We start from the raw sequence: 56,864 nt of genomic DNA, 5'->3' as shown, positions 1-56,864 counted from the left end.
CCGTGGGTGCAGCAGAGCAAAGAACCGTGACGCAGAACCTTGATGACTTCCTCAATCGACCGATGAGCATGTAATGGCAGATACCGACTACAGCATTGACCTGCGCACCCGCAGTCCCTTCTGGGCGCGCATGGCGAGCTTCTTTGTCGGCGGTCGGTTGTCGACGCCGAACAAGGGATCTCAGACAGGACCTGTTTCCGCCACCGGTGAGGTCGGCGACTCAGTCGTAACAGACGAGCGCTCGCTTCAGATCTCGACGGTGTTCGCATGCGTGCGCCTTATCTCGAGCGTCACGGCGTGCATGCCCCTGGACGTTTTCGAAACCAAGGGGGATGACCGTGTGAAGGTCGGGCTAGACAACCCGCTCGCCCGGCTTCTGAAGTATCGGCCAAACGACTTCATGACAGCCTTTGACTTCCGTGTCGCCATGACGATGCAGCTTTGTTATTACGGCAACGCTTATGCCCTGACCGAACGTAACTCGGTCGGCGACGTGATCAGTCTGGTGCCTTTGATGTCGGTGAACATGGACGTTCGCCTTGAGGGTAAGCGCATCGTTTATCGGTACCGGCGCGACACCGAGTATGCCGACTTCAAGCAAAGCGAAATCTTCCATCTCAAAGGCTTTGGGTTTAACGGTCTTGTAGGGCTTTCCCCTATTGCCTTCGCGGCCAAGACCGCTGGCGTTGCCGTTGCTATGGAAGACCAGCAGCGCGACTTCTATGCCAACGGTGCGAAGTCACCACAACTGCTGATGACGGGCGAAGGGAAGCTGCTCACCACCGAGCAGCGCAACCAGGTGGAGGCCAACTTCAAGGAAATATCCGGCGGGCCGGTTAAGAAGCGGCTTTGGATTTTGGAGGGTGGTTTCACTACTCAAGCCATCGGTGTGAGCCCGCAAGACGCGGAAACGATGGCGGCCCGGAAGTTCCAGGTCAGTGAGCTGGCGCGCTTCTTTGGTGTGCCGCCGCACCTGGTGGGCGATGTCGAGAAGTCAACCAGTTGGGGCTCAGGTATCGAGCAGCAGAACCTTGGGTTTCTTCAGTACAGCCTGGATGCCTACTTGGAAATCTGGGAAGGCTGCATTTTGCGATGGCTCATCAAGCCGGCAGACCTGGGGCGCATTCATGCCGAACACAATCGAGATGGACTTCTGAGTGGCGACTCAACGGCAAGAGCGAACTACATGAAGACCAAGGTAGATACAGGCCTGCTGACAATCAACGAAGGTCGCCGCATTGATAACCGGCCGCCGCTCCCTGGTGGCGATGTCGCAACGCGGCAGTCGCAGAACGTGCCGCTTGATCAACTTGGCAAAACGAACCCCGCCCCTAGCGGGGTTTAGTTTTTCTGGAGCTACCCAATGTCAAATATCCAAAAGACCCTGGCCTTTACCGACACCGAAATCAAATTCTCCTCGGATGGCAAAGCTGGGGTTTTCGAGGGTTACGCCAGTGTCTTTGATGTCATCGACTCGGACGGCGACATCATCCTGCCGGGCGCTTACAAGAAGGCCCTGGCCGAACAAAGCCGAAAGGTCGGGATGTTCTTCAACCATCAAACGTGGGAAATGCCCGTCGGCAAGTGGCAGACACTGGAAGAGGACAGCAAAGGGCTGATCGTCATTGGTGAGCTTACGCCCGGTATGTCCGCTTCCAACGACCTGCGCGCCGCCATGGAACACAAGACGGTCGAAGGTATGTCTGTGGGCTTCACGGTCACGAAAGACGACTACAGCATCATCGACACCGGTCGGGCGTTCAAGAACGTGCAAGCGCTTCGCGAGATCAGCATCTGCACCTTCCCTGCCAATGAACAAGCAACCATCGATTCCATGAAAAGCATGGAGTCGATCACCACCATTCGCGACGTAGAGCACTGGCTGAGGGATTCGGCCGGTCTATCGAAGTCGCAAGCGCTGGGCTTTATCGCCCGGTTCAAGTCCGCAGTTCGGAGCGATTCCGAAGGTGGCGAAATCACCGCGCTCCTGGAGCGCATCAAGTCCTTCCCATCTGTAGGAAATTGAACCATGTCCGAATTGGCCCAAATTCAAAAGGCTATCGAAACCGCGCAAACCAACATGACCGCGCTGTTCGATGAGCAGAAGAAAGAGATCTCCGCTACCGGCGAGATCAGCAAGAAGCTGCAGGGTGACCTGCAAACTGTGCAGGACGAACTGAAGTCTGCCGGTACCCGCCTGTTCGATCTTGAATCGAAACTCGCTGGCGGCGCCCCGGACAACCCCGAAACCAAGAAGTCTTTTGCTGAACGCGCAGCCGAAGACCTGAAAAAAGGCTGGAATGGTTCCACTTCGGGCAAGGTCGACGTGAAGAGCTTCAGCAAGGCCCTGGGCGCCGGCGCAGCCTCTGCGGGCGCGCTGGTCCAGCCGCAGCAGAACGCCGGCATCCTGATGCCAGGGCTGCGCCGCCTGACCATCCGGGATCTGCTGGCGCAAGGTCGCACCACCTCCAATGCCATCGAGTACGTGCGCGAGAACGTGTTCACCAACAGCGCGGCACCGGTGGCTGAAGGCGAGCTCAAGCCTGAGTCGCAGCTGACCTTCACGAAGGAAACCGCCAACGTCAAAACCATCGCTCACTGGATTCAGGCCTCGCGCCAGATCATGGACGATGCCCCGATGCTGGAATCCTACGTGAACGGCCGCTTGCTCTTCGGCCTGGACCTTGTTGAAGAAGGTCAGTTGCTCAACGGCGACGGCACCGGCGACAACCTGATCGGCTTGAATAAGGTGGCCAGCGCCTACGACGTTGCACTCAACGCCACGGGTGACACCCGCGCTGACCAGATCGCTCATGCCATCTTCCAGACGAGCGAGTCGGAGTTCGAGGCTTCTGGCCTGATCCTCAACCCGCGCGACTGGCACGCGATCGCGCTGTTGAAAGACGCTGATGGTCGCTACATCTTCGGTGGCCCAGCCGCATTCGCTGCCAAAGTCATGTGGGGTCTGCCGGTGGTGGCTACCAAGGCTCAGGCCCAGGGCACTTTCACTGTTGGCGGCTTCGATTTGGCCTCGCAGATCTGGGACCGCATGGACGCGACCATCGAGATCAGCAACCAGGATCGCGACAACTTCGTGAAAAACATGCTGACCATCCTCTGTGAAGAGCGCCTGGCGGTTACTCACTACCGCCCGACCGCAATCATCAAGGGCACTTTCACTCCGGCGGCATAACCACAGGTGCGGGGCAGGCAACTGCCCCGGTATCAACATGAAGACTATTCGTGCATTGCGGCAGTTCTCCCATTATCACGCTGGGCACTTCGATCAATTCGAGGAGCGCCCGGTTACTGATGAGATCGCCGAAGCTTTGATCGGCATGGAATTGGCCGAAGAGATCGAGGCTGCGGCCGCGGCAAAGGAAAAGCCAACAACAGTCAAGAAAGGGAAGGCAACCTAAATGATCGACCTGGCTCGCGTGAAGCTCCACTTGAAGGTCGACGGCGACGATGAAGACTCGATCATCACCGGTTACTTCGAGGCCGCCAAGTCGCACGTTGCCATGCACTGTGACCGGGAGCTGGTCGAAGGAACGCCGGCCGGGCCAGAGCAGATGGGTTTCACCCCTGACGTTGAGCAGGCGGTGCTGCTGCTCGTCGGCCACTGGTACGCAAACCGTGAGGCGGTAGTGATCGGTACGATCTCCACCGCCATCCCCTTGGCCGTTGACCGGCTGCTCTGGTACAGGAAGCGCTTCTGATGAGAGCCGGCCCAATGAACAAGCGCTGCACCTTAATGCAGTCGCAGGCGGTTGAGCGACATGGCGGTGGCCGCCCAGTGACTTGGGTGGAGGCCGGGAAGGTCTGGGCTGAGATCACTCTGCCCACCGGCCGCACCGCGCCAATGGCTGACCGCCTTGAAGTCGACATCACCGCTGAAATCAAAATCCGGTACCGGGCCGATGTAGTTGCCGGCATGCGCCTGGTAAGTCCAATCGGAACCTACCTGATCGGCGCTGCGTTGCCCGACCGAGATCCCGCGATGCTCCGGCTGTTGTGCTCGAGCGTCACCAACCCCTAGAGGTTATCAAAATGAAAGTACGTGCCTTGGCCAGTATCTCTGGCCCCATGGGCCGAAAAGTCGCGGGCGATGAGTTTGTCGTCAGCGCAGTCGATGCCCAATCCCTGATTGACCGCAAGCTGGTAGAGCCGGTGCCTGTAGAGGTTGCGCCGGCGACGCCTACCGAAAAGCCTACGAAGTCCAAGGCAGCTGCCGAGGAGTAAGACATGGCAGCCCGCAGATCCCGGATGTCCGGCGACTTCAAGCTGAGGAAGACGCTTCGCAACATCCATACCCAGCTCGACAACGAATTGAAGCCGGCGATGCAGGAGGCGGCGGACAGGCTCTTGGCAACGATGAGGGAGTTTGTTCCTAAGGATAGCGGGGATGGCGCGGCTGCTCTGACAGCTTTCGTTTCGAAGAGCGGTCTTGATGCCGAGATCGGTCTGCGCGGGAAGAAAGCCAACAAGCGTTTCTATTACCTTCGCTTCATCGAATACGGCACCAAGGGCTACGCCGAGGGTAAGCGGGCGGGCGGTCGCAACAAGCGCGCAACCAACAAATCTGACGGCGCTCACTTTTTCGGTAAGCACCCGAAGATCCCGGCGCGCCCAGCTCATCCCTGGCTGCGCCCGGCTTATGACGTGAACAGGGAGTTCATCCTTGCGAGCATCAGCCACGCGGTGAGCAACACGCTGAAGCGCGCGGCCGAGGGTTTGGGCGATGGCTGATCCGTCCTTTGCGCTGCAGGTCGCGCTGCTCGGCAGGCTCAAGGAGGAGATCGTTTCCTGCAAAACCTACGATCACGTGCCGATGAATGCAGCGTTTCCGTTCATCTCTTTAGGCTATGAGACTTCGAGCAATGACGACCCGCTGGCCAGTCGCCGTGACATTCGGTTGATATACCTCAGTGTCTGGTCCGATTTCCCAGGCCAAGAGCAGATCAAGCTGCTGATGGCTGAGATCGACGCCGCGTTGCATGAGCGACCAATGCGGTTGGATACCGGGCGGGTTGTTTCGATCCGCGTCATCCGCAAACAAGCAACTCCGGAGCCTGACGGCATCACCTACCAGGGCTCCGTCACCGTTCGAATCATCACCCAACACTAAACCGCTGAACCAACGCCGCGCTGCGGCTACATCACCTGTCCCTAGGAGGACTCCCCATGTCTATCAATACCGGCGCTGGCACGCGAATTTATATCGGTCCGCGCCTTACTGCTGATCTGCCTAAGGATCACGCGGCTGCCATCACCCTGCTGGCCGCTCTGGTCTATGTCGAAGTTGGCGAGGTCGAGAGCATCGGCGACTACGGCGACACCATCAACGATGTGTCTTTCGCCGGCTTGGCCGAAGGGCGCGCACGCCACCTCAAAGGCCTGGCTGACGCCGGATCGGTCGAACTGGCCATCGGCTTCGATGCCGGTGACGCTGGCCAGCTCAAGTTGGTTGAGGCGTTCCTCGACCGATCCCGCTTCGACTATCCGATCAAGGTGGTCTACGTCGACGGCGAAACCGACTACATGGCCGCCAAGGTCATGAGCAACAAAAAGACCGGTATCAGTGTCGAGGGCGTGCTGAAGCGTACCGTAACCCTGGGCATCAACTCCGAAGTGTACGAAGTAGTCACGCCTTAATCGGCGAGCTTCATCCGGCGCCGCCTTTTGCGGCGTCGGACCCACCTAATTCGATAAAGAGAAACCCATGTCCAAGACCAACCACGGTACCGTCGTCATCACCACTGACGAAGTCACATTCACCCTGAAGCCAACCCTGCGCGCGTTCCGCGATATCAACCGCCACTTCGGCGGCGTGATCGCGGCAATGCAGGCCATCGCTCACGGGAATATCAGCACCGTTGCACTGATTGTTGCCGCCGGTACCGGCGTTGACTCCGGCAAGCGAAAAGACATGGAGGCGCTGGAAGAGGAGATCTTCGAAGCTGGCTTCAGTACCGTTTCGGCCCAGGTGCTGCCATTCCTCCAGGCACTGATGAACCCTGCCGGCAAGACAGACGAAGATATCGCGAAGCAAAAAGAGGAGGCGGCGGGAAACGAGTAAAAGCCGGCCCCGAGGTAGACCCTGTCGACTTCATCTTCAACATCGCCACCGGCTGGCTGGGCTGGCCGCCGAGCGTGGCATGGGACACCCCGATGGTCGAAACCCTGATGGCCTGGGAGTCCAAACGCCAGTTCCTGATTGACAGCAATGGCGGCGGTGACGACAAGGGCAAGCCGAATAAGAAGGCGGTGGCCAAGGAGGCCAGGATGGGGTTCCGCGTGGCGGCCATGGGCAGAAAGAAAGATTGAGCTGCATCTTGGTTTTGTGCGTCTCGCGCGGATGGTGGTAGATTGCCGCCTTCTCAAGGGGGGGTTGAAGATGGATACGAGACTCAGTGCTAGCGGCTTTTCTTTAGTGCTATTGACTTCACTAATACTGGTGGGATGCAAGGAGGATAAAAAAGAGAGTGTCCTCCAGGATCTTCCTTATTGGAAATGGAAAACGGTCACCAATAAGGATCCGATGACCGATGTCGAAAGCACTTCAGTATTCCTCACCTCCGGTCCTATCAGTGACGGAACCTACGCGCCTGCAGAGTTGCATTTTCGATGCACTCAAGGACTATTTGAGGTTTATGTAGGCTGGAGAAAATACATGGGCAGTGGCAAGCACTCGGTAACAACTAGGGTGGATGATGATCAGGCAGAACCTAACAAATGGGATGCATCATCTGATGGACGGACGTCCTTTTATCCGTTTGCGGACTCGCGGTTCTTGGATCGCCTTTCAAAAAGTACAACTTATTTAGTTCAGGTAGATAATCGTGGCGAAAAATTACGCGCCAAATTCAACACCTCAGCGATGTCCAGTGAGGTGGCTAAAGTTAGATCGGAGTGCAATATCTAGGATCTAAAACACGCTGCCAAAAATTTAATAAGCCCGCCCTAGCGGGTTTTTTTTCGCCTGGAGAAAAGTAAATGGCTGACGCCGACGTACAAGGTCTATTGATCCGCATCGAGGCGACCACAGCACAGCTGCGCCAAGAGATCGCCCGCGGCGAAGCGGCAGTGGCGCAGTCGGCCGGGAAGATGGATACCAGCCTTGGCCGTATCGATTCTGCGTTTGATCGCGCAGGGGCTAGCGCTCAGAGCGCAGGTGGTCTTATCAAAGGTGCGTTGGCGGCCGCCATTGGTGCTGCGTCAATCGGGACCATCATCAAGACTGCCGATTCCTACTCGCAGATGTCGGACCGTATCGGGCTGGCGACCAAGAGCTTCGGCGAGTACAACACGGTGCAGGAGCGTTTGCTTGCCACCGCAAACCGCACCTACCGTCCTCTTGAGGAGGCGCAAGAGCTCTACATTCGCACGTCTGACAGCCTTCGCTCTATGGGGCTCAGTGCGAACCAGTCCATGGATGTCATGGACAGCTTCAGCTATTTGCTGGTGACCAACTCGGCCTCGGCGGATAAGGCGAGCTCGGCAATTGATGCATATTCCAAGTCCCTGCAAACCGGGAAGATCGATGCCGACTCCTGGCAAGCAATTCTCGCGGCCATGCCTACTATTGTTGAAACGGTTTCGCAGGCAACAGGCAAGTCGGCCGAAGAGATTCGCAACCTGGGTGCCCAAGGGAAACTCAGCCTCGACACGCTGACCGAGGGCCTGCAGAAAAGCGCTGAAGCCAACGGCCTGCTCGCTGACAGCATGGGCGTTGCGGTCCGGGACGCTCTGGTAGCGCTGAATAATGCGTTCTCCGTTTACATTGGTCAGCTGAATGAGTCGACCAACTTCACCGGGGTACTGTCGTCTGGAATCGTGACCCTAGCTGATAACTTCGGCACCATCGCTGAAGTGGCCGGGGTTGTTGCAGCCGGTGCGCTAGCTGTGTATGCCCGCGGTCTAGCCGTGTCTACCGCTGGTTCGGTATTGGCCATGAAGGCTTCTATCGAAGATGCGGGGGCTCGTCGCACCCAATCCGTCGCAGTGCTGCGAGCCGCTGAGGCCGATCAGCGCAAGGCGCAGACTGCGGTCTTCTTGGCTGAGAAAGAGGCTGTTGCGGCGAAAGGCACAGCCGTCCAAACGCAAATGTCTTTGCAGCTTGCCGAGGCGCGCATGGCTGAGGCGCGCGCTACTGCTGCGGTTGCCGCTGCGCAGGCTGGTCTCGTCACCCGGACAAGCATGCTCCTCGGTTTCCTCGGTGGCCCAGCGGGTATCGCCATGCTCGCCGTCGGCGCAGCCACTGCATTCCTGACCCTTCGCGACAACACTGGCGACCTGGAAAAGAAGCTGGGCGATCTTGCTGATCCAATCGACAAGCTGATCAAACGATTCAATGAGCTTGATCGCGCCACACAGTCGGTCACCCTGCGCGAACTGAAAAAAACGATTGCCGACGCACAGGCGGATCTTTCGACGGCAGCGGGCTCGATTGCGTTCGAGTTTCAGACCAGCCTGACAACTGCCGGATTGGCTGGCGCGTCTGGCTTCATGGCGGGCATTGCGCCGCTGCCTGCCGAATTCCAGGCGGCGATTGATCTCGTTAAAAAGGCCTCGGCTGATCAGGCCAGCGGGATGGTTGTTGACTGGAAGGCGGTTGCTGATCAGGTGCGCCAGGTTCCAGGCGTTACCGCTGAAGTCGCAGACGCTCTGGAGAAAAGCGGTGGGGCAGCTGCAACTTCCAATACAGAGCTCTCCAAGCTCAAAGACACGGTTTCCCAGCTGACCGGCGAAACCGATGAGTTGACCCGGGCCGAGCGTGAGAATGCTGCGGCAAAGGCGGCAGCGGCGGGTGTTGGGCAGAAGTACCTGGAGCAGTTGCAGAAGCAACTCGGCGCTGCGCAGGACAAGACCGCGCTCCAGGCGGCAAACCGCTTCATAGCTGAAAACACTCTTCTCACTGAAGGCATGATCGTCGCCATTCGCTCGGCGGCCGCTGCCAAGGATGCTCAAAAAGCCGCTGACACTGCGGCTACCAAGGCTACCAAGGATGGCACGAGCGCCGCCAAAGAGGCTTCCACCGAGGCGAAGAACCAGGCCAAGGCCTTGGCCGATCTTCAGGCCCAGGCCGATATCGCCATTCAGTCGGCGACCGGCTTGGCTGCTGCGTATCTGGCCGGTACCGACAAGTCGCGTGAATTCAGCTTGCAACAAAAGGTCGACGAGGCACTGCTGAAGACCGGATCGGCTGCGCGCGACGAAGTCATCGCCAAGCTCACTGCCCAGCAGGATGCTCAGGACAAGCTGAACATCAGCAAGTCCGCCTACGACCTCGGCAAAGAAACGGCTGACATCATTGCCCAGGCCAAGGCCACGCTGATGGGTGCTGATGCGCTGGCCGCCTATAACCTTGAGAAGTCGATGACGATTGCTCTGGCTGGCAAAAACATCGAGGTTGGAAGCAAGGAATATGAGCAACTGCTGGCGGCGAACAAGGCTCAGCAGGACGCCTTGAAGATTGCGCAGCGGGCCGCGAACGCCGGCGGGATCATGGATCGGCTGTATCCAGAGGCAAAGCTGCTCAAGGATTACACCGAGGATCAAAAAGCGCTAAACGCCGCAATGGCGCTGTATCCGGAAAATGCTGCCAGCTACCAGGCTGCCCTGGTCAAGCTCGGCAACGAGTACGAGGTAAACCGCAGCAAGGCCACCTTGTGGGGCCAGATGACCGAGGGCGCAATTGATCGTATCGACGAAGCCTTCGCCACGGCCTGGGGCAATATCGGCAGCGGCGCGGAAAGCCTGTGGGACAACCTGAAGAAAGGTTTCAAGCAGACGCTGGGCGAGATCGCTCACATGCTCACCACCAAGCCGCTGCTGGCCTCGATCAGCAACTGGCTGACTGGTACCGACAATGGTCAGGGCTTGTCGTCGATATGGGGCAAGCTTCTCGGTAGCGCAACGGGTCAGGGCGGATCCGCGGGCGATGCTAACGGCTGGGGAGGCATGGTCAGCCTCGGCAAAAACCTGTATTCGGCGTGGAGCAATCTCACTGGAGTGGGTTCGTCGATTGCCTCGGGCTATGCGTCTGGCGGTGTCGGCGGTGCTATTTCGGGTGGCGTTGGCTATTACGGAAATTTGCTCAGTAGCTTGGGTACCACTCTTTCGGGCGGCCTCAGCAGTATCGTTGGCGCTATCACAGGCTCAACCGCTACCCAGGTGGCGGCCAACGCTGCAACTTCTGCTGCACTACAAGGCGCCGTTGCGCAGGGCGCCGCCCAGGTCGGCACGAGTATAGGTATCGGGGGCGCCGCGCAGGTAGGCGCTAGCGCGGCGGCGAGCGCTGGTACGGCAGCTGCTGCAGGCGCAGGCGCAGGTTTCTACGCCTCCCTTGCTGCCATGGCATCCAACCCCGTGGGCTGGGTGATTGCTGCGGTCACATCCGCCTACCAGAGTGGGAAGTTGTACGATCAAGGCGTGCGCTGGAACACCAAGGATGTGATGAATACCGACCTGGTGAAGTATTCGGGCGGGATTGGGCAGGCCACATTAGCGCCTTTGGCACTCACTAATAACGTCCTGGAGAAAGTCGTTGGTGGGAAGATGGCCGCGATTTTCTCGGGGTCTACCTTTGCATCTGCAATTATCACCAAGGTCAGTGAGAAGATTTTTGGTGGCAGCTGGGCCACTAAGGACGGCGGACTATCATTTGGAATTGAGGGTGGGGACTTCTTAGGTCGTCAGTACATTGATCAAAAGAAAAAAGGTGGCCTGTTCGGGAAGGACAAAAAACGTACAAGGTACTCAGCGCTTGATCCTCAAATGCAAGAGGCGTTGCAGGCTAACTACTATGACACGCAATACTCCGTTCTCGACCTGTTCACGCGCCTCAATGTTTCTCTTAACGATGGTGTGATGGATGGCCTGAACGTAGCGGCCACCAAGATCAGCACCAAGGGTAAAACCGGCGAGGAGATTCAGGAGGCTATCACCAAGTGGTTTGGTGGTATTGCTGACTCAATGGTATCGGCCGTCGACTTGGCGACTAAATCAGGCCTTGGCGGCTACAACTTTGAAGCGCTGACCACCTTCGTCAACAACCTCTACAGCGTCAATGACTCGTTCGAGATGCTGGGCCGCAAGCTATACGACGTGTCGGTCAGCACCGGCTTCATGGCTGAGCAGCTGGTGGCTATGGCGGGCGGTGCGGAGGCGTTCAACGCTGCCAACAGCAAGTTCTTCGATAGCTTCTACACGGACGTAGAGAAGACCAACTACACGCTGGCGACAGTGACCAAGCAGTTTAAGGCGATGGATGTTGCATTGCCTGGGTCGCGCACTGCGTTCCGGAGCGTGGTTGATGCTCTGGACCTGACGACCGAAAGCGGCCGCAAGATGTACGTCACGCTCACCGGTTTGGCGGAAAGTGCATCGCAGGCTTACACGATCCTCGAACAGCAGTTGACGAACGCGGTCACCAACGCCCAAAGCGCGGTGCAGCGGGCAATCTCCGCCCAGCAGAAGAAGGCGACCGAGGCGTACAACGCCACCAACACCTCGCTCAGTGACATGGTCAGCACCGTGACGGAAAACGTCAACGGCCTGAATTCTGTCAGCACCAGTTTGAGTACGGCCCTCAAGGCGTTGCGCGGCGATTCGGATGACGCCGTGAAGATGCTGCGTGCGCAGGCGCAAGCGACGCTGCAAAGCGCATTGGCCACCGCTCGTTCCGGTAAGTCGCTCTCTGGCTTCACCGGCTTGGAGGATGCGCTCGACACCGTCAGCAACAACAACACTGACCTGTACGGCTCCATGGAGGACTTCGCACGGGACCAGGGTCGTACTGCCAACGTAGTGGCCGAGCTGAATGCCATAAACGGCAAGCAGCTTACTAGTGCCGAGGCTTCGCTGGCTGGCCTGAAAACCCAGATCGACCTGGCCAAGGCGGCGTATGACGCTCAGATGGCCCAGTACGATCAGGCGTTGGAGTTCGCCCAGGCGCAGATGGATGCGCTCAACGGCGTAGACACCTCGATCATGGGCGTGACGGCGGCCATCAACGCGATGAACGCCGCAGTGGTTGCAGCGCTTCAAGGTCAGGCGTCCGGTGCAGGCAAGGCCAACACTTCGGGCAACAACGCAACGCTGGTTGAGACGCTGTATCAGTCCGTGCTTGGTCGCGGGTCTGAAGCTGCTGGTGCTTCGTACTGGGGCGCCAAGCTTCAGAGCGGAGAGGTGACCTACGAGCAGGCTGCCGCAACCATTGCCAAGGAGGCGTTGGCCCTGGATGCATCGAAGTACGCCGGGACAGTAAGTCAGGCGCAGATCGCTGCCTCCAAGGCGGCTGCGCAGGCCTATCTGGACGGCCATAAGACGCCGGCGTTTGCTGCTGGTGGATTCCACGATGGGGGCCTCCGCCTGGTAGGGGAGAACGGTCCGGAGCTGGAAGTCACCGGCCCGAGCCGGATATATAACGCCAACCAGACGGCAGCAATGCTCAAGGGTGGCGGTGATATGGGCGCACTTGTGTCCGAACTCAAACAGATGCGCGAAGAGAACAAGTCGCAACGCTTCCAGATCGCCAAGACCAATCGGCAAGTCGCCTCGATGCTTCAGAAGTGGGATTCCGAAGGCACGCCAAAAGAAAGGGACTACGCCCTATGAGACTCATCAAGCCGGTTGAAATAACACCGGCCAAGCTGATCAGCAGCAACGTGCCGGAGACGGATTATCCGGCGTGGCTGGTGAGTGCGACTTATGCCCTGGGTGACCGGGTGCTGCTCGATCACACCATTTACGAAGCATTGGCCGCAGTGGCGGCAGGAGTCAAGCCGGGGGAGGAGGTAGTTACGCCGGAAGCCCCAGCTAAATGGCAGAACCGCGGGATGGATAATCGCTGGCGCATGTTCGACGACAAGGTTGAGTCCCTGACCACCAACCCCGGCACGATTGAAGTAAGGATCAGGCCAGGCGCAGTGATCAACTCGATGGCCCTGTTCAATCTTCAGGGCAAGTCGGTGACCATCACGATGATCGATCCGGTCGAGGGTGAGGTTTACCGCAAGACTCTCACCCTGGTAGATGCCGGCGTGACGAATTGGTACGACTGGTTTTTCGAGCCTATTGGCAAGCGCACCGATGTTGTGGTGCTGGATATGCCGCCATACGGGTCCGCTGACATCGTGCTGATAATCGATGCTGGTGCAGAGCTCGCTGCAATAGGGCACACAGTCATCGGCGCAGTGAAGCGGATCGGCACCGCGCTCTATGGAACATCAGTCGGCATCAATGACTACAGCAGAAAATCCACGGATGAATTCGGCAACACGATTGTCGTCCAGCGCTCTTTCTCCAACCGAGCTGAATTCGACGTCACTCTCGACACGTCCGAGGTTACACGGGTGCGACGGCTTTTGGCCGAGTTGCGTGCTACGCCCGTGGTGTGGATCGGTGAAGAATCGTATGAGGCAACCATCCTTTTCGGCTTCTACAAAGACTTTCAGATCGTGTTCTCGGGCCCGACTGTTTCCGATTGTTCAATTACTGTTGAAGGGGTTATTTGATGGCCAGTCCACCTGTTATTCCAGACCTGCCGCCGGCGCCGACAAGAAGCGATGGTCCGGCAGATTTCACGCCGAAAGCTGACGTGATGATTGCGGCGTTACAGCCGATGATCGTAAAGCAAAACGAACTGGCCGCGTGGATGAACTCCCAGAGCATTGCGCCTGGCCTTCCGAGCATCACTGGCAATGGCAACAAGTTCCTCAAAGTGTCAGAAGGCGCGATTGGCCTTGAGTGGGACGAGGCGGGGCAACTGATCGGAGACGTTCTGCTTACCTCAAGGCAGGTAGCATCCAATTTCTTGAGAACGGACGGATCCATCTATCTGCAGAGCGCCTACCCTGATCTGTTTGCTCAACTTGGCTTGCTCGGGGGCGTTTCGGGACAGACATGGTCTCTTAAGGCCAGTGGGGTCAGCACCTCAATTACCGATGTGGCTTCGGATTTGAAAGGCGTTGTTATCGCGATAGGCGCTAGCACTTCAATTCTGCGTAGCACCGACAATGGAGAGACATGGACTGTCATCCCCGGGGTTTTGCCCGCCTCGCAGACAGGCAAGTGCATCGCCACAGACCGAAAAGGCGTGTGGTGCATCGGACACTCTAACGGCGGGGTTCGCAGCACTGACAATGGGCTCACGTGGGGGGCGGGAGGCGTAGGTGCGGTCTCGATAGACACTGATGGGCTGGGAACCTGGATTGCTGCGCGCGAAGGAACCTCGCAGATAAATAAAAGCCTGGATAACGGGGTGACATGGACTAACACCACGGTGTCTAGCAACTATCTTTACGCGGTATGTACAGATAGGAAAGGGGTATGGGTTGTTGCGGGGATCGAGGGAGCCATGCGGCGTAGTGCTGACAACGGCCTTACTTGGTCCCCTGTTACGCTTTCTTCGGCCACCAGCGTGGTCGTGGCGGGATGCCCCAAGGCTATTGCCACCGATGGAGAAGGCCGTTGGGTAAGGGTGAATTCAAACACCTCTATATCAAGCAGCGTAGACAATGGGGTTACTTGGCAATCAGCAGTTGGAGGGTTGACCACCACACCGGCAGCGGCCTTTACCGGCGTCGCGGCCTCCGGGTCCGGGGCATTCTCGGCGGTAGGTGTGGGCGGGGCGATCATTACCTCGCTGAACTCAGGTGCCTCTTGGACGTATCCGACCACGCCGCTCGGCGGCAGTGCCGGTAACTCTATCGCGCGCCTGAGTGATTCCGGACTTGTCTCTGTTGCCGTGGCAGGAAAGATAGCCGTGAGCCGTGCAGTGTTCTCCTATGACTCCGCGACACAGTTCAAGACCCCGACCATCTACGATCCGTCGGGCCTAAGCTCTTACATAAAGGCAAGGAGAACACCTTGATTCTGTACCTTTGGGATTCAGAAGGCATATTTTTTGGCACGGTCGAGGCTGACGAGGACGCCGCGCTGCCTTTGCGCAGCACCCCCACCAAGCCGATGAAGCTCACCGGTGCCCAGGTTGCACGCTGGACCGGTGGCGGCTGGGAGAAGCTGGCAGCGGCGCCTAGCCCAGAGCCGGTGCAGCCGTCAGATTGGCCGGAGCTGATTGCCGCGCGGCGCTTCCAGGTAGAAACCGGCGGTGTCACCGTGGAGGGTGTTCAGATCAATACCGAGCGCGACAGTCAGTCGTTGCTCACTGGCGCGGCTTTTGCTGCATCCCTCGATCCTGAGTACCGGATCAAGTGGAAGGCAGCGACGGGCTTCGTTGATCTGACGGGCGAGCAGATACTGGGCATTGCCTCGCAGGTCCGGGCGTTCGTGCAAGCCTGCTTCAATCGGGAGGCTGAACTGCTGGGCGCGGTCGCTGACGGCTCGATCACGGCGCAGATGCTGGAAGAGGGTTGGCCTACTTAGTAATTAATTACTTTCGAGTACGCCAGAAAGCTGCCCAGGGTATGGAAATCCGCAGAGTATGTGATCGCGGCTGTCAGAGTGGATTTGAGGTTCGCCAAGGGCGCTTTGCCCAGCAGCTCCGTAGCGTCTGGTGAGCGTACAAACCTATCTATGTCTGCCGCTTCTAGGCCGGGTATCTCGGGAAACAGTAGAAGTCCATAGGTTTCAAGGCCAGCGGCGTCCACCTTCCACATTCTATCGGCTTTATACCGCCTGACAGCCCTGTACAGAGCGCCTAGAAAATCTGCTTGTCGCTGGGTGAGATATAGATCATCCGTTGTCATGGGGGCTCCCTGTGAGTTCGGATCAGAATCTACATAGGTGCCACGCTCTAAAGCAAGGCACCGGATCGGTTCTATCGGTTTCCGTCTTGTAATGCTGGAGAGAGATCATGAGCCGCTTCACCACTACTCTGAAAACCGAGCAGACCGGCCGGCGCTCGTACACGCTGCTCGCTGACCTGGTTCTGGCCGACGATGACGAGCAGGTCATCACCGTGCCCTCCGGCTTCACCACTGACTTTGCCAGCATCAAGGTACTGCACAACGCCCTCCTGTTCGTGCTGTTCGCGCTGGTGTCGGGATACGGCAACTACGCGGCGACCGTGCATGACTGGCTGTACGAGCATGGATCGCTGACGCGCAAAGAGGCGGATGCCGTGCTGTACCGGGCGCTGCGTGCTGAGGGTGTGGCGCGATGGCGGGCCTGGCTGATGTATGCAGGTGTCCGTTTAGGCGGTGCCAAGCAATACAAGACCCCGACAAGTTCGGGGTTTTCTTCGTCTGGAGATTGAAAAGACAAAGCCCCGGCGAGCTGTAATCACCAGGGCTTCTGTTTTCTGCGATGGGGACGCATCGAGAACGTCCGACAATGCTATCAGCGGGAACCAAAAAGCAAAACCCCGGCGGTTCGCAATCGCCGGGGTTTCTATTTTCTCCAGCGCCCTTTATCGCGGAAGAATGTGAACAGATCCTAGCCCAAATATCTGGGTGTGGACAGGGTGCCATGCAGCGATGTCACAATGACATGTCGCCACCTGGAAAACCTACGCTCAAGGAAAGAGGATGCACCGATATCTTGTTGTTGCGCTTTCAACGTTGCTATTGGCTATATATGGATTAACATTTTTAACCACGCCCTCAGGACTGAGCGGTTTACCTGGGTGGGCTCCCTATAGCCTCTAAACTAAATTCTTGAAATATGCCCGCCACGCGCGGGCTTTTTTTCGTCTGGAGAAAAGTAATGGCTCGACTTTCTGAATCGCTCGCCGGCGGCCGCAACGCGCTGGCGTTCCTCGACATGCTCGCTTGGTCAGAAGGAACCAGCACCTCGCCGGCCACTGCCATGGATGGCTACGACGTGATTGTGACCGGCAGTGACCGTAAGCCTGAGGTGTTCAAGGATTTCGCGGATCACCCCTTCGCCAAGGGCCGAAAATCGAAGACCATCAACAGCAAGGGGCTCACCTCCAACGCTTCCGGTCGGTACCAGCAGATGCTGAAGGACTGGCCGCACTACAAGGCTCTGCTCAAGCTGCCGGACTTCAGCCCGATTAGCCAGGACTTGCTGGCCATCCAGCACATCCGAGAATGCCGCGCATTGCCAGATGTGATTGCCGGGCGGATCGAAACAGCAATCGCGAAGTGCCGGAACATCTGGGCCAGCCTGCCGGGGGCCGGATATGGTCAGCGAGAGCATCGCCTCGAGGATCTGCTGAAGCAGTACCGGCTGGCGGGCGGATTGATGTCGTGATGTCGAGGCAGATGATGGACGAGATCCTGCTGGCGATGGCCGTCAGCGTTGCCTGCACCTGGCAGGTGCGAGACTGGCGGGTGGGCAAGCCCCAGCTTTCAATGCCAAAGCGAAGCTCTCAGCTCTTATAGCTAATCTCAAATACAGCAACCGCCATGTGCAAATTTATTTTCTTCCGGTCATCTTTCGCCCAATGAGGGATGGGCTGATATCTCTTGAGGGCGAACGCCACCTTGCCACGGGCTCTCGGGTGGGTACGCTTCAGCGCGGCCTCCTCCCCTTGCACCATTGACCTCAACTTCTCTTCTGATTTTTTTGTGGTGAACACAAGATAGTTGGTTTCCAGGCGGGCGCCCGCATGCACCGTCCTGGTCACATATGCAAGGCGGGCCAGATCATTTGCCAAATGAGCACTACGCGACCCTCTCTTAAACTCCATTACGTGAACTGGTGTTCCGAGCTTTCCCGTTCGGAGCACTAGGTCAAATCGGCCATTCCCGCGCAGTTCGTCATTTCCAAGCAGGTCGTCGATTTCGGTCTCATCAACCCCTGCGTCAGCCAATGTTTGCTTGACAGATGCTTCCAGACGAAAACCGAAGTTTGAAAACGACCTCGCTACATGCTGCGCTACGTGGACGGCCATGAAATACTCAGGCATTCGGCTCAGAGGCAAGTCGGCTTGCTTGATCGCCATATCGCTAGCATGAAGGAGGCCCTCCACGATGGCGTCAAGACGATTATTCGGAGATGATTTTTGTAGCGACGTAGTCACTATTGACCCCTTCTAATTAGTACGCTGCCATCCAGCAGAACTCATCCACGCCGACGACGATGAATCGATCAAGGTATCGGCGAATATCGAGGACCTCTTGAGGGAAGGGGTTCTCCCTGGCTTAGTTGCTCGAGTGGGAACTCGGCTTTTAGGCTTCTTCTGCAACTTTAGAATTCAGAGCGATAATTGCTTCGGCCTGAGCCTCAGACATCAATCGCAAAGCCTCGGCGGGATTCGACCCTGCAAATTTCAGCAGCCAGCTTCTTAGCTCAGCTTGGTCAAATTCGAACTCTGCTAAAAACGAGCCGGTAAGAGACACACCTTCGATTTTACCGTACGCGCTGAGACCATCGTGCCAGGCGAGCGGGCCTTTCTTTCCCTCAACAAACCCCTGAGATGTATGCTTCACCGGTTTGAGGGCGTGATTGTGAGCGTGGACCTCACGCTCCCAGCCTCTAAATGTGACTTTCATGAATTGCTTTCCTTGCCAGACCATCGATTGATAATAGCAATATGCTACTTGCCCGGCCTGATTCGCTCAACCTACAAATGCACGCCGGAGGGGGATACAGCACGTCTATGGCAATCATGGTTTGGAGGAAGGCCTGATCATTCGGGCGTCATCAGAACCGCAAGCGCCTGCTTGATGAAAACCTCATTATTGCCGACGGTTCTGCGCGGGTTGTCCGCGACATCGCAGCGCCCACTACATCGCACTACAAATGCTGTCATTAAGCTGGCATAACCGAGCCAAAACCACCCATTCAGACACAAAAAAGGCACTTGCGATAATCGCTAAGTGCCTGATTTGTATAGCTTGTTTGGTGGAGCCGGGGGGATTTGAACCCCCGTCCGCCAGTACTCCGCTGTCGGTACTACATGCTTAGCCGTTTCTATTAAGTTAACCCTCAGCGACCCGAAGGGCAGGGTGCTTTGGGCGAGTTGTGTAAGTTTTAGCCGCTTCGTCCACAACGTACTGCACGGCGATTCTGTTCTATATGACAATCACTTTGGGTTTACAGACATCCCCTGGTGATTGCTGGACCCGAAGGTACCAGAAGCTCAGGGCTAAGGCTGCTTACGCAGCGAGAGCGAATTCCTGGCCGTAGTTTTCGTCATTGGCAACTATAAGAAGTTGCAACAGTGGATTTACGAGTTCTGTTACCAACTCGGCATGCACCTAAAGTTTCGCAACCGGCGTCGAATCCTAAACGGCCCCGTGCTTGTAACTCGTTGTTTCTTAGTGAGTGACAAGCCTGTGCAGTGTACGCCAAACCGTCACAGAAGGCCAACCCGAAGGTTGGCCTTGGGCGGCCGTCTGGTTATTTGCCGCCTTTGTCGAGGTCTTGCAGGTCTTGCAGGGCCTTGGCGGTGATCTCGATGCACTGTTTGTCATTGCCGGCGGCGTGGGCTGCCTTGGCTTGGGAGACGGCAGTGTCTATCTCGCCACTTTTACCGGTGGTGTCGGTGGCGAGCAGGGCTTTGCCGTTGTTGATTTTGTCGAGGTTGATTTGGCACAGGTCTTTATCACCTGCGGCAAAGGCAGGGGACGCCAGCATCGCAGCGGTGATGAACAAGCCAGCAAGAGCGGAACGCTTCATAGGGTATCTCCTTGCGCAAAAGGGCTCGACGCTGCTGGCGTTAATCGGCTGCCAGCGACATCACTGAAGGGCCTCGTTCGCCGAGGCCTATGCAGATGACTACGCCCGGGCGCAGGGGTTCTGTTTTTTTGCAGGTTTAATGGGCGCGGGCCTGGGTTACTCGGTCTACGAGGTAGACCAGTCCGTGATAGTCGATGCCGCCGTGTTGGCTCAGGCCGATCTCGCAGGTGCGACTGGTGGAGATGCCTTCGCTGCAATATTGCACCGCGTCCTTGAGGCTGCGCAGTGAGTGGGCGTTGAGTTCCGGGGTGGTGAAGCCTTTGTCGCCGGCAAAGCCGCAGCAGTGGATACCTTCCGGGATGACCACGGTTTTGGCGCAGCGTCGGGCGAGGTCGATCAAGGCCTGGCTTTCTCCCAGGTGTTGCGTGCTACAGGTGACGTGGACGGCGATGGGCGCTTCCTGGGGCGTGAAGTCGAGGCGATCCATCAAATGTGTGCGGATGAATCGCACGGGGTCATACAGGTCCAGGCGTGATTCACCCAAGTCCTGCACCAGGCGTAGGGTGCAGGGGCTGGTGTCGCAATAGATCGGGTCGAGCCCGCCACGGCTGGCGTGGAGCAGGGCGCCGATCAGTTCCTGGCGCTTGTGCTCGGCTTGTTCGGCATAGCCTTTGGAGGCGAAGGGTTGGCCGCAGCAGAGGCTGTCCTGGTTGTCGGGTGATACTACTTGGTAACCGGCTTTTTCCAGCAGGCTGCGGGTTTTTTCGTACAGCGACATTTGCTCTTTATCGTCCGCCGCAGGCCCCATGGCGCGTGAGACGCAGGCGGCCAGGTAAACCACGCGTGGGCGTTCATCCGTGACTGGTGGGCTGAAGCGAATGGCTTTTTCCGGCTGGGGCATGGCGTTGGTCCACTGCGGGATCTGCCCCTTGGACAGTTTGCTCACGCTGGCCGACAGCTTCGCCAGCCGTGGTGCGCCCAGCAGCATGCGCGCGCCATTGGCGACATGCAGGGTAAACCGTGCACCTTGCAGTGCCGTGGCGAAATGAGTGGCGAGCCATTCGGCCGTTTTCGTACGGCTGGCGTCGCGGCTGCGCAGTTTTTTCACCAGGTCGCCGGTATTGATTCCCACAGGGCAGCGCTGGGCACAGAGGCCGGTGGCGGCGCAGGTGTCGATGCCTTGATAGTGGTAGGCGGCTTCCAGTTCGGTGGTGTCGATGCCGGCGCGTTTTTTCGCCTGGATATCACGCCAGATCACGATGCGCTGGCGTGGGCTCAGTGTCAGGCCTTTCGACGGGCATACCGGCTCGCAGAACCCGCACTCGATGCACTTATCCACAAGCTCGTCGGCTGCGGGCAAGGGTTTGAGGTGCTTGAGGTGAATCTGCGGGTCTTCGCTGAGCACCACGTCTGGATTGAGAATGCCGTTGGGGTCCAGCAGGCGCTTGAGCTGCCACATCAGCTGATAGGCATCGCTGCCCCATTCCAGTTCGACGAACGGTGCCATATTGCGGCCGGTGCCGTGTTCGGCCTTCAAAGAACCGCCAAATTCCACCGCCACCAGTTGCGCCACGTCGTCCATGAACGCTTGGTAACGTGCGACTTCTTCCGCGCTGTTGAAGCCTTGGGTGAAGACGAAGTGCAGATTGCCTTCCAGGGCATGTCCGAAAAGGATGGCTTCGTCGTAGTGATGTTTATCGAACAGTTCGATCAGGCGGTTGACGCCGATAGCCAATTGCTCGACCGGAAACGTCACGTCCTCGATGATGACCGTGGTGCCGGTTTGCCGTACGGCCCCGACGGCGGGGAAGGTGTCTTTGCGGATGGCCCACAGGCGGGCGTTCTCGACCGGGTCTTCGGTGAAGTCGACCTGCTTTTCCACCGGGAAGTGCGCGAGGGACGCCATGATCAGCGCCAACTGTTCGTGCAGCAAGGACGGTGAAGCGGCGCGAGATTCGATCAGCAGCGCGCAGGCATTTTCCGATAGGTGTTGTACGAAGGCGGGCATGCCGGGTTTGTTTTGTACCGAGCGCATGCTGCGTCGGTCCAGTAGCTCAACGGCTGATACGGGTTGGGTTTTCAGCACTGTGACCGCGTTGCAGCAGGTCTCAACGTCCGGGAACACAATCAGCGCCGACGCCTTGTTCGGGTGGTCGACCACGGTGTCGTAGGTGACGGCGCTGATAAACCCCAAGGTGCCCTCGGAGCCCACCAGCAGATGGCTGAGGATATCCAGCGGCTCATCGAAATCCACCAGGGCGTTGAGTGACAGGCCGGTGGTATTTTTCAGGCGGTATTTGTGGCGGATTCTTGCTGCCAATTCAGCGTTGGCCCGCGTCTCACGCCCCAGTGTGCCCAAGCGTTCAAGCAGTGCGTCGTGTTGCTGACGAAACGCCGCGACGCTGGCCGCATCTTCGGTGTCCAGGCGACTGCCATCGGCGAGTACCAGGCGGATGCCTGCCAGGGTGTGATAGGTGTTTTGCGCTGTGCCACAGCACATGCCGCTGGCGTTGTTGGCGACGATGCCGCCGATTTTGCAGGCGTTGATCGACGCCGGGTCCGGCCCGATCTTGCGACCGAACGGCGCCAGCCATGCGTTGGCCTGTGCGCCGATGACGCCAGGTTGCAGACGAATTTGCGTACCTTGCCCGCGAATCTCGCGGCCGTTCCAGTTGTCCCCCAGTACGATCAATACCGAGTCGCTGATGGCTTGCCCGGACAAACTGGTGCCGGCAGCGCGGAAGGTCACCGGGACGTGGTCGCGCTGGGCCAGTTGCAGCAACGACACCACCTCGTCTTCCGACTCTACGCGGACCACCAGTTGTGGGATCAGTCGGTAAAAGCTGGCGTCGGTGCCGAATGCGAGGGTGGAAAGTGGGTCGTCGAAGCGTCGATCTTTTGGGATCAGTTGTGCGACGTCGCTCAGGAAAGCAGCAGGCAGGCTCATCGGTCCTCCAGAAATAGCTGACGCCAGCATGGGTGTCTGGCGTCGATTCTTACTCTATTGCGTGCAGGTCTCAGTGCACCAGCATACCGGTGAACCAATAGGCCTGGGCCAGGGTGATCAAGCCGACTATGGTGGCAAAGAACAGGCTGTGCTTGAGGGTGAAGCGGAACAGGTCGGATTCCTTGCCCACCAGGCCGGTAGCGGCGCAGGCCACGGCGATGGATTGTGGCGAGATCATCTTGCCGGTCACGCCGCCGCTGGTGTTTGCCGCCACCAACAGGGTGTCGTTGACGCCAATCTGGTGCGCGGTGGTGGCTTGCAGCGAGCTGAACAGGGCGTTGGACGAAGTGTCGGAGCCTGTCAGGAAAACACCCAGCCAGCCCAGGAACGGTGAGAAGAACGGGAAGGCAGCACCCGTACCGGCCAATACCAGGGCCATGGTCGAGGACATGCCGGAGTAGTTGGTGACAAAGGCGAACGCCAGCACCATGCCAATGGACAGGATCGGCCAGCGCAGTTCGTAGAAGGTCTCTTTTAAAGTGGTAAGACCAGTTTTGATGTCGATCTTCAGTATCCGCATGGAGATCAGTGCAGAGAAGAAAATCGCGGTGCCGGTCGCCGAAATCGGGTCGAGCTTGAACACGGCTGGAATCGCGGTGGGGTTGGTTACGATGGGGGCAACTTTGATTACCAACTGATCCAGGTGCGGAATTGCGAAGTTGAACACCCAGCTGTACATCGAGCCGCCAGCGACGAACATCGCCTTGAATGGCTTGAGAGTCCAAATGGTGACCAGCACGGTGAGGATCAGGAACGGCGACCACGCCTTGAAAATCTGCCCCAGGCTGTAGGGCGACGCCACGGTGTTGCGTGGCTGGCCGAAGCCGCCGGCGCTGGCGGTGATCGTTGCGCTGGAGGTGGCACCCGCAATTTGTGCGCCTGCGCTGCGTTTGGGCTGCCAGACTTTGAGGAATAGGGTCAGGGCAACCAGGCTGGCCAGCGCTGAGGTGATGTCTGGCAGTTCCGGGCCGATGAAATTGGAGGTGAAGTATTGGGTGACGGCAAAGCTCAGGCCGGCAACCAGTGCAGCGGGCCAGGTTTCACGTACGCCGCGCAGGCCGTCCATCATGAAGACCAGCCAGAACGGTACGAACAGGGACAGCAGCGGCAGTTGGCGACCGGCCATGGCGCCGATCTTGAATGAATCGATGCCTGTCACTTGGCCGGCCACGATGATCGGGATGCCCAAGGCGCCGAAGGCGACGGGGGCGGTGTTGGCGATCAGGCACAGGCCGGCGGCGTACAGCGGGTTGAACCCCAGACCGACCAGCAGTGCGGCGGTGATCGCCACCGGGGCGCCGAAACCGGCTGCACCTTCGAGGAAGGCGCCAAAGCAGAAGCCAATCAGCAGCACTTGCAGGCGTTGGTCGTCGGTGATTGACAGGACGGAGCTGCGGATGATTTCGAACTGGCCGCTCTTGACGGTGAGTTTGTAGAGGAACACCGCCGCGACGATGATCCATGCGATGGGCCACAAACCATAGGCAAAGCCGTAACCGGCGGCGGCCAGCGCCATATCTACCGGCATTTGGAAGGCGAAGATCGCCACCAGGATCGACAGCGCCAGGGTGATGCTGCCGGCAACGTGGCCTTTGAGGCGAAACACGGCCAGGGCCAGGAAGAAAAATACGATCGGGATAACGGCGGCCAGTGCGGACAGGCCGAGGCTGCCGAGCGGGCTGTAGAGCTGTTGCCAGGTTTGCATATGGGGTGGCCCCTAATTGTTGTTGGTCAGGCACTGCGTTGTCGATTTGGATAATTGGTAATACCAATTTACAATCGCTGTGGGCTAGGTTAAAAGCCTTGAGGGGGATGTGTCAATTTGCCGCTCGCGAAACTTTGGTCGTAGGCCGGCGCTGATTGGGTAAAACGAGCGCGTCCTGATAGGTGTCGCGCGTGCTGCGATAGGCGAGAATAGAGGGCCCGGCAAGTGGTCGGGATGGTGGAGAGTGGGTTATGGGGTTTGATCAGGTGCGTCAGCGCCGTTTGTCTGACGATATTGTCGAGCAACTTGAGGGCATGATCCTTGAGGGCACGCTGAAGTCGGGCGAGCGTCTGCCGGCCGAGCGGGCGTTGGCCGAGCAGTTTGGTGTGTCGCGCCCGTCGTTGCGCGAAGCGATCCAGAAGCTGGCGGCCAAGGGGCTGTTGGTGAGTCGTCAGGGTGGCGGCAATTATGTCGCCGAGTCCCTGGGCTCGACCTTCAGTGATCCGTTGCTGCATCTTCTGGAAAATAACCCTGAGGCTCAGCGGGATTTGCTGGAGTTTCGTCAGACACTTGAAGCGTCGTGCGCCTATTACGCGGCATTGCGGGCGACTGAGGTTGATCGCGAGCGTCTGAGAGCCGCGTTCGAAACGCTGCAGGATTGCTATGCGCGTGCCGATGAGGTGAGTCGGGCGGAAGAGGGCGCGGCGGACGCGAGTTTTCACTTGGCGATTGCCGAGGCCAGCCATAACGCGGTGTTGCTGCACACCATTCGTGGCTTGTTCGATCTACTCAAGCGCAACGTGGTGACCAACATTGGTGGCATGTACCAGCAACGTACGGAAACCCGAGACATGCTGATCAGTCAGCACCGGGATTTGTACCTGGCCATTATCGAGGGGCGGGCGGAGCAGGCGCGCGAGGTGTCTACGCGTCATTTGCTGTATGTGCAGGAAGTGTTGGAGGAGGTGCGCCAAGAGGTGCAGCGTGTGGCGCGTGCGGAGCGGCGCAACGGGATGTAGCCAGGGGCGTTGCCCAAGGCTACATCGCGGCAAGGGTTATTCTTCCTTGCCTTTGTTGCGTACGGCGCGATGCAGTTCGCGATTGGAGTCGCGCTCGCGCTCGGTGTCACGCTTGTCGTATTCCTTCTTGCCCTTGCCCAAGGCGATTTCGCACTTGACCAGGTGCTTGCTCCAATACCAGGACAGGCAGACGCAGGCATAGCCCTTCTGCTGTACGGCGGCGGCGAGCTTTTCGATTTCGCGGGCGTTGAGCAGCAGCTTGCGCGTGCGCACCGGGTCGGCAATCACGTGAGTGCTCGCGGTGGTCAGCGGGGTGATATGACTGCCAAGCAGCCACGCCTCGCCATCCTTGAGCAGCACATAGCTGTCGACCAGTTGCAGCTTGCTGGCACGCAGACTTTTTACTTCCCAGCCGGCCAGGACCAGACCAGCCTCGAAACGATGTTCGATGAAGTAATCGTGTCGCGCCTTTTTATTTTGCGCGATGGTCCCTGTGGGGTGTTTCTTTTGTTTAGCCATAGGGGCGGCATTATAGGGAGTTGCGAGCGTGTCGGCTACGGTCAACCTGCGTGCTTGAGCGTGTTGGATGAATCCCGGACAATGTAGGCAGTTCTTTGGTTTTTTTCTTTCGCGAATTGGGCTGTTCTTTCGCGATGTTTGCCGTTCAGCTGTGGAAATAACGCACACATGACGACGCATATTCAACGTTCAGCGCTGCTGCCCTATCCGGCACAGGCGCTCTATGACCTGGTCAACGACGTGGCGCGTTACCCGGAATTCCTGCCGTGGTGCTCAACCGCCGAGGTGTTGGAAAGCAGTGATGAGCACATGGTTGCCAGTGTGGGTGTGGCAAAGGGCGGGCTGAGCCAGCACTTTGTTACGCGCAATGTGCTGGTGCCGGGTAAGTCCATCGAAATGAACCTGCAGGAAGGGCCGTTCACCCAGTTGCATGGGGTTTGGGTCTTCAAGGCGCTGACTGACAAGGCCTGCAAGATCAGCCTGGATCTGTCGTTCGATTACGCGGGACCGATTGTGCGAGCGACTTTGGGGCCCTTGTTCAATCAGGCTGCCAATACCTTGGTGGATGCGTTCTGTCAGCGGGCCAAGCAGTTGCATGGTTGATATCGAAGTGGTGTATGCCGCTGAGGATCGCCAGGTTTTGCTGGCGGTGACGGTGCCTGTGGGAACGGGTTTGCGGGCCGCGGTGCAGGCGTCGGGGATTGCGGCGCAGTTTCCTGAATTGAATCTGGCGGATTGCCCCTTGGGGATATTTGGCAAGGTGGTCGCGGATGCTGAGCGGCGCGCTGTGCAAGCGGGTGATCGCATCGAAATCTACCGGCCCTTGCTGGCAGACCCTAAAGAGGTGCGCCGGCTGCGTGCAGCCAAGGCGGCGTTGGCTCGGCAGCAGAACTCTTAGGTTGGCCAAACGATAGATAGCAAAAAGCCCGGCATGCCGGGCTTTTTTGCGCGCCGCAATGTTATTGCGGGCTGGTGTCCAGAGGCTGTGGCGTCGGGACTGGCACAGTTTGTACGCCGTCGACGTCTTTCTGGATCTTGTCGAGCAGTGAGCCTGGCTTGGCCGGTACGTCAGACGCTGGCTTCTCGGCTTCCTGCGCGGGCGCAGTCACGTTGGTGCCGTTGTCTTTGCCGAGCAAGGCTTCATCACGGCTTACGCCGGGCATGAAGTCACCGGACAGGCTCACAAGCTGGTCGTTGCCATTAAAAATGACACTGACGCGTTCCTGCTGGCGTTCACCGCCACCAGGTTGGATGCTGTAGAGATAATCCCAGCGATCAGCATGGAAAGTGTCGGTCAGCAGGGGGTTGCCCATGATAAACCGTACTTGCCGTCGGGTCATTCCCGGGCGTAACTGGTCTATCATATCCTGCGTGACGACATTGCCCTGCTGGATGTCGATTTTGTAAACCCCGGGGAATGAACAACCGGCGAGTGCGAGCAGTCCCACAAAGGTGAAACTGGTTAGCAAGAGCTTGGTGTTTTGCATCGGTGGGCGACTTCCACTATCTTGGCTGGGACAACGTAAACGCCGATCATACCCGTATTAAGAGAAGCTGCGAAGCAGCATCCGCGAGAAAGCTAACCATGGTTGAAAATAGCGAACTACGCAAAGCCGGTCTTAAAGTGACTCTGCCACGAGTCAAGATTCTACAAATGCTCGATTCTGCTGAGCAGCGCCACATGAGTGCCGAAGATGTTTACAAGGCGCTGATGGAGTCTAACGAGGACGTTGGCCTGGCCACGGTTTACCGCGTGCTGACCCAGTTTGAAGCCGCAGGGCTGGTGGTTCGTCATAATTTCGACGGCGGTCATGCGGTGTTCGAATTGGCGGATGGTGGTCATCACGACCACATGGTTGACCTGGATACCAATGAGGTTATCGAGTTCACCAGCCCCGAAATCGAAGCGTTGCAGCACAAGATTGCTGAGGACCATGGTTTCGATTTGGTTGACCATAATCTGGTCCTGTACATCCGTAAGAAAAAGTAAAAAACCTGCAGATTCGCTCTGCAAAACGATCGAAGGCGACCTCAGGGTCGCCTTCGTGCTTTCTATATAAGAAGAAATTGCCGGGTCAGGCCTTCGTTGCCACGACCATTTTCTTCGCGTGTGCCAAGGACTCCTTGGTCAAATCGATGCCGCCGAGCATGCGCGCGACCTCTTCTACGCGTTCCGACTTGTTCAGCTTGGAAACGGCCGTATGTGTCGCATCACTGCCACGCACCTTATGAACAAACAGATGTTGATGCCCTTGCGCCGCCACCTGCGGTAGGTGGGTCACGGTCAGCACCTGACCCCGCTCTCCCAAGCGGCGCAGCAGTTGGCCAACAATTTCTGCTGTCGGCCCGCCAATGCCGACATCCACTTCGTCGAACACTAGCGTGGGTACTCGTGAGGTTTGTGCCGTGATCACCTGGATCGCCAGGCTGATCCGCGACAGTTCACCGCCCGACGCTACTTTTGCCAGCGCTTTTAGTGGTTGTCCCGGGTTGGCGCTGACCAACAGTTCTACTTGCTCCAGGCCATGGGGTTGCAATTCATTGCTGGCGTTGGCGCGCAGTTCGATAGTGAAACGCCCGCCCGGCATGCCCAAACGTTGAATCTCAAGTTCCACGGCGCTCGCCAGGCTGGTGGCTGCCTGTTGGCGCAAGTCGCTCAGTTCGCGTGCCTTCTCTTGATAGTGGCGCGCGAAGGAGGCGAGCTCATCACCCAGGCGCTCGATAGACTCGTCGTTCGCGTTCAGGGTTTCGATTTCATCCAGCAGTTTCTGTTGCAGCGTTGCTACTTCCGTCGGCTGGATTCGATGCTTGCGTGCCAGTGTATAAATAGTGTCCAGACGCTCTTCTATTTCCTGCAGCCGCGCGGGGTCGGCGTCGAAATGGTCCAGGAAGCGATTCAGCTCGCCAACGGCTTCTTCTACTTGGATCTGTGCGCTGGTGAGTAGGGTGGTCGCTTCGCCCAGCGAGCCGGAGGCGCTGTTCACGCTGGATAAACGATTAAGACTGGCGGTCAGTGCATTGAGCACATTGCCGGAGTCGCTTTCGCTGCATTGCTCCACGACTTGGCGGCAGATACCCAGCAGGGTCTCGGCGTTGGTCAGGTTCTTGTGTTCCTGTTCGAGCTGTTCCAGCTCGGTCTCGCCGAGGCCCAGGCTTTCCAGTTCTTCAAGCTGATAGCTGAGCAATTGGTGGCGCGCACGCTGTTCATCGCCGGAGTTGGAGAGGCGCTCCAGTTCCTGGCGGGTTTGGCGCCAGCGTTGGGCGGCGAGTTGAACCTGTCGGGCGAGGTCGGTGGCGCCGGCATATTCGTCCAGCAGGCGGCGGTGGGTATCGGTTTTCAGCAGGGATTGGTGTTCGTGCTGGCTGTGAATATCTATCAACAGTTCCCCGAGGGCTTTCAAATCTCCCAGGGGGCAGGGTGTGCCGTTTATATACCCGCGAGAGCGACCTTCGGCAGTGATCACCCGGCGCAGGATGCACGGCCCTTCATTATTAAGATCGCGTTCCGCCAGCCAGGCCTCGGCTTCGGGAATGTCTGCCAGGTCAAAGGTGGCCAGGATATCGGCCTTGTCTGCGCCCGGGCGTACCACGCCGCTGTCGGCGCGATCGCCCAGTGTCAGGCCCAGGGCGTCGAGCATGATCGACTTACCGGCGCCGGTTTCGCCTGTGATTACGCTCATCCCGCGATCCAGTTCGAGATCCAGATGTTCAACGATGGCGTAGTTATGTACAGACAGGTGCACGAGCATGACGGCCGCTCCCAGGCTTTAGGTCTGGTTATTTATACAGTGTTTTATTCAGGGCTGACAATCCTGGCGTTTAGCTCGATTTGCTTGAAATGGAATTTTTTTAAGCGCAATCAGGAATGAGCAGGGCGGAATTGATGAAGGTCAGTCGAAAGACTTTTGGTAATGCCTACGCCCTTGAACCTGCAAATTGTGGCCCCATATACCGGAACAGAAGCGCGAGTTGAGTTCGCGCATGATTTTGAAAGGAGAAATCTATGGCTGACGAACAGACGCAGGATACGCAAACTCCAGACGCCAATTCGGCTGCCGGTGATGAACTGGCGACTCGTGTACAAGTGCTCGAAGAGCAGTTGGCTGCTGCGCAGGACCAGTCTTTGCGTGTTGCCGCCGATCTGCAGAACGTCCGCCGTCGTGCCGAGCAGGATGTGGAAAAAGCTCACAAGTTCGCGCTGGAAAAATTCGCCAATGACCTGCTGCCGATCATCGACAGCTTGGAGCGTGGCCTGGAGCTGTCCAATCCGGACGACGAAAACATCCGCCCGATGCGCGAAGGGATCGAGCTGACCCTGAAAATGTTCCAGGACACCCTGAAGCGTTATCAGTTGGAAGCTGTCGATCCGCAAGGCGGCGAACCGTTCAATGCTGAGCATCACCAGGCCATGGCCATGCAAGAAAGCCATGACCTTGAGCCGAACAGCGTGTTGAAGACGTTCCAGAAGGGTTATCTGCTGAACGGTCGCTTGCTGCGCCCGGCGATGGTTGTAGTGAGCAAGGCGCCTGCGCCGGTTTCGCCTTCTATTGATGAGCAGGCTTGAAATCCGCCGCAAGGCCCCCATCTATAAGTCAAGCGTTTAAGTGCTACCGCAGTTAGCCACAACTGCTGCGGCAACAAAATTCAAGTTTCGGGAGAGTAAATCATGGGCAAAATTATCGGTATCGACCTGGGGACCACCAACTCCTGTGTCTCCATTCTGGAAAACGGCAAAGCCAAAGTTATCGAAAACGCCGAAGGCGCGCGTACTACGCCGTCGATCATTGCTTACGCCAATGACGGTGAGATTCTTGTTGGTCAGTCGGCCAAGCGCCAAGCTGTGACCAACCCGCACAACACCCTGTACGCGGTAAAGCGTCTGATCGGTCGTAAGTTCGACGAAGAAGTCGTACAGAAAGACATCAAGATGGTCCCTTACAAAATCGCCAAGGCCGACAACGGTGACGCCTGGGTTGAAGTCAATGGCCAGAAAATGTCGGCTCCACAGATTTCGGCTGAAGTCTTGAAAAAGATGAAGAAAACCGCCGAAGACTACCTGGGTGAAACCGTCACCGAGGCGGTCATCACTGTTCCGGCTTACTTCAACGACAGCCAGCGTCAAGCGACCAAAGACGCCGGCCGCATCGCGGGCCTGGACGTAAAACGTATCATCAACGAACCAACCGCAGCTGCTCTGGCTTACGGTATGGACAAGGCCAAAGGCGACCACACGGTGATCGTTTATGACTTGGGCGGTGGTACCTTCGACGTCTCCGTGATCGAGATCGCTGAAGTTGACGGCGAGCATCAGTTCGAAGTGTTGGCCACTAACGGCGACACCTTCCTGGGTGGTGAAGACTTTGACATTCGTCTGATCGACTACCTCGTCGACGAATTCAAGAAAGAAAGCGGCATGAACCTCAAAGGTGACCCGCTGGCGATGCAGCGCCTGAAAGAAGCCGCTGAAAAAGCCAAGATCGAACTGTCGTCCAGCAATGCGACCGACGTGAACCTGCCGTATATCACTGCAGATGCCACCGGCCCTAAACACTTGAACGTGAAGATCTCTCGCGCCAAGTTGGAATCGCTGGTTGAAGACCTGGTTCAGCGCACCATCGAACCTTGCCGTATCGCTCTGAAAGACGCCGGTATCGACGTTGGTTCGATCAACGACGTGATCCTGGTCGGCGGTCAGACCCGTATGCCGCTGGTACAGCAAAAAGTAACCGAGTTCTTCGGCAAGGAAGCACGTAAAGACGTGAACCCGGACGAAGCAGTTGCCATGGGTGCTGCCATCCAGGGCGCGGTGTTGGCCGGTGACGTGAAAGACGTGCTGCTGCTGGACGTCAGCCCGCTGACCCTGGGTATCGAAACCATGGGTGGCGTGATGACTGCGCTGATCGAGAAAAACACCACGATTCCTACCAAGAAATCGCAAGTGTTCTCGACTGCCGATGACAACCAGGGCGCTGTGACCATTCACGTGCTGCAAGGTGAGCGTAAACAGGCTGCGCAGAACAAGTCCCTGGGCAAGTTCGACCTGGCCGAGATTCCACCAGCACCACGTGGCGTGCCGCAAATCGAAGTGACCTTCGACATCGACGCCAACGGCATCCTGCACGTCGGCGCGAAAGACAAGGCTACTGGCAAAGAGCAGAAGATCACGATCAAGGCCAACTCCGGTCTGTCTGATGAAGAAATTCAACAGATGATTCGTGACGCGGAAACCAACGCCGAAGCGGACAAGAAGTTCGAAGAGTTGGCAGGTGCCCGTAACCAGGGCGACGCGCTGGTTCACTCGACGCGCAAAATGATCGCTGATGCTGGCGACAAAGTGACTGCCGAAGAGAAGACCGCAATCGAAGCGGCTGTGGTTGCCCTGGAAGCCGCCGTTAAAGGCGACGACAAGGCTGCCATTGAAGCGAAGATTGAGGAACTGTCGAAAGTCTCCGCGCCGGTTGCTCAGAAAATGTACGCCGAACAAGGCCAGCCAGCTGAAGGTGCTGCGCAACAGGCAGAGCCTGAAGCCAAGCACGACGACGTTGTCGATGCCGAGTTCGAAGAAGTAAAAGACCAGAAGTAAGTTGGTCGCCCGGTTGACCGCTATCAAGCGGTGACTGGTAGGATGTCGCCGCGCGGGAGCTTGCTCCCGCGTTGGCGTGTCTGGGGTATGCGAATTTTTACAGCATGCGACAGCGTTCGGATGCTGGCGGTGTGATCGGGAATGCTCCTGCTTTCCGAGCGATATATACCGCATTTTTGGCCGAGCCTCGGCTAAAAAGCAGTAATGACCAGGATCGTTGAATTGACGTGAGTTGGGTCCGGGCCTGTATTGGGGCTCAACGAGTTTGGCAAGGCTCAGGAGGGTCTGGCTGAACGTCCTACAAGAGTGCAAAGACTTATGGCAAAGCGTGACTATTACGAAGTATTGGGTGTGGAGCGCGGCTCCAGCGAGGCGGACCTGAAAAAGGCTTACCGTCGCCTGGCGATGAAGCACCACCCGGACCGTAATCCGGATAGCAAAGAATCCGAAGAGTTGTTCAAAGAGGCCAATGAGGCCTATGAATGTTTGTCTGATCCCAACAAGCGTGCGGCCTACGATCAGTATGGCCATGCCGGTGTCGACCCAAGCATGGGCGGCGGCGGTGCCGGTTTTGGTGGTCAGAATTTCTCCGATATTTTCGGCGATGTGTTCAGTGATTTCTTCGGCGGTGGCCGTGGCGGTCAGCGTGGTGGCGCCCAGCGTGGCAGCGATCTGCGTTACACCCTGGAGTTGAACCTGGAAGAGGCCGTACGCGGCACCAGCGTCAATATCCGCGTACCGACGCTGGTCAACTGCAAGCCGTGCGATGGTTCGGGTGCCAAGAAAGGCTCTTCGCCGATCACCTGCCCTACGTGTGGCGGTATCGGCCAGGTGCGTATGCAGCAGGGCTTCTTCTCGGTGCAGCAGACCTGCCCGCGTTGCCATGGCCAGGGCAAGATCATTTCTGATCCGTGCGACTCCTGCCACGGCGAAGGTCGCGTAGAAGAGTACAAGACGCTGTCGGTGAAAGTGCCGGCGGGTGTTGATACCGGTGATCGCATTCGTCTGTCGGGCGAAGGTGAGGCGGGTACTCAGGGTGGCCCTACGGGCGATCTGTACGTGGTGATCAATGTGCGCGAGCACTCGATCTTCCAGCGTGACGGCAAGCACTTGTTCTGTGAAGTGCCGATCAGCTTTGTCGATGCGGCCCTGGGTGGTGAGCTGGAAATCCCGACCCTGGATGGTCGAGTCAAACTCAAGATCCCGGAAGGGACTCAGACCGGCAAACAATTCCGTATCCGTGGCAAAGGCGTTGCGCCGGTGCGCGGTGGGGGTGCTGGCGACCTGATGTGCCGTGTGGCGGTAGAAACGCCGGTCAACCTGAACCGTCGTCAGCGTGAGCTGCTTGAAGAGTTCCGCGGCTCGCTGGAAGGCGATAACTCCCACTCGCCGAAAACCACGGGCTTTTTCGATGGTGTGAAGCGCTTCTTCGGCGATCTGTAAGGAGTGAGTATGCGACGTATAGCCGTAATGGGCGCTGCCGGGCGCATGGGCAAGACGCTGGTCGAGGCGGTGCAGCAGCGCTCCCCGGCCTCCGGGCTGACGGCGGCGATTGTTCGTCCGGGCAGCACGTTGATCGGTGCGGACGCGGGCGAGCTGGCGTCCCTGGGGCGTATCGGCGTTTCGTTGTCGGGCAACCTGGAGCAGGTGGCTGACGAGTTCGACGTACTGATCGACTTCACCTTGCCGGACGTGATGCTGAAAAACCTAGCCTTCTGCCGCAAGGCGGGCAAGGCCATGGTGATTGGCACTACGGGTTTGACGGCTGAGCAGAAGCAACTGCTGGTGGAGGCGGGCAAGGATATCCCTGTCGTGTTCGCGGCCAACTTCAGTGTCGGTGTGAACCTGTCGCTCAAGCTGCTGGATCTGGCGGCGCGTGTGCTGGGCGATGAGGCGGATATCGAAATCATCGAGACTCATCACCGTCACAAGATCGATGCGCCGTCAGGCACTGCGCTGCGTATGGGCGAGGCCATCGCTGATGCGTTGGGTCGCGATTTGTCGAAGGTGGCGGTGTACGGTCGCGAAGGCCATACCGGTGAGCGTGCGCGTGACACCATCGGCTTTGCCACCGTGCGCGGTGGTGATGTTGTGGGTGATCACACGGTGCTGTTTGCGACCGAAGGTGAGCGCCTGGAGATCACGCATAAAGCTTCCAGCCGCATGACCTTCGCCAAGGGCGCAGTGCGTGCTGCGCTCTGGCTGGAAGGTCGCGAGCCGGGCCTGTATGACATGCGCGATGTGCTGGATCTGCACTAACCAGTAGCTAAAACGGGGCCTCAGGCTTATGCTAAGGCCCCGTTTTTACCCGCTAAGCGACGCCCTGTCGCATTCCCCTGCCTTTTCGGCTCATTAGCGGTGGACCAAAAAAGCCTTTTTCTGTAAGCTACAGCTTTAGTGTGTCCACTAAAAGCGCGCAGAATAATTCAGTGAACAAGCGGGGTGACGTGTCCATACGTCACTCCGCTTTTTTACAACCTGCGATCGCCCTTTCAGGCTTTATTTACGGGAGGTCTTCTTGACTAAGCCAGCCATACTCGCCCTTGCTGATGGCAGCATTTTTCGCGGCGAAGCCATTGGAGCCGACGGTCAGACCGTTGGAGAGGTAGTGTTTAACACTGCCATGACCGGCTATCAGGAAATCCTTACCGATCCTTCCTACGCCCAACAGATCGTCACCCTGACCTATCCGCACATTGGCAACACCGGCACCACGCCGGAAGATGTCGAGTCTGATCGTGTCTGGTCAGCCGGTCTGGTGATTCGTGATCTGCCACTGGTTGCGAGCAACTGGCGTAACACGATGTCGCTGTCCGATTACCTGAAAGCCAACAACGTTGTGGCTATCGCCGGTATCGATACGCGCCGCCTGACACGCATCCTGCGTGAAAAAGGCTCGCAGAATGGCTGCATCATGGTTGGCGACAACATCTCCGAAGCGGCGGCGATTGCCGCAGCGCAAGGCTTCCCTGGCCTGAAAGGCATGGACCTGGCAAAAGTCGTCAGCGTTAAAGAGAAGTACGAGTGGCGCTCCACTGTCTGGGACTTGAAGACCGACAGCCATGCGACCATTGAAGCGGCTGACCTGCCGTACCACGTTGTGGCTTACGACTACGGTGTGAAATACAACATCCTGCGCATGCTGGTCGAGCGCGGTTGCCGTGTGACTGTAGTGCCGGCGCAAACCCCGGCCAGCGACGTACTTGCCCTGCAACCGGACGGCGTGTTCCTGTCCAACGGCCCGGGTGACCCTGAGCCTTGCGACTACGCGATCCAGGCGATCAAGGACGTGCTGGAAACCGAGATCCCGGTCTTCGGTATCTGCCTTGGTCACCAGCTGCTGGCTCTGGCGTCGGGCGCCAAGACCCTGAAAATGGGTCACGGCCACCACGGCGCCAACCACCCGGTACAAGACCTGGACACCGGCGTTGTGATGATCACCAGCCAAAACCACGGTTTTGCGGTGGACGAAGCCACCTTGCCGAGCAATGTGCGCGCCATTCACAAGTCGCTGTTCGACGGTTCCCTGCAAGGCATCGAGCGCACCGACAAGAGCGCGTTCAGCTTCCAGGGCCACCCTGAAGCGAGCCCGGGCCCGAACGACGTAGCGCCGCTGTTCGACCGTTTCATCAATGAGATGGCCAAGCGACGCTGAGTGAGCGGCCTGTGGGTGGCCCCGAATTTCGGTGGCCCCCGCAGGCTCTTCAAAGATTGTTCAAGACGGCTTGCCGACTGACCTGCGGATTTGAGTGACAAACCCATGCCAAAACGTACAGACATAAAAAGCATCCTGATTCTCGGCGCTGGCCCGATCGTGATCGGCCAGGCCTGCGAATTCGACTACTCCGGCGCCCAGGCCTGTAAAGCCCTGCGCGAAGAGGGTTACCGCGTCATCCTGGTGAACTCCAACCCGGCCACCATCATGACCGACCCGGCCATGGCCGATGCCACCTACATCGAGCCGATCAAGTGGCAGACCGTTGCCAAGATCATCGAGAAAGAGCGTCCGGACGCACTGCTGCCAACCATGGGCGGCCAAACTGCCCTGAACTGCGCCCTGGACCTGGAGCGCGAAGGCGTCCTGGAAAAGTTCGGCGTAGAGATGATCGGCGCCAATGCCGACACTATCGACAAGGCTGAAGACCGTTCGCGTTTCGACAAGGCCATGAAGTCCATCGGCCTGGCGTGCCCACGTTCCGGTATCGCCCACAGCATGGAAGAAGCCAACGCGGTCCTCGAGACCCTGGGGTTCCCGTGCATCATCCGTCCGTCCTTCACCATGGGCGGCACCGGTGGCGGTATCGCTTACAACCGTGAAGAGTTCGAAGAAATCTGCGCCCGTGGTCTGGACCTGTCGCCGACCAAAGAGCTGCTGATCGACGAATCCCTGATCGGCTGGAAAGAGTACGAGATGGAGGTTGTCCGCGATAAGAAGGACAACTGCATCATCGTCTGCTCCATCGAAAACTTCGACCCGATGGGCGTGCACACCGGTGACTCGATCACCGTGGCTCCGGCACAGACCCTGACCGACAAGGAATACCAGATCCTGCGTAACGCCTCCCTGGCGGTACTGCGCGAGATCGGTGTAGAAACTGGCGGCTCCAACGTTCAGTTCGGCATCTGCCCGAACACCGGCCGTATGGTCGTGATCGAAATGAACCCGCGTGTTTCCCGTTCCTCGGCCCTGGCTTCGAAAGCCACCGGTTTCCCGATCGCCAAGGTCGCGGCCAAGCTGGCTGTGGGTTACACCCTTGATGAACTGTCGAACGACATCACCGGTGGCAAGACCCCGGCGTCCTTCGAACCGTCCATCGACTACGTTGTGACCAAGCTGCCACGTTTTGCCTTCGAGAAATTCGCCAAGGCTGACGCACGCCTGACTACCCAGATGAAGTCTGTGGGTGAAGTCATGGCCATCGGCCGTACCTTCCAGGAATCCTTGCAGAAAGCCCTGCGCGGCCTGGAAGTGGGCGTTTGCGGTCTGGACGAAAAACTCGACCTGGCCAACCCGGAAAGCATGAGCGTGCTCAAGCGTGAGCTGACCGTACCGGGCGCCGAGCGTATCTGGTATGTGGCTGACGCCTTCCGTGCCGGCCTGAGCGTCGAAGACATCTTCGGTATGAACATGATCGACCCGTGGTTCCTGGTTCAGATCGAAGATCTGATCAAGGAAGAAGAGAAGGTCAAGACCCTGGGTCTGGCCAGCATCGACCGCGACATGATGTTCCGCCTCAAGCGCAAAGGTTTCTCCGACCAGCGTCTGGCCAAGTTGCTGGGCGTGACCGAGAAGAACCTGCGCACTCATCGTCACAAGCTGGAGATTTTCCCGGTCTACAAGCGCGTTGACACCTGCGCGGCCGAGTTCTCCACCGACACTGCCTACCTGTACTCCACCTACGAGGAAGAGTGCGAAGCGGCGCCGTCGGGTCGCGACAAGATCATGATCCTGGGCGGCGGTCCAAACCGTATCGGCCAAGGCATCGAGTTCGACTATTGCTGCGTACACGCCGCCCTCGCCCTGCGCGAAGACGGGTACGAGACCATCATGGTCAACTGCAACCCGGAAACGGTTTCCACTGACTACGACACCTCCGATCGCCTGTACTTCGAGCCAGTGACCCTGGAAGACGTGCTGGAAATCGTGCGCGTCGAGAAGCCCAAAGGCGTGATCGTCCAGTACGGTGGTCAAACCCCACTGAAACTGGCTCGTGCCCTGGAAGCTGCCGGCGTACCTATCATCGGTACCAGCCCGGACGCCATCGACCGTGCTGAAGACCGTGAGCGTTTCCAGCAAATGGTTGAGCGCCTGAACCTGCGTCAGCCGCCAAACGCCACCGTGCGCAGCGAAGACGAAGCCATCCGTGCAGCCAGCAAGATCGGCTACCCGCTGGTGGTGCGTCCGTCCTACGTACTGGGCGGTCGTGCGATGGAAATCGTCTACGAAGAAGAAGAGCTCAAGCGTTACCTGCGTGACGCGGTGAAAGTGTCCAACGACAGCCCGGTGCTGCTGGATCACTTCCTCAACTGCGCCATCGAAATGGACGTGGATGCTGTTTGCGACGGCACCGACGTGGTGATCGGCGCGATCATGCAGCATATCGAACAGGCTGGCGTTCACTCCGGTGACTCCGCTTGCTCGCTGCCGCCGTACTCGCTGCCGGCACATATCCAGGATGTGATGCGCGACCAGGTCAAGAAAATGGCGCTGGAGCTGGGCGTAGTCGGCCTGATGAACGTTCAGTTGGCGCTGCAAGGCGAAGACATCTACGTCATTGAAGTCAACCCGCGTGCTTCGCGTACCGTGCCATTTGTTTCCAAGTGCATCGGTGTCTCCCTGGCGATGATCGCTGCGCGTGTGATGGCCGGTAAGACCCTGAAGGAAATCGGCTTCACCCAGGAAATCATTCCGAACTTCTACAGCGTGAAAGAGGCGGTGTTCCCATTCGCCAAATTCCCTGGTGTGGACCCGATCCTGGGCCCAGAGATGAAGTCCACCGGTGAAGTCATGGGCGTCGGCGATACCTTCGGTGAAGCGTTCGCCAAGGCCCAGATGGGTGCCAGCGAAGTGCTGCCGACCGGCGGTACCGCGTTCATCAGCGTACGTGACGACGATAAGCCGCTGGTTGCAGGCGTGGCCCGTGATCTGATCAACTTGGGCTTCGAAGTCGTGGCCACCGCCGGGACCGCCAAGCTGATCGAAGCTGCCGGCCTGAAAGTGCGTCGCGTGAACAAGGTGACGGAAGGCCGTCCGCATGTGGTCGACATGATCAAGAATGACGAAGTCACCCTGATCATCAACACCACCGAGGGTCGCCAGTCGATCGCGGACTCCTACTCCATCCGTCGTAACGCCTTGCAGCACAAGATCTACTGCACCACCACCATTGCTGCTGGCGAAGCCATCTGCGAAGCGCTCAAATTCGGTCCGGAAAAGACCGTGCGTCGCTTGCAGGATCTACACGCAGGATTGAAGGCATGACCAAATACCCAATGACCGTCCAGGGCTTCAAGGCCCTGGAAGAGGAGCACGCCCACCTGACCAAGGTCGTCCGTCCGAAGCTTAGCCAGGATATCGGTACGGCCCGTGAGTTGGGTGACTTGAAGGAAAACGCCGAATACCACGCTGCTCGCGAGCAGCAGGGTATGGTCGAGGCGCGCATTCGTGACATCGAAGGCCGCCTGCAGAACTCGGTGGTCATCGATGTGACGACCATTCCGAAGACGGGCAAGGTGATTTTCGGCACTACCGTCGAAATCGCCAACGTCGAGACGGATGAAAGCGTGACCTACCACATCGTGGGTGAGGACGAGGCGGACATCAAGCAGGGCAAGATCTCTGTTGGTTCGCCGATTGCTCGCGCCTTGATCGCTAAGGAAGAAGGTGATGTGGTTGCAGTGAAAACGCCGAGCGGCGTGATCGAGTACGAGATTGTCGAAGTTCGTCACGTCTGAAAGGCGGCGCCCGCTACGTGCGGGCGCCATGCTTTGGCAACTCTCCCAGATGCTTTGGGTGGGCGGCCTGTGGTTGCTGCACATTGGCGTTTTACCGGCGCTGGGCCTGATTGGCCTGGCACCGTTGTTGATCGATGAGATCGACGGATTACTGAGTGCGTTGCTGGTGGGTTTTGCGGCGGCGTGCGTGTTGATCCAGGCATTGGTGCTGGTCAAGGCCGAAGGCTTGGAGAGTTTGTGGCGGGATATCCGCGGGCAACTGCTGTTGATGGCGTTGTATGCATGTGCAATGTATTGCATCGTGCATGTCTGGCTGCCGGAAGCGTTGCGCTGGCAGTTATTCAGCTATCTTGTGCTAGGGTTCTCCGGCCTGGTGCTGGTTATGCAGCCGGCACCGGGATGGAGTGGCAGGGCGCGCGAAGCACGCCCGTGACCCTTTGAATCATTTGAAGCGATGAACGTTCGACAGTTGCTTGTTGACGCTGAAGTTCTTGCGATACAGCAGCGCCATCTTGCCGATGACCTGAACCAGGTCCGCTTTGCCAACCTTGCACAGTTCTGCAATGGCAGCCAGGCGTGCTTCGCGATCGAGGATATTGACCTTGATCTTGATCAGTTCATGATCGTTCAGTGCGCGTTCGAATTCGGCTAGCACACCTTCAGTCAAACCGTTGTCTGCCACAATCAGAACTGGTTTCAGATGGTGGCCAATGGATTTGTACTGTTTCTTCTGCTCTTGAGTGAGCGGCATAATCTGACCCCTGCGTCTGATCTTGTAAAAAGCGGCGGCCAGTTTACCCGAGCGAGTCCGGGACCGCCCAGTTAATCACGACCCGTTTTATTTTTCGAGGTGGCCCGTGGCCCGTTCCAAAACCAGTCTTAAGTGGCTACAAGAACATTTCAACGATCCTTACGTCAAAAAGGCGCAAAAGGACGGCTACCGCTCCCGGGCCAGCTACAAACTGCTGGAACTGCAGGACAAGGACAAATTGTTTCGCCCCGGCATGAGCGTGATCGATCTGGGCGCTGCCCCGGGTGGCTGGTCCCAGGTGGCCAGTCGTCTGATTGGTGGGCAGGGCCGGTTGATCGCTTCCGACATCCTTGAGATGGACAGCATCCCGGATGTGACCTTCGTACATGGCGACTTTACCCAGGACGCTGTGTTGGCCGAGATCCTGGAAGCTGTGGGAAATTCGCAGGTAGACCTTGTGATTTCCGACATGGCCCCCAATATGAGTGGATTACCGGCGGTTGATATGCCGCGCGCCATGTTCCTGTGTGAGTTGGCACTGGATCTGGCGGGACGAGTATTGCGTCCGGGTGGTGATTTTCTGGTCAAGGTCTTCCAGGGTGAAGGCTTCGACGAGTACCACAAGAACATCCGCAAGCTGTTCGACAAGGTGCAGATGCGTAAACCGGACTCTTCCCGTGACCGGTCTCGCGAGCAGTATCTGTTGGCGCGGGGGTTCCGTGGTATCGAAGGCGCCGCTAGCGATGAGCGTCTTTAAAGGTTTGAAGGGAGTCGATAGGTTTTTTTATATCGCTTTCGTCACGAAGCTTTACGAATATTGTGTAGTCAAAGTTTCACAAAGGGTTACAGACGGCGCCTGCCAGAGTTGTAGGTAATGTAGTAAGTTAGGCCGGTGAATATCATGCGAAGCGCGCGCCAGTAGCGGAGCTTGCTTCAGAGGGTAGTTAATTGAACGATATGGCAAAGAATCTGATCCTGTGGTTGATCATCGCGGCTGTTCTGGTGACGGTGATGAACAACTTCTCCAGCCCTAACGAGCCGCAGACCCTCAACTATTCCGACTTCATCCAGCAAGTTAAGGATGGCAAGGTCGAGCGCGTAGCGGTTGATGGCTATGTGATCACCGGCAAACGCAACGACGGCGACAGCTTCAAGACCATTCGTCCGGCTATCCAGGACAACGGTCTGATCGGCGACCTGGTGGATAACCACGTGGTGGTCGAGGGCAAACAGCCTGAGCAGCAAAGCATCTGGACTCAACTCCTGGTAGCAAGCTTCCCGATTCTGGTGATCATCGCGGTGTTCATGTTCTTCATGCGCCAGATGCAAGGCGGCGCAGGTGGCAAGGGCGGGCCGATGAGCTTCGGCAAGAGCAAGGCGCGTTTGCTGTCCGAAGACCAGGTGAAAACCACCCTGGCTGACGTTGCCGGTTGCGACGAAGCCAAGGAGGAAGTCGGCGAGTTGGTTGAGTTCCTGCGCGATCCGGGCAAGTTCCAGCGCCTGGGCGGTCGCATTCCTCGCGGCGTACTGATGGTCGGTCCTCCGGGTACCGGTAAGACCTTGCTGGCCAAGGCGATTGCCGGCGAAGCCAAGGTACCTTTCTTTACCATTTCCGGTTCTGACTTCGTCGAGATGTTCGTCGGTGTCGGTGCCAGCCGTGTTCGTGACATGTTCGAGCAGGCCAAGAAGCACGCTCCATGCATTATCTTCATCGACGAAATCGACGCCGTTGGTCGCCATCGTGGTGCGGGTATGGGCGGTGGCCACGACGAGCGTGAGCAGACTCTCAACCAGTTGCTGGTTGAGATGGACGGCTTCGAAATGAACGACGGCATCATCGTTATTGCTGCAACCAACCGTCCTGACGTATTGGACCCGGCGCTGCTGCGTCCAGGTCGTTTCGACCGTCAGGTAGTGGTCGGCTTGCCGGATATTCGTGGTCGTGAACAGATTCTGAAAGTACACATGCGTAAAGTGCCGATGGGTGACGATGTGGCTCCGGCCGTGATCGCTCGTGGTACTCCGGGCTTCTCCGGTGCTGACCTCGCCAACCTGGTGAACGAGGCTTCCTTGTTCGCTGCTCGTGTCGGCAAGCGCATCGTTGAGATGAAAGAGTTCGAGTTGGCCAAAGACAAGATCATGATGGGCGCCGAGCGCAAATCCATGGTCATGTCCGAAAAAGAGAAGCAGAACACGGCTTATCACGAAGCAGGTCACGCCATTGTGGGTCGTGTTGTGCCTGAGCATGACCCGGTCTACAAGGTGTCGATCATTCCACGTGGTCGTGCTCTGGGCGTCACGATGTTCCTGCCGGAAGAGGATCGCTATAGCCTCTCCAAGCGCGCGCTGATCAGTCAGATTTGCTCGCTGTACGGTGGGCGGATTGCCGAGGAGATGACCTTGGGCTTCGATGGGGTGACCACCGGTGCCTCCAACGACATCATGCGTGCGAGCCAAATTGCGCGAAACATGGTGACCAAGTGGGGCTTGTCGGAAAAGCTGGGCCCATTGATGTATGCCGAGGAAGAAGGCGAAGTATTCCTGGGTCGTGGCGGTGGCGGTCAGAGCGCCAGCTTCTCCGGCGAGACAGCCAAGCTGATCGACTCCGAAGTGCGCAGTATCATTGACCAGTGCTACGGTACGGCCAAGCAGATCTTGACCGATAACCGTGACAAGCTGGACGCCATGGCCGATGCGCTGATGAAGTACGAGACCATTGATGCCGAGCAGATCGACGACATCATGGCCGGCCGTACGCCGCGTGAGCCTCGGGATTGGGAAGGTGGTTCGGGCACCTCTGGCACTCCGCCGGTTGTTCAGAATGAACGCCCTGAAACGCCAATCGGCGGTCCGGCAGCTGATCACTAAGGTTTGAAATGACTTCAGCGTTGTCCTCAACCCGGTTGCCTTGCGGCAACCGGGTTCTTGATTTGGCCCATACACATGTCATGGGCATTCTTAATGTAACCCCCGATTCCTTTTCCGATGGTGGCCGCTTCAGCCAGCTTGATGCTGCGTTGCGGCATGCCGAAGCGATGGTGTTGGCGGGGGCAACCTTGATTGATGTGGGCGGTGAGTCCACTCGGCCGGGTGCCCGCGTTGTATCGCCTGTTGAGGAGTTGGAGCGGGTCGCACCCATTGTCGAGCGTATTGCGCGTGAGTTGGATGTCATCATCTCGGTTGATACATCGACGCCTGCGGTCATGCGCGAAACGGCGCGTTTGGGGGCGGGCTTGATCAATGACGTGCGCTCGCTCCAGCGCGACGGCGCACTGGATGCCGCGGCGGCAACCGGTTTGCCGGTGTGTCTGATGCATATGCTGGGTGAGCCTGGCAACATGCAAGACAGCCCGCACTATGATGATCTTGTCGGTGAGGTGAGTGGTTTTCTCGCTGAGCGAATGGCAGAGTGCGCCGCTGCGGGGATTGCTGCTGAAAAGATTGTCCTCGATCCTGGGTTTGGCTTCGCCAAGACCCTGCAACACAATTTAAGCTTGTTCAAGCATATGGAAGCGCTGCATGCCCTTGGTCGGCCCCTGTTGGTCGGTGTTTCGCGCAAGAGCATGATAGGGCTGGCCTTGAATCGTCCCGTGGGCGAACGGCTGTACGGCGGTCTTGCCTTGGCGGCACTCGCGGTAACGAAGGGCGCGCGCATCTTGCGTGTGCATGATGTTGCCGAGACCGTGGATGTGGTGCGCATGCTTGCCGCCGTTGAATCAGCCCAATAAGAATGATGGAGCGCTTATGACTAAGAAATACTTTGGCACCGACGGTATCCGTGGTCGTGTCGGCGAATACCCGATTACTCCTGACTTCATGCTCAAGCTGGGCTGGGCGGCGGGTATGGCGTTCCGCAGCATGGGCGCGTGCCGAATCCTGGTGGGCAAGGACACGCGGATTTCTGGCTATATGTTCGAATCTGCCCTGGAGGCCGGCTTGTCCGCCGCCGGTGCTGATGTACTGCTTCTGGGGCCAATGCCAACGCCAGCGATTGCCTACCTGACGCGTACCTTTCACGCCGAAGCGGGCATTGTGATCAGTGCATCGCACAATCCCCATGACGACAACGGGATCAAGTTCTTCTCGGGGCAGGGCACCAAGTTGCCTGACGAGATCGAGTTGATGATTGAAGAGTTGTTGGACGCGCCGATGACGGTGGTTGAGTCCAGCAAGCTGGGTAAAGTGTCGCGCATCAACGATGCGTCAGGTCGATACATCGAGTTCTGCAAGAGCAGTGTGCCGAGTAGTACCAGTTTTGCGGGCCTGAAGCTCGTCGTCGACTGTGCCCATGGTGCGACCTATAAGGTGGCTCCGAGTGTATTCAAAGAGCTGGGTGCGCAGGTGACTGTCCTGTCGGCCCAGCCTGATGGCTTGAACATCAACGAAAATTGCGGCTCGACCCATATGGAGCAATTGCAGGCCGCTGTCTTGGCTGAGCATGCTGACTTGGGTATCGCGTTCGATGGTGATGGCGATCGCGTATTGATGGTCGATCACACCGGCGCAATCGTCGACGGTGACGAGTTGTTGTTCATTATTGCCCGCGACATGCATGAGCGTAACAAGCTCCAGGGCGGTGTTGTCGGCACGTTGATGAGCAACCTGGGCTTGGAGCTGGCCTTGGCGGATCTGGGCATTCCTTTTGTGCGTGCGAATGTGGGTGATCGTTACGTCATCGCAGAGTTGCTTGAGCGCAACTGGCTGGTGGGGGGTGAGAATTCTGGGCACGTGGTCTGCTTCCAGCACGCCACCACCGGCGATGCGATCATTGCTGCGTTGCAGGTGTTGATGGCGCTGCGGGCGCGGGGAGAGAGCCTGGCCCAGGCGCGTCAAGCGTTGCGCAAGTGTCCGCAAGTGCTGCTCAACGTGCGCTTCGCTGGCGGCGAAAACCCGATTGAGCACCCGGCTGTCAAAGACGCCTGCGAGCGCGTAACCCTTGCTATGGCGGGGCGTGGTCGCGTGTTGTTGCGCAAGTCCGGCACAGAGCCTTTGGTGCGTGTGATGGTCGAAGGTGACGACGAAACACAGGTTCGTGCCCACGCTGAAGACCTGGCAAAACTGGTAACTGAAGTTTGCGCTTGAATTCGGCTTGCCAGTGATGATGTGGTTGGGTAACATCTGCGCCCACTTTGACCGACGAGGTACAGCATGCGTCGCACTATGGTAGCTGGTAACTGGAAGATGCACGGTACCCGCGCCAGTGTCGCTGAGCTGATCAATGGCCTTCGTCACTTGGCCTTGCCGAGCGGTGTTGATATCGCGGTTTTCCCGCCTTGCTTGCATATCACCCAAGTGGTTGATGGCTTGAAAGGCAAGTCGATTCAGGTCGGCGCGCAGAATTCTGCGGTGGAAGCCATGCAAGGTGCGTTGACGGGTGAAATTGCGCCGAGTCAGCTGGTCGATGCGGGTTGTTCCTATGTGCTTGTCGGGCACTCCGAGCGCCGTCAGATGATGGGCGAGCGTGATGGGACACTCAATCGCAAGTTCGCAGCGGCACAGGCTTGTGGCTTGATTCCAGTGTTGTGCGTAGGGGAAACCCTGGCGGAGCGCGAATCGGGCAAGACTCTTGAAGTTGTCTCGCGTCAGCTGGGCAGCATCATCGAGGAGCTGGGTGTCGGTGCTTTTGCAAAGGCAGTTATTGCTTACGAGCCGGTCTGGGCCATTGGTACCGGGCTGACTGCTACACCGCAACAAGCGCAGGATGTGCACGCAGCCATCCGCGCGCAGTTGGCGGCAGAGAATTCTGAAGTCGCACAAGGTGTGCGTCTTCTATACGGCGGCAGCGTGAAGGCGGCCAATGCGGTCGAACTGTTCGGCATGCCGGATATCGATGGGGGGCTCATTGGTGGAGCTTCCCTGAATGCAGATGAGTTCGGTGCGATCTGTCGCGCCGCGGGAAACTGAAAAAATGCTGGAAACAGTCGTAGTCGTTTTTCATCTGTTGGCTGCCCTGGGCGTAGTTGCCCTGGTTTTGTTGCAACAGGGTAAAGGTGCGGATGCTGGTGCGTCTTTCGGTGCAGGTGCTTCAAATACTGTGTTCGGAAGCCAAGGTTCCTCTACCTTTCTTAGTAAGTTTACTGCTATACTTGCCGCCGGTTTCTTCATAACCAGCTTGGGGTTAGGTTACTTTGCTAAAGAGAAGGCTCATGTGCTGACTCAAGTAGGTTTGCCAAACCCAGCAGTGTTGGAAGTACCAAAAGCAAAACCGGCTTCTGATGATGTCCCGGTGCTTCAAGAGCAAAAGTCGGCTACTCCAGCGACTGACGTACCTCCAGCTCAAGAGCAGAAGTAAGAAGAGTTTTAAACGCTGTATTGCCGAGGTGGTGGAATTGGTAGACACGCAACCTTGAGGTGGTTGTGCCCATAGGGTGTAGGGGTTCGAGTCCCCTTCTCGGTACCAATTATCAGGAGAGCCCGCTGTTGCGGGCTTTCTTGTAGGTGGAAGGTTACATTGACCCTGTAAGGGATCGGTCGTATACTTCCGCCCCAGCTTTGTCGCGGGGTGGAGCAGTCTGGTAGCTCGTCGGGCTCATAACCCGAAGGTCGTCGGTTCAAATCCGGCCCCCGCAACCAGTTTTAGCGGAGCCCCTTTTAAGGGGCTTTTTGTTAGCTGGACACTTTCAACGCCGCTGTTCGACGGCGTTTCAAGGATGGGCGTTTCGCCCATTTTTTTATTTTGCACAGCATGCACATACATGCACGAGGGGGTTCAGGTGTCGAGCAAGCTAGAAGAGTTGCAGGCCTTGCTGGCCCCGGTGGTCGTGGCCCTAGGCTATGAATGCTGGGGTATTGAGTTTTCGGCTCAAGGTCGCCACTCAATGTTGCGCGTTTATATCGATAAAGAGGGCGGCGTGCTGGTGGACGATTGTGCCATTGTCAGCCGTCAGATCAGCGGTGTGCTGGATGTTGAAGATCCAATTTCCGTTGAATACACCCTCGAAGTTTCCTCGCCAGGCATGGAACGCCCACTGTTCACTATTGATCAGTTTGCAAAATTTGCCGGTGAACAAGTGAAGATCAGGCTGCGATCTCCCTTCGACGGGCGACGCAACTTTCAGGGCCTTCTGCGCGGTGTAGAAGAGCAGGACGTCGTGGTGCAGGTAGAAGACCATGAATTCCTGTTGCCGATCGATATGATCGACAAGGCCAACATTATTCCCAGTTTTGACTGAGACGCGGATCCCGCGGATCCAATGGCTTGCGAAAGGCGAGGCGTACGATGAGCAAAGAAGTACTGCTGGTTGTTGAGTCGGTATCCAATGAAAAGGGTGTACCGGCAGACGTGATTTTTGAAGCGCTGGAGCTGGCCCTGGCCACTGCTACCAAAAAGCGTTTTGAAGACGAAGTTGACCTGCGTGTGGAAATCAACCGCCACACCGGTGCCTATGAGACTTTCCGTCGTTGGACGGTGGTCGAAGAGGACGATCTTGATGATCCGGCCATCGAAACCTGGCCAAGCAAGGTTGCGCAAACGCACCCGGGCGCCAAGGTCGGTGATGTCGTCGAAGAAAAGATCGAGTCGATCGAGTTCGGCCGTATTGCTGCACAGACCGCCAAGCAGGTCATCGTGCAGAAGGTTCGCGAAGCCGAGCGCGCTCAAGTCGTTGACGCTTATCGCGAGCGCCTGGGTGAAATCATCTCCGGCACCGTGAAAAAAGTTACCCGCGACAACGTGATCGTTGACCTGGGCAACAACGCCGAAGCGTTGCTGGCCCGCGAAGACATCATTTCTCGCGAAACCTTCCGTGTTGGCGTGCGTCTGCGTGCGCTGCTCAAGGAAATCCGCACCGAGAACCGCGGCCCTCAGTTGATCCTGTCGCGTACCGCGCCGGAAATGCTGATCGAGCTGTTCCGTATCGAAGTGCCGGAAATCGCCGAAGGCCTGATCGAAGTCATGGCTGCGTCCCGCGACCCGGGTTCGCGCGCCAAGATTGCGGTCCGCTCCAAGGACAAACGCATCGACCCGCAAGGTGCTTGCATTGGTATGCGCGGTTCGCGCGTCCAGGCAGTGTCGGGTGAGTTGGGCGGTGAGCGTGTCGATATCGTCCTGTGGGACGATAACCCGGCGCAGTTCGTGATCAACGCCATGTCGCCGGCTGAAGTGGCGGCAATTATCGTTGACGAAGATGCCCATGCAATGGACATCGCCGTTGGCGCTGACAATCTGGCTCAGGCCATTGGTCGTGGTGGTCAGAACGTGCGTCTGGCCAGCCAACTGACCGGTTGGACCCTGAACGTGATGACCGAATCGGACATCCAGGCTAAGCAGCAAGCTGAAACCGGTGACATCCTGCGCAACTTCATCGACGAGCTGGAAGTCGACGAAGAGCTGGCACAGGTGCTGGTCGATGAAGGCTTCACCAGCCTGGAAGAGATTGCCTACGTACCGTTGGAAGAAATGCTCAACATCGACGGCTTTGACGAAGATATCGTCAACGAGCTTCGTGCTCGGGCCAAGGATCGTTTGTTGACTAAAGCCATCGCTACTGAGGAAAAGCTGGCAGACGCCCATCCGGCCGAAGACCTGCTCTCGCTTGAGGGTATGGACAAGGATTTGGCGATGGAACTGGCGGTGCGCGGCGTAATTACCCGCGAAGACCTGGCCGAGCAGTCTATTGACGATCTGCTCGACATCGACGGCATTGACGATGATCGTGCCGGCAAGTTGATCATGGCCGCCCGAGCCCATTGGTTCGAGTAACTAGGCGCGGCCTGAGGAGAGAAGTGCATGACGCAAGTCACGGTGAAACAACTGGCCGATGAGGTCAAAACACCGGTAGAGCGCCTGTTGCAGCAGATGCGTGAGGCAGGTCTGCCGCACACCGCCGCCGATGAAGGTGTGAGCGATAGTGAGAAGCAGTCTTTGCTGACTCACTTGAAGAGCAGCCACAAGGCGAAAGTGGAAGAACCGCGCAAGATTACACTGCAGCGCAAAACCACCAGCACCCTGCGTGTTGCTGGTAGCAAGAGCATCAGCGTTGAAGTACGCAAGAAGAAAGTCTTCGTACAACGTAGCCCGGAAGAAATCGAAGCCGAGCGCAAGCGTGAGCTGGATGAGCGTCGCGCAGTAGAAAATGCTGCTCGTCAGAAGGCTGAAGAAGAAGCCAAGCGTCGCGCCGAAGAAGAAGCGCGTCGCCAGCCTGCTGCTGCGCAACCTGCTGCCGCTGAAGCCGTTGCCGCGCCTAGCGCGCCGGTTGAAGCTGTGCGTGAGGCCGCTCCGGTTGCCGCTGCACCAGCACCAGCCCCTACCGCTGATGCTCGCAAGCGTGATGAACAGCGTCGCCCAGACAAACCACGTGCTGACGATAACAATCGTCGCGGTGGTGGTGGCGATGGCGAGCGCAAAAACGCTCCGCATCGCGCCTCGGTCAAAGAGAAAGCACCTGCTCCACGCGTTGCCCCACGTACTACCGACGAAGAAAGCGATGGCTTCCGTCGTGGTGGTCGCGGCAAGGCCAAGCTGAAAAAACGCAACGCCCACGGTTTCCAGAGCCCAACCGGCCCTGTCGTGCGTGAAGTGAAGATCGGCGAGACCATCACTGTTGGCGATCTCGCCCAGCAGATGTCGGTCAAGGCAGCTGAAATCATCAAGTTCATGTTCAAGCTGGGTACTCCGGCCACCATCAACCAGGTACTGGATCAGGAAACTGCCCAACTGGTTGCTGAGGAGTTGGGCCACAAAGTGACCCTGGTCAGCGACACCGCCCTGGAAGATTCCCTGGCTGAGTCCCTGAAGTTTGAAGGTGAGGCGGTTTCCCGTGCGCCGGTTGTGACCGTAATGGGCCACGTTGACCACGGTAAAACCTCCCTGCTCGACTACATCCGTCGTGCCAAGGTAGCTGCTGGCGAAGCCGGCGGTATCACCCAGCATATCGGTGCGTACCACGTTGAAACCGACCGTGGCATGGTGACGTTCCTCGACACCCCTGGTCACGCTGCGTTTACCGCAATGCGTGCCCGTGGTGCCAAGGCGACCGACATCGTGATCCTGGTGGTTGCAGCGGACGACGGCGTGATGCCACAAACCATCGAAGCCGTTCAGCATGCCAAGGCAGCTGGCGTTCCGCTGGTGGTTGCAGTGAACAAAATCGACAAGCCGGGCGCTGATCTTGATCGCATCCGTAGCGAACTGTCGGTTCACGGTGTGACATCCGAAGAGTGGGGCGGTGACACTCCATTCGTACCAGTCTCCGCGAAAATGGGTACTGGCGTTGACGAACTGCTCGAAGCCGTTCTGTTGCAAGCCGAAGTCCTGGAACTGACCGCTACTCCATCGGCTCCTGGCCGTGGCGTTGTGGTTGAATCCCGCCTCGACAAGGGCCGTGGCCCAGTTGCGACCGTACTGGTTCAAGACGGTACCCTGCGCCAAGGCGACATGGTGCTGGTCGGTTCGAACTACGGCCGTGTACGTGCCATGCTCGACGAGAACGGCAAGCCAATCAAGGAAGCAGGTCCTGCTATCCCGGTCGAGATCCTCGGCCTGGACGGTACCCCGGACGCTGGCGACGAGATGAGCGTGGTTGCCGACGAGAAGAAAGCCCGTGAAGTGGCTCTGTTCCGTCAAGGCAAGTTCCGTGAAGTCAAGCTGGCCCGTGCTCACGCCGGCAAGCTGGAAAACATCTTCGAGAACATGGGCCAGGAAGAGAAGAAGACGCTTAACATCGTCCTCAAATCTGACGTACGTGGTTCCCTCGAAGCGTTGAACGGCGCCTTGAACGGCCTGGGTAACGACGAAGTGCAAGTGCGCGTTGTCGGTGGCGGTGTCGGTGGTATCACCGAATCCGACGCCAACCTGGCACTGGCTTCCAACGCTGTTCTGTTCGGCTTCAACGTGCGTGCCGATGCCGGCGCTCGCAAGATCGTCGAGCAAGAAGGCCTGGACATGCGTTACTACAACGTCATTTACGACATCATCGAAGACGTCAAGAAAGCCCTTACCGGCATGCTTGGCAGCGACGTTCGGGAGAACATCCTGGGTATCGCCGAGGTGCGTGACGTGTTCCGCTCGCCGAAATTCGGCGCGATCGCCGGCTGCATGGTTGTCGAAGGCACCGTGTACCGTAACCGTCCAATCCGTGTACTGCGTGACGACATCGTTATCTTCGAAGGCGAGCTGGAATCCCTGCGCCGCTTCAAGGATGACGCTTCCGAAGTACGTGCCGGCATGGAATGCGGTATCGGCGTCAAGAGCTACAACGACGTCAAGGTGGGCGACAAGATCGAAGTCTTCGAGAAGGTTCAGGTTGCTCGCAGCCTCTAACTCGCGCACTTCCGGAGCCACGCGGCGTGTGGGCATGCAAATGCCCCGCGCTGTGTACGGACTCTAAACGCAACGCCCGGTCTGGCTTTTGTCAGGCCGGGCGTTTGCCGCTTTCAGACCCCACGGGTTTCACCGTGTGGCAGTAACAGGTAACAAGACATGGCAAAAGAATACAGCCGTACCCAACGTATCGGCGATCAGATGCAGCGTGAGCTGGCCCAACTGATCCGTCGCGAAGTCAAAGACCCGCGCGTTGGCCTGGTCACCATCACCGCTGTAGAAGTGAGCCGTGACGTGGGTCACGCCAAGATCTTCATCACCGTGATGGGGCAGGACAACAGCGAAGAAATCGCACAAAGCATCAAGGTGCTCAACTCGGCAGCCGGTTTCCTGCGCATGCAGTTGGCCCGTGAAATGAAGCTGCGCAGCGTTCCCCAGTTGCACTTCCACTACGACGAAAGCGTCGTGCGTGGTGCGCACCTGTCGGCCCTGATCGAGCGCGCCGTGGCTGAAGACAGCCAGCACCCGTCCACACCTGAAGACGCCAAGGAGTAAGCGGTGGCTCAGGTCAAACGTATCCGTCGCAACGTCAGCGGCATCATCCTGCTCGACAAGCCCATTGGTTTTACCTCCAATGCGGCGTTGCAGAAGGTCCGCTGGCTGCTCAACGCCGAAAAGGCCGGGCACACCGGCAGCCTCGATCCCTTGGCCACCGGTGTACTGCCGTTGTGCTTTGGCGAGGCCACCAAGTTCTCGCAATACCTGCTTGATTCCGACAAGGGTTACGAAACCCTGATGCAACTGGGCAAGACCACCACCACGGCCGACGCCGAAGGTGATGTTTTGCAGGTTCGCGACGTGACCGTTGGTCGTGCTGATATCGAAGCGGCTTTACCCGCTTTTCGTGGGCAAATCAGTCAGATACCGCCGATGTACTCGGCGCTCAAGCGTGATGGCCAGCCTCTTTACAAGCTGGCTCGTGCGGGTGAAGTAGTGGAGCGCGAAGCGCGTTCTGTTACTATTGCGCGCTTGGAATTGCTCGCCTGTGAAGGCGACACCGCCCGGTTGGCCGTGGACTGCAGCAAAGGCACCTATATCCGTACCCTGGTGGAAGATATTGGTGAACAGCTCGGTTGCGGCGCGTACGTTGCAGAACTGCGACGCACCCAGGCCGGTCCGTTCAGCCTGGCCCAGACGGTTACGCTGGAAGAGCTGGAAGCGGTACATGCCGAAGGTGGCAACGAAGCGGTTGATCGCTTCCTGATGCCGTCGGACAGCGGTTTGCTCGATTGGCCATTGCTGCACTTCTCGGAGCACAGCGCGTTCTACTGGCTCAACGGCCAGCCGGTACGTGCCCCGGATGCCCCGAAGTTCGGCATGGTGCGGGTACAAGATCACAATGGTCGCTTTATCGGTATCGGTGAAGTGAGCGAAGACGGGCGCATCGCGCCGCGTCGACTGATTCGGTCAGAATGACCGAACGAGGGTGGCTGTTAATAGGCACGGTCACTACTCATTTTTAGATACAGGGATTTGTCCCTGGCCTATTGAGACTGTTTTTCTGAAACAGTTTCCTGATAAAAGGATTGCCTCATGGCTCTCGACGTTCAAGAAAAAGCACAAATCGTAGCTGACTACCAGCAAGCTGTTGGTGACACTGGTTCGCCAGAAGTGCAAGTTGCACTGCTGACCCACAACATCAACAAGCTGCAAGGTCACTTCAAGGCCAACGGTAAAGATCACCACTCCCGTCGTGGTCTGATCCGCATGGTAAACCAGCGTCGTAAGCTGCTGGACTACCTGAAGGGCAAGGACGTGAGCCGTTACAGCTCGCTGATCGCTCGCCTGGGTCTGCGTCGCTAATAAGCGATTGCGCTAGAGGTTGGTTGTCTGCCGTGTATCAGTGGGATTCCCGCTGGCCCATGGTAGGCTCCCAGCCTCAAGTTTTATCTGGATACACGTTTTACCCTGGACCAGGTTCGGGCCGATTCCCGACATTGCCCAAGAATTTCGCAAGAAGACAAGTTCCCCCAAGAGCCACAAAGAAGGTAGGACACCGTGAACCCGGTTATCAAAAAATTCCAGTTCGGTCAGTCGACCGTTACCCTCGAGACAGGCCGTATTGCCCGTCAAGCCTCCGGCGCAGTGCTGGTTACCGTTGACGACGACGTTACCGTATTGGTAACCGTGGTTGGCGCCAAGACCGCTGACCCAAGCAAAGGCTTCTTCCCTCTTTCCGTTCACTACCAGGAAAAAACTTACGCTGCCGGTAAGATCCCTGGCGGTTTCTTCAAGCGCGAAGGCCGTCCTTCCGAGAAAGAAACCCTGACTTCCCGACTGATCGACCGTCCGATCCGTCCGCTGTTCCCAGAAGGCTTCATGAACGAAGTGCAGGTTGTCTGCACCGTCGTTTCCACCAGCAAGAAGACCGATCCGGACATCGCTGCGATGATCGGTACCTCGGCTGCCCTGGCTATCTCCGGCATTCCTTTCGATGGCCCGATCGGCGCCGCACGTGTGGCTTTCCACGAAAGCACCGGCTACCTGCTGAACCCGACTTACGAACAACTGAAAGCATCGAGCCTGGACATGGTCGTTGCCGGTACTTCGGAAGCCGTGCTGATGGTTGAATCGGAAGCCAAAGAGCTGACCGAAGACCAGATGCTGGGTGCCGTACTGTTCGCCCACGACGAATTCCAAGCGGTCATCAAGGCTGTTACCGAGCTGGCTGCCGAAGCGGCCAAGCCAACCTGGACCTGGGCTCCACAAGCAGAAGCCACTGAACTGCTGGGCGCTATCCGCTCCGAGTTCGGCGCTGCCATCTCCGACGCCTACACCATCACCGTCAAGGCCGACCGTTACGCTCGCCTGGGCGAGTTGAAGGATCAGGTTGTAGCCAAGCTGTCCGGTGAAGAAGGCCAGCCTTCCTCCAGCGACGTCAAAGCTGCATTCGGCGAAATCGAATACCGCACCGTTCGCGAAAACATCGTTAACGGCAAGCCACGTATCGATGGTCGCGACACTCGCACCGTACGTCCGCTGAACATCGAAGTCGGCGTTCTGCCGAAGACTCACGGTTCGGCCCTGTTCACCCGTGGTGAAACCCAGGCCCTGGTAGTCGCGACCCTGGGCACCGCCCGTGACGCACAGCTGCTGGACACCCTGGAAGGCGAGAAAAAAGACCCGTTCATGCTGCACTACAACTTCCCGCCGTTCTCGGTGGGCGAGTGTGGTCGCATGGGTGGCGCTGGTCGTCGCGAAATCGGTCACGGCCGTCTGGCACGTCGTTCGGTACAGGCCATGCTGCCTGCTGCTGACGTGTTCCCGTACACCATCCGTGTTGTATCGGAAATCACCGAGTCCAACGGTTCCAGCTCCATGGCTTCCGTGTGTGGTGCTTCCCTGGCGCTGATGGACGCTGGTGTGCCGATGAAGGCGCCGGTTGCCGGTATCGCCATGGGCCTGGTTAAAGAAGGCGAGAAGTTCGCCATCCTGACCGACATCCTGGGTGACGAAGACCACCTGGGCGACATGGACTTCAAAGTAGCCGGTACCGCCAAAGGTGTGACTGCGCTGCAGATGGACATCAAGATCAAGGGCATCACCGAAGAAATCATGGAAATCGCCCTGGGCCAAGCCCTGGAAGCGCGCCTGAACATTCTCGGTCAGATGAACCAGATCATTGGTCAGTCCCGTACCGAACTGTCGGAAAATGCTCCGACCATGATCGCGATGAAAATCGACACCGACAAAATCCGTGATGTTATCGGTAAAGGCGGCGCGACCATTCGTGCGATCTGTGAAGAGACCAAGGCTTCGATCGACATCGAAGACGACGGCTCGATCAAGATCTTCGGCGAAACCAAGGAAGCGGCTGAAGCCGCACGTCAGCGCGTTCTGGGCATTACCGCTGAGGCCGAGATCGGCAAGATCTACGTCGGTAAGGTTGAGCGTATCGTCGACTTCGGCGCATTCGTCAACATCCTGCCAGGCAAAGACGGTCTGGTTCACATCTCCATGCTGAGCGACGCTCGCGTAGAGAAAGTGACCGACATTCTGAAAGAAGGCCAGGAAGTGGAAGTGCTGGTACTGGACGTGGACAACCGCGGCCGTATCAAGCTGTCCATCAAGGACGTAGCAGCTGCCAAGGCTTCGGGCGTTTAATTACTCCCAGGCTTTACGCTGAAAAAAGGACTCTTCGGAGTCCTTTTTTTATGGGCGCTGGAAAGTGAAAGGAAATCAGCCGTTTACCGCCAGGCAAAAGCCGCAACTTGCATGCAGGCACGATGGCGTTCATGCAAGTTGCACGATTCCGGAAAATCCTGAATTTTATAAGTTATTGATTTATAAGGTAAATATTCGAATCTAAAACTTGGCACAGCGCCTGCAATAGTACAGGTAACCCTGCAGCATTAACGTTGAAACGCTGCAGACCTTAGAAAAAACAGGAGTTACTCGTATGAAGAAGTTCGCTATCGCTGCTGCAACTGCCACCGCGCTGACCCTGACCATGGCTAACGTTGCGTTCGCCCAAACTTCCCAGGCTCCAATGGTTGTAGCCGCCGGTGAAGTGACCAAGGCCAAAGAAGCGACATCCGACACCTGGATCACCACCAAAGTGAAAAGTGACCTGGTGACCGAGAAAGGCATTCCTGGCACCGACATCAAAGTCGAAACCAACAAAGGTGTAGTTTCCCTGTCGTCGACCGTCGCAGTGACCGAAGCGCAGAAAACCACCGCGGTGAATATCACCAAGAAAATCAAAGGCGTTAAAGCTGTATCGGCCGACGGCCTGAAAGCAGAGTAACGCTCAAAGAATCGTCTTGAACTAGACGGCGGCGGCGGCGAGTGAGTTAGATATCCACTCAATGCACCTCTGGAGTTCATGCGACCGGCCACAAGGATGTGGCCATTACAGGCCCCGGCATTCGTGTCGGGGCCTGTTCTATTGTGGGTTGGAATGCTGACTGAAAGACGATGAAGATCAAATGTGGGAGGGGGCTTGCCCTAA

At 57.8% G+C, this 56,864-nt stretch carries 56 protein-coding genes, 2 tRNA genes and 1 other RNA gene (1 of these 59 running past the window's edge); 48 read left to right on the top strand and 11 right to left on the bottom strand.

The genetic code is table 11. The features are described 5' to 3' along the window. The 18 genes from DYL61_RS16380 to DYL61_RS16300 all read left to right on the top strand — a co-directional run. Positions 1–74: the 3' end of a terminase large subunit gene (locus DYL61_RS16380; RefSeq protein ID WP_238704571.1), read on the top strand. 1,714 nt of this gene lie to the left of the window's left edge; only the last 74 of its 1,788 coding nucleotides appear in the window; its start codon lies beyond the left edge, outside the window; its stop codon occupies positions 72–74. Continuing rightward, positions 74–1,345 carry a phage portal protein gene (locus tag DYL61_RS16375; protein ID WP_135309177.1) on the top strand — a complete coding sequence of 424 codons (1,272 nt, stop codon included), beginning with the start codon at positions 74–76 and terminating at the stop codon, positions 1,343–1,345. The genes DYL61_RS16380 and DYL61_RS16375 overlap by 1 nt, the downstream gene beginning before the upstream one ends. An 18-nt stretch (positions 1,346–1,363) precedes the next feature. Next, positions 1,364–2,026 (top strand): HK97 family phage prohead protease, encoded by a 663-nt coding sequence (locus tag DYL61_RS16370; protein ID WP_135309176.1) that lies wholly within the window; start codon positions 1,364–1,366, stop codon positions 2,024–2,026. 3 nt (positions 2,027–2,029) lie between these two features. Further along, positions 2,030–3,193 (top strand): phage major capsid protein, encoded by a 1,164-nt coding sequence (locus DYL61_RS16365; protein WP_135309175.1) that lies wholly within the window; start codon positions 2,030–2,032, stop codon positions 3,191–3,193. A gap of 37 nt (positions 3,194–3,230) precedes the next feature. Beyond that, positions 3,231–3,419 carry a hypothetical protein gene (locus tag DYL61_RS16360; protein WP_135309174.1) on the top strand — a complete coding sequence of 63 codons (189 nt, stop codon included), beginning with the start codon at positions 3,231–3,233 and terminating at the stop codon, positions 3,417–3,419. Beyond that, a complete protein-coding gene (locus DYL61_RS16355; RefSeq protein WP_135309173.1) occupies positions 3,420–3,719 on the top strand; it encodes a head-tail connector protein in 300 nt (99 codons plus the stop codon). It begins immediately after the preceding gene. Then, the gene (locus tag DYL61_RS16350) at positions 3,719–4,039 is read left to right on the top strand and encodes a phage head closure protein (RefSeq protein ID WP_135309172.1); all 321 of its coding nucleotides are present in this window, start codon (positions 3,719–3,721) and stop codon (positions 4,037–4,039) included. Before DYL61_RS16355 ends, DYL61_RS16350 begins: the two co-directional genes overlap by 1 nt. Positions 4,040–4,050: 11 nt before the next feature. Further along, positions 4,051–4,242, top strand: coding sequence for a hypothetical protein (locus DYL61_RS16345; RefSeq protein WP_135309171.1), 192 nt, complete (start codon positions 4,051–4,053; stop codon positions 4,240–4,242). A gap of 3 nt (positions 4,243–4,245) precedes the next feature. Continuing rightward, complete coding sequence (locus tag DYL61_RS16340) at positions 4,246–4,749, top strand: HK97 gp10 family phage protein (RefSeq protein ID WP_135309170.1); 504 nt, start codon at positions 4,246–4,248, stop codon at positions 4,747–4,749. Beyond that, positions 4,742–5,128, top strand: coding sequence for a DUF3168 domain-containing protein (locus tag DYL61_RS16335; protein ID WP_135309169.1), 387 nt, complete (start codon positions 4,742–4,744; stop codon positions 5,126–5,128). Before DYL61_RS16340 ends, DYL61_RS16335 begins: the two co-directional genes overlap by 8 nt. Positions 5,129–5,184: 56 nt before the next feature. Then, positions 5,185–5,655 (top strand): hypothetical protein, encoded by a 471-nt coding sequence (locus DYL61_RS16330; RefSeq protein ID WP_135309168.1) that lies wholly within the window; start codon positions 5,185–5,187, stop codon positions 5,653–5,655. Between the two features lie 67 nt (positions 5,656–5,722). Continuing rightward, positions 5,723–6,079, top strand: coding sequence for a hypothetical protein (locus DYL61_RS16325; RefSeq protein ID WP_135309167.1), 357 nt, complete (start codon positions 5,723–5,725; stop codon positions 6,077–6,079). Between the two features lie 92 nt (positions 6,080–6,171). Then, positions 6,172–6,327, top strand: coding sequence for a hypothetical protein (locus tag DYL61_RS31290; protein WP_167497972.1), 156 nt, complete (start codon positions 6,172–6,174; stop codon positions 6,325–6,327). 70 nt (positions 6,328–6,397) lie between these two features. Continuing rightward, positions 6,398–6,925 (top strand): hypothetical protein, encoded by a 528-nt coding sequence (locus DYL61_RS16320; RefSeq protein ID WP_135309166.1) that lies wholly within the window; start codon positions 6,398–6,400, stop codon positions 6,923–6,925. A gap of 71 nt (positions 6,926–6,996) precedes the next feature. Then, entirely contained in the window at positions 6,997–12,621 is a 5,625-nt protein-coding gene (locus tag DYL61_RS16315; protein ID WP_135309165.1) for a tape measure protein, read from the top strand. Next, positions 12,618–13,520, top strand: a complete 903-nt coding sequence (locus DYL61_RS16310) for a carbohydrate-binding protein (RefSeq protein WP_135309164.1) — start codon at positions 12,618–12,620, stop codon at positions 13,518–13,520. The genes DYL61_RS16315 and DYL61_RS16310 overlap by 4 nt, the downstream gene beginning before the upstream one ends. Next, positions 13,520–14,878: a WD40/YVTN/BNR-like repeat-containing protein gene (locus tag DYL61_RS16305; protein WP_135309163.1), complete on the top strand. Its 1,359-nt coding sequence runs from the start codon at positions 13,520–13,522 to the stop codon at positions 14,876–14,878. The genes DYL61_RS16310 and DYL61_RS16305 overlap by 1 nt, the downstream gene beginning before the upstream one ends. After that, on the top strand, positions 14,875–15,390 hold the full coding sequence (locus DYL61_RS16300; RefSeq protein ID WP_135309162.1) for a DUF4376 domain-containing protein: 516 nt from the start codon (positions 14,875–14,877) through the stop codon (positions 15,388–15,390). Before DYL61_RS16305 ends, DYL61_RS16300 begins: the two co-directional genes overlap by 4 nt. On the opposite strand, the gene DYL61_RS16295 is transcribed toward DYL61_RS16300, so the two are convergent. Then, on the bottom strand, positions 15,387–15,713 hold the full coding sequence (locus tag DYL61_RS16295) for a hypothetical protein (RefSeq protein ID WP_135309161.1): 327 nt from the start codon (positions 15,711–15,713) through the stop codon (positions 15,387–15,389). The two genes, DYL61_RS16300 and DYL61_RS16295, sit on opposite strands and share 4 nt — an antisense overlap. 107 nt (positions 15,714–15,820) lie before the next feature. Between DYL61_RS16295 and DYL61_RS16290 the strand changes: the two genes are divergently transcribed. Further along, positions 15,821–16,222, top strand: a complete 402-nt coding sequence (locus tag DYL61_RS16290; protein WP_135309160.1) for a DUF1353 domain-containing protein — start codon at positions 15,821–15,823, stop codon at positions 16,220–16,222. Positions 16,223–16,671: 449 nt separating this feature from the next. Further along, entirely contained in the window at positions 16,672–17,181 is a 510-nt protein-coding gene (locus tag DYL61_RS16285; protein WP_135309159.1) for a glycoside hydrolase family 24 protein, read from the top strand. Between the two features lie 118 nt (positions 17,182–17,299). Here DYL61_RS16285 and DYL61_RS16280 read toward each other — a convergent pair whose 3' ends face one another. From DYL61_RS16280 to DYL61_RS16255, 6 genes are all read right to left on the bottom strand, one after another. Next, on the bottom strand, positions 17,300–17,953 hold the full coding sequence (locus DYL61_RS16280; protein WP_135309158.1) for a hypothetical protein: 654 nt from the start codon (positions 17,951–17,953) through the stop codon (positions 17,300–17,302). A gap of 148 nt (positions 17,954–18,101) precedes the next feature. Then, positions 18,102–18,425, bottom strand: coding sequence for a hypothetical protein (locus tag DYL61_RS16275; RefSeq protein WP_135309157.1), 324 nt, complete (start codon positions 18,423–18,425; stop codon positions 18,102–18,104). 350 nt (positions 18,426–18,775) lie between these two features. Beyond that, positions 18,776–19,172, bottom strand: a transfer-messenger RNA (tmRNA) gene (gene ssrA, locus DYL61_RS16270). A 103-nt stretch (positions 19,173–19,275) separates the two neighbouring features. Next, entirely contained in the window at positions 19,276–19,554 is a 279-nt protein-coding gene (locus DYL61_RS16265) for a hypothetical protein (RefSeq protein WP_135309156.1), read from the bottom strand. A gap of 136 nt (positions 19,555–19,690) precedes the next feature. Beyond that, positions 19,691–22,501 carry an FAD-binding and (Fe-S)-binding domain-containing protein gene (locus DYL61_RS16260; protein WP_135309155.1) on the bottom strand — a complete coding sequence of 937 codons (2,811 nt, stop codon included), beginning with the start codon at positions 22,499–22,501 and terminating at the stop codon, positions 19,691–19,693. A 70-nt stretch (positions 22,502–22,571) separates the two neighbouring features. Further along, positions 22,572–24,266 (bottom strand): lactate permease LctP family transporter, encoded by a 1,695-nt coding sequence (locus tag DYL61_RS16255; RefSeq protein ID WP_135309154.1) that lies wholly within the window; start codon positions 24,264–24,266, stop codon positions 22,572–22,574. Between the two features lie 251 nt (positions 24,267–24,517). Here DYL61_RS16255 and DYL61_RS16250 point away from each other — a divergent pair, with 251 nt between their 5' ends. Next, positions 24,518–25,285, top strand: a complete 768-nt coding sequence (locus tag DYL61_RS16250; RefSeq protein ID WP_135309153.1) for a GntR family transcriptional regulator — start codon at positions 24,518–24,520, stop codon at positions 25,283–25,285. A gap of 36 nt (positions 25,286–25,321) precedes the next feature. On the opposite strand, the gene smpB is transcribed toward DYL61_RS16250, so the two are convergent. Beyond that, positions 25,322–25,804: an SsrA-binding protein SmpB gene (smpB, locus tag DYL61_RS16245; RefSeq protein ID WP_105698704.1), complete on the bottom strand. Its 483-nt coding sequence runs from the start codon at positions 25,802–25,804 to the stop codon at positions 25,322–25,324. Between the two features lie 168 nt (positions 25,805–25,972). Between smpB and DYL61_RS16240 the strand changes: the two genes are divergently transcribed. Next, positions 25,973–26,407: a type II toxin-antitoxin system RatA family toxin gene (locus DYL61_RS16240; RefSeq protein ID WP_005791512.1), complete on the top strand. Its 435-nt coding sequence runs from the start codon at positions 25,973–25,975 to the stop codon at positions 26,405–26,407. Continuing rightward, complete coding sequence (locus DYL61_RS16235) at positions 26,400–26,702, top strand: RnfH family protein (protein WP_135309152.1); 303 nt, start codon at positions 26,400–26,402, stop codon at positions 26,700–26,702. Before DYL61_RS16240 ends, DYL61_RS16235 begins: the two co-directional genes overlap by 8 nt. 61 nt (positions 26,703–26,763) lie before the next feature. On the opposite strand, the gene DYL61_RS16230 is transcribed toward DYL61_RS16235, so the two are convergent. Next, positions 26,764–27,291, bottom strand: a complete 528-nt coding sequence (locus DYL61_RS16230; RefSeq protein WP_135309151.1) for an outer membrane protein assembly factor BamE — start codon at positions 27,289–27,291, stop codon at positions 26,764–26,766. Between the two features lie 98 nt (positions 27,292–27,389). On the opposite strand from DYL61_RS16230, the gene fur reads away from it, so the two are divergent. Then, a complete protein-coding gene (fur, locus tag DYL61_RS16225) occupies positions 27,390–27,794 on the top strand; it encodes a ferric iron uptake transcriptional regulator (protein WP_003235066.1) in 405 nt (134 codons plus the stop codon). Positions 27,795–27,879: 85 nt separating this feature from the next. Here fur and recN read toward each other — a convergent pair whose 3' ends face one another. After that, entirely contained in the window at positions 27,880–29,553 is a 1,674-nt protein-coding gene (recN, locus tag DYL61_RS16220) for a DNA repair protein RecN (protein ID WP_135309150.1), read from the bottom strand. A 254-nt stretch (positions 29,554–29,807) separates the two neighbouring features. On the opposite strand from recN, the gene grpE reads away from it, so the two are divergent. The 8 genes from grpE to DYL61_RS16180 all read left to right on the top strand — a co-directional run bounded on the left by grpE (position 29,808) and on the right by DYL61_RS16180 (position 40,275). Further along, a complete protein-coding gene (gene grpE / locus DYL61_RS16215; protein WP_135309149.1) occupies positions 29,808–30,368 on the top strand; it encodes a nucleotide exchange factor GrpE in 561 nt (186 codons plus the stop codon). A 102-nt stretch (positions 30,369–30,470) separates the two neighbouring features. After that, positions 30,471–32,387 (top strand): molecular chaperone DnaK, encoded by a 1,917-nt coding sequence (gene dnaK, locus DYL61_RS16210; protein WP_135309148.1) that lies wholly within the window; start codon positions 30,471–30,473, stop codon positions 32,385–32,387. Between the two features lie 318 nt (positions 32,388–32,705). After that, positions 32,706–33,830 carry a molecular chaperone DnaJ gene (gene dnaJ / locus DYL61_RS16205; RefSeq protein ID WP_105698710.1) on the top strand — a complete coding sequence of 375 codons (1,125 nt, stop codon included), beginning with the start codon at positions 32,706–32,708 and terminating at the stop codon, positions 33,828–33,830. 9 nt (positions 33,831–33,839) lie between these two features. Further along, positions 33,840–34,646, top strand: a complete 807-nt coding sequence (dapB, locus tag DYL61_RS16200; protein ID WP_135309147.1) for a 4-hydroxy-tetrahydrodipicolinate reductase — start codon at positions 33,840–33,842, stop codon at positions 34,644–34,646. Between the two features lie 259 nt (positions 34,647–34,905). Beyond that, positions 34,906–36,042: a glutamine-hydrolyzing carbamoyl-phosphate synthase small subunit gene (carA, locus tag DYL61_RS16195; RefSeq protein WP_135309146.1), complete on the top strand. Its 1,137-nt coding sequence runs from the start codon at positions 34,906–34,908 to the stop codon at positions 36,040–36,042. A 105-nt stretch (positions 36,043–36,147) separates the two neighbouring features. After that, a complete protein-coding gene (carB, locus tag DYL61_RS16190) occupies positions 36,148–39,369 on the top strand; it encodes a carbamoyl-phosphate synthase large subunit (protein WP_105698713.1) in 3,222 nt (1,073 codons plus the stop codon). Continuing rightward, on the top strand, positions 39,366–39,842 hold the full coding sequence (gene greA / locus DYL61_RS16185; protein ID WP_105698714.1) for a transcription elongation factor GreA: 477 nt from the start codon (positions 39,366–39,368) through the stop codon (positions 39,840–39,842). Before carB ends, greA begins: the two co-directional genes overlap by 4 nt. 28 nt (positions 39,843–39,870) lie before the next feature. Continuing rightward, on the top strand, positions 39,871–40,275 hold the full coding sequence (locus DYL61_RS16180) for an MFS transporter (protein ID WP_135309145.1): 405 nt from the start codon (positions 39,871–39,873) through the stop codon (positions 40,273–40,275). A 9-nt stretch (positions 40,276–40,284) separates the two neighbouring features. On the opposite strand, the gene DYL61_RS16175 is transcribed toward DYL61_RS16180, so the two are convergent. Beyond that, on the bottom strand, positions 40,285–40,593 hold the full coding sequence (locus DYL61_RS16175; protein WP_010206607.1) for a YhbY family RNA-binding protein: 309 nt from the start codon (positions 40,591–40,593) through the stop codon (positions 40,285–40,287). A 106-nt stretch (positions 40,594–40,699) separates the two neighbouring features. Here DYL61_RS16175 and rlmE point away from each other — a divergent pair, with 106 nt between their 5' ends. The 16 genes from rlmE (at position 40,700) to DYL61_RS16095 (ending at position 56,660) form a co-directional block, all read left to right on the top strand. After that, positions 40,700–41,350, top strand: coding sequence for a 23S rRNA (uridine(2552)-2'-O)-methyltransferase RlmE (gene rlmE, locus DYL61_RS16170; protein WP_010206606.1), 651 nt, complete (start codon positions 40,700–40,702; stop codon positions 41,348–41,350). A 200-nt stretch (positions 41,351–41,550) separates the two neighbouring features. Continuing rightward, positions 41,551–43,461: an ATP-dependent zinc metalloprotease FtsH gene (gene ftsH, locus DYL61_RS16165; protein ID WP_105698716.1), complete on the top strand. Its 1,911-nt coding sequence runs from the start codon at positions 41,551–41,553 to the stop codon at positions 43,459–43,461. Positions 43,462–43,469: 8 nt separating this feature from the next. Continuing rightward, positions 43,470–44,321 (top strand): dihydropteroate synthase, encoded by an 852-nt coding sequence (folP, locus tag DYL61_RS16160; protein ID WP_135309144.1) that lies wholly within the window; start codon positions 43,470–43,472, stop codon positions 44,319–44,321. Between the two features lie 16 nt (positions 44,322–44,337). After that, positions 44,338–45,675, top strand: coding sequence for a phosphoglucosamine mutase (gene glmM / locus DYL61_RS16155; RefSeq protein ID WP_135309143.1), 1,338 nt, complete (start codon positions 44,338–44,340; stop codon positions 45,673–45,675). A gap of 66 nt (positions 45,676–45,741) precedes the next feature. Then, positions 45,742–46,497, top strand: coding sequence for a triose-phosphate isomerase (gene tpiA, locus DYL61_RS16150; RefSeq protein WP_135309142.1), 756 nt, complete (start codon positions 45,742–45,744; stop codon positions 46,495–46,497). Between the two features lie 4 nt (positions 46,498–46,501). Next, positions 46,502–46,885, top strand: coding sequence for a preprotein translocase subunit SecG (gene secG / locus DYL61_RS16145; RefSeq protein WP_010206600.1), 384 nt, complete (start codon positions 46,502–46,504; stop codon positions 46,883–46,885). A gap of 22 nt (positions 46,886–46,907) precedes the next feature. Further along, positions 46,908–46,993: transfer RNA gene (locus DYL61_RS16140), tRNA-Leu, on the top strand. 96 nt (positions 46,994–47,089) lie between these two features. Further along, positions 47,090–47,166 (top strand) — tRNA-Met (locus DYL61_RS16135). A 140-nt stretch (positions 47,167–47,306) separates the two neighbouring features. Continuing rightward, positions 47,307–47,765: a ribosome maturation factor RimP gene (rimP, locus tag DYL61_RS16130; RefSeq protein WP_167497971.1), complete on the top strand. Its 459-nt coding sequence runs from the start codon at positions 47,307–47,309 to the stop codon at positions 47,763–47,765. A gap of 47 nt (positions 47,766–47,812) precedes the next feature. Then, positions 47,813–49,294, top strand: coding sequence for a transcription termination factor NusA (gene nusA / locus DYL61_RS16125; RefSeq protein ID WP_105698720.1), 1,482 nt, complete (start codon positions 47,813–47,815; stop codon positions 49,292–49,294). Between the two features lie 27 nt (positions 49,295–49,321). Then, positions 49,322–51,853, top strand: a complete 2,532-nt coding sequence (gene infB, locus DYL61_RS16120) for a translation initiation factor IF-2 (RefSeq protein ID WP_135309140.1) — start codon at positions 49,322–49,324, stop codon at positions 51,851–51,853. A gap of 159 nt (positions 51,854–52,012) precedes the next feature. After that, on the top strand, positions 52,013–52,408 hold the full coding sequence (rbfA, locus tag DYL61_RS16115) for a 30S ribosome-binding factor RbfA (RefSeq protein ID WP_003176137.1): 396 nt from the start codon (positions 52,013–52,015) through the stop codon (positions 52,406–52,408). A gap of 3 nt (positions 52,409–52,411) precedes the next feature. After that, positions 52,412–53,329 (top strand): tRNA pseudouridine(55) synthase TruB, encoded by a 918-nt coding sequence (gene truB, locus DYL61_RS16110; protein ID WP_135309139.1) that lies wholly within the window; start codon positions 52,412–52,414, stop codon positions 53,327–53,329. A 117-nt stretch (positions 53,330–53,446) separates the two neighbouring features. Continuing rightward, complete coding sequence (gene rpsO / locus DYL61_RS16105; RefSeq protein WP_020299907.1) at positions 53,447–53,716, top strand: 30S ribosomal protein S15; 270 nt, start codon at positions 53,447–53,449, stop codon at positions 53,714–53,716. A 195-nt stretch (positions 53,717–53,911) separates the two neighbouring features. Then, the gene (gene pnp / locus DYL61_RS16100; protein WP_016973759.1) at positions 53,912–56,017 is read left to right on the top strand and encodes a polyribonucleotide nucleotidyltransferase; all 2,106 of its coding nucleotides are present in this window, start codon (positions 53,912–53,914) and stop codon (positions 56,015–56,017) included. 295 nt (positions 56,018–56,312) lie between these two features. Next, a complete protein-coding gene (locus tag DYL61_RS16095) occupies positions 56,313–56,660 on the top strand; it encodes a BON domain-containing protein (RefSeq protein WP_025857115.1) in 348 nt (115 codons plus the stop codon). Positions 56,661–56,864 lie beyond the last annotated feature (204 nt).

Origin of the sequence: Pseudomonas nabeulensis, assembly GCF_004682045.1 — a bacterium.
Taxonomy (GTDB): domain Bacteria; phylum Pseudomonadota; class Gammaproteobacteria; order Pseudomonadales; family Pseudomonadaceae; genus Aquipseudomonas; species Aquipseudomonas nabeulensis.
This window is presented reverse-complemented; position numbering and strand designations above follow the sequence as displayed.

Bases quoted from the DNA above. Each gene is read 5' to 3' on its own strand.
- DYL61_RS16375 (WP_135309177.1), top strand. From the start codon at position 74: ATGGCAGATACCGACTACAGCATTGACCTGCGCACCCGCAGTCCCTTC.
- DYL61_RS16370 (WP_135309176.1), top strand. From the start codon at position 1,364: ATGTCAAATATCCAAAAGACCCTGGCCTTTACCGACACCGAAATCAAA.
- DYL61_RS16365 (WP_135309175.1), top strand. From the start codon at position 2,030: ATGTCCGAATTGGCCCAAATTCAAAAGGCTATCGAAACCGCGCAAACC.
- DYL61_RS16360 (WP_135309174.1), top strand. From the start codon at position 3,231: ATGAAGACTATTCGTGCATTGCGGCAGTTCTCCCATTATCACGCTGGG.
- DYL61_RS16355 (WP_135309173.1), top strand. From the start codon at position 3,420: ATGATCGACCTGGCTCGCGTGAAGCTCCACTTGAAGGTCGACGGCGAC.
- DYL61_RS16350 (WP_135309172.1), top strand. From the start codon at position 3,719: ATGAGAGCCGGCCCAATGAACAAGCGCTGCACCTTAATGCAGTCGCAG.
- DYL61_RS16345 (WP_135309171.1), top strand. From the start codon at position 4,051: ATGAAAGTACGTGCCTTGGCCAGTATCTCTGGCCCCATGGGCCGAAAA.
- DYL61_RS16340 (WP_135309170.1), top strand. From the start codon at position 4,246: ATGGCAGCCCGCAGATCCCGGATGTCCGGCGACTTCAAGCTGAGGAAG.
- DYL61_RS16335 (WP_135309169.1), top strand. From the start codon at position 4,742: ATGGCTGATCCGTCCTTTGCGCTGCAGGTCGCGCTGCTCGGCAGGCTC.
- DYL61_RS16330 (WP_135309168.1), top strand. From the start codon at position 5,185: ATGTCTATCAATACCGGCGCTGGCACGCGAATTTATATCGGTCCGCGC.
- DYL61_RS16325 (WP_135309167.1), top strand. From the start codon at position 5,723: ATGTCCAAGACCAACCACGGTACCGTCGTCATCACCACTGACGAAGTC.
- DYL61_RS31290 (WP_167497972.1), top strand. From the start codon at position 6,172: ATGGTCGAAACCCTGATGGCCTGGGAGTCCAAACGCCAGTTCCTGATT.
- DYL61_RS16320 (WP_135309166.1), top strand. From the start codon at position 6,398: ATGGATACGAGACTCAGTGCTAGCGGCTTTTCTTTAGTGCTATTGACT.
- DYL61_RS16315 (WP_135309165.1), top strand. From the start codon at position 6,997: ATGGCTGACGCCGACGTACAAGGTCTATTGATCCGCATCGAGGCGACC.
- DYL61_RS16310 (WP_135309164.1), top strand. From the start codon at position 12,618: ATGAGACTCATCAAGCCGGTTGAAATAACACCGGCCAAGCTGATCAGC.
- DYL61_RS16305 (WP_135309163.1), top strand. From the start codon at position 13,520: ATGGCCAGTCCACCTGTTATTCCAGACCTGCCGCCGGCGCCGACAAGA.
- DYL61_RS16295 (WP_135309161.1), bottom strand. From the start codon at position 15,713: ATGACAACGGATGATCTATATCTCACCCAGCGACAAGCAGATTTTCTA.
- DYL61_RS16290 (WP_135309160.1), top strand. From the start codon at position 15,821: ATGAGCCGCTTCACCACTACTCTGAAAACCGAGCAGACCGGCCGGCGC.
- DYL61_RS16285 (WP_135309159.1), top strand. From the start codon at position 16,672: ATGGCTCGACTTTCTGAATCGCTCGCCGGCGGCCGCAACGCGCTGGCG.
- DYL61_RS16275 (WP_135309157.1), bottom strand. From the start codon at position 18,425: ATGAAAGTCACATTTAGAGGCTGGGAGCGTGAGGTCCACGCTCACAAT.
- DYL61_RS16265 (WP_135309156.1), bottom strand. From the start codon at position 19,554: ATGAAGCGTTCCGCTCTTGCTGGCTTGTTCATCACCGCTGCGATGCTG.
- DYL61_RS16260 (WP_135309155.1), bottom strand. From the start codon at position 22,501: ATGAGCCTGCCTGCTGCTTTCCTGAGCGACGTCGCACAACTGATCCCA.
- DYL61_RS16255 (WP_135309154.1), bottom strand. From the start codon at position 24,266: ATGCAAACCTGGCAACAGCTCTACAGCCCGCTCGGCAGCCTCGGCCTG.
- DYL61_RS16250 (WP_135309153.1), top strand. From the start codon at position 24,518: ATGGGGTTTGATCAGGTGCGTCAGCGCCGTTTGTCTGACGATATTGTC.
- smpB (WP_105698704.1), bottom strand. From the start codon at position 25,804: ATGGCTAAACAAAAGAAACACCCCACAGGGACCATCGCGCAAAATAAA.
- DYL61_RS16240 (WP_005791512.1), top strand. From the start codon at position 25,973: ATGACGACGCATATTCAACGTTCAGCGCTGCTGCCCTATCCGGCACAG.
- DYL61_RS16235 (WP_135309152.1), top strand. From the start codon at position 26,400: ATGGTTGATATCGAAGTGGTGTATGCCGCTGAGGATCGCCAGGTTTTG.
- DYL61_RS16230 (WP_135309151.1), bottom strand. From the start codon at position 27,291: ATGCAAAACACCAAGCTCTTGCTAACCAGTTTCACCTTTGTGGGACTG.
- fur (WP_003235066.1), top strand. From the start codon at position 27,390: ATGGTTGAAAATAGCGAACTACGCAAAGCCGGTCTTAAAGTGACTCTG.
- recN (WP_135309150.1), bottom strand. From the start codon at position 29,553: ATGCTCGTGCACCTGTCTGTACATAACTACGCCATCGTTGAACATCTG.
- grpE (WP_135309149.1), top strand. From the start codon at position 29,808: ATGGCTGACGAACAGACGCAGGATACGCAAACTCCAGACGCCAATTCG.
- dnaK (WP_135309148.1), top strand. From the start codon at position 30,471: ATGGGCAAAATTATCGGTATCGACCTGGGGACCACCAACTCCTGTGTC.
- dnaJ (WP_105698710.1), top strand. From the start codon at position 32,706: ATGGCAAAGCGTGACTATTACGAAGTATTGGGTGTGGAGCGCGGCTCC.
- dapB (WP_135309147.1), top strand. From the start codon at position 33,840: ATGCGACGTATAGCCGTAATGGGCGCTGCCGGGCGCATGGGCAAGACG.
- carB (WP_105698713.1), top strand. From the start codon at position 36,148: ATGCCAAAACGTACAGACATAAAAAGCATCCTGATTCTCGGCGCTGGC.
- greA (WP_105698714.1), top strand. From the start codon at position 39,366: ATGACCAAATACCCAATGACCGTCCAGGGCTTCAAGGCCCTGGAAGAG.
- DYL61_RS16180 (WP_135309145.1), top strand. From the start codon at position 39,871: ATGCTTTGGCAACTCTCCCAGATGCTTTGGGTGGGCGGCCTGTGGTTG.
- DYL61_RS16175 (WP_010206607.1), bottom strand. From the start codon at position 40,593: ATGCCGCTCACTCAAGAGCAGAAGAAACAGTACAAATCCATTGGCCAC.
- ftsH (WP_105698716.1), top strand. From the start codon at position 41,551: ATGGCAAAGAATCTGATCCTGTGGTTGATCATCGCGGCTGTTCTGGTG.
- folP (WP_135309144.1), top strand. From the start codon at position 43,470: ATGACTTCAGCGTTGTCCTCAACCCGGTTGCCTTGCGGCAACCGGGTT.
- glmM (WP_135309143.1), top strand. From the start codon at position 44,338: ATGACTAAGAAATACTTTGGCACCGACGGTATCCGTGGTCGTGTCGGC.
- tpiA (WP_135309142.1), top strand. From the start codon at position 45,742: ATGCGTCGCACTATGGTAGCTGGTAACTGGAAGATGCACGGTACCCGC.
- secG (WP_010206600.1), top strand. From the start codon at position 46,502: ATGCTGGAAACAGTCGTAGTCGTTTTTCATCTGTTGGCTGCCCTGGGC.
- nusA (WP_105698720.1), top strand. From the start codon at position 47,813: ATGAGCAAAGAAGTACTGCTGGTTGTTGAGTCGGTATCCAATGAAAAG.
- infB (WP_135309140.1), top strand. From the start codon at position 49,322: ATGACGCAAGTCACGGTGAAACAACTGGCCGATGAGGTCAAAACACCG.
- rbfA (WP_003176137.1), top strand. From the start codon at position 52,013: ATGGCAAAAGAATACAGCCGTACCCAACGTATCGGCGATCAGATGCAG.
- rpsO (WP_020299907.1), top strand. From the start codon at position 53,447: ATGGCTCTCGACGTTCAAGAAAAAGCACAAATCGTAGCTGACTACCAG.
- DYL61_RS16095 (WP_025857115.1), top strand. From the start codon at position 56,313: ATGAAGAAGTTCGCTATCGCTGCTGCAACTGCCACCGCGCTGACCCTG.